Annotated in this window: 52 protein-coding genes (1 of these 52 running past the window's edge); 46 read left to right on the forward strand and 6 right to left on the reverse strand. The window is 71.3% G+C overall.

Annotated elements, in window-relative coordinates; translation table 11 throughout:
• Positions 1 to 19: 19 nt before the first annotated feature.
• The 8 genes from ruvC to M8H82_RS22570 all read left to right on the forward strand — a co-directional run bounded on the left by ruvC (position 20) and on the right by M8H82_RS22570 (position 9,212).
• A complete protein-coding gene (gene ruvC, locus M8H82_RS22535) occupies positions 20 to 550 on the forward strand; it encodes a crossover junction endodeoxyribonuclease RuvC (protein ID WP_250076692.1) in 531 nt (176 codons plus the stop codon).
• Entirely contained in the window at positions 547 to 1,152 is a 606-nt protein-coding gene (ruvA, locus tag M8H82_RS22540; RefSeq protein ID WP_250076693.1) for a Holliday junction branch migration protein RuvA, read from the forward strand. Before ruvC ends, ruvA begins: the two co-directional genes overlap by 4 nt.
• A gap of 21 nt (positions 1,153 to 1,173) precedes the next feature.
• Positions 1,174 to 2,244 carry a Holliday junction branch migration DNA helicase RuvB gene (gene ruvB / locus M8H82_RS22545; protein ID WP_250076694.1) on the forward strand — a complete coding sequence of 357 codons (1,071 nt, stop codon included), beginning with the start codon at positions 1,174 to 1,176 and terminating at the stop codon, positions 2,242 to 2,244.
• 185 nt (positions 2,245 to 2,429) lie between these two features.
• Positions 2,430 to 2,921, forward strand: coding sequence for a preprotein translocase subunit YajC (yajC, locus tag M8H82_RS22550; RefSeq protein WP_250076695.1), 492 nt, complete (start codon positions 2,430 to 2,432; stop codon positions 2,919 to 2,921).
• Between the two features lie 131 nt (positions 2,922 to 3,052).
• The gene (gene secD / locus M8H82_RS22555) at positions 3,053 to 4,798 is read left to right on the forward strand and encodes a protein translocase subunit SecD (RefSeq protein ID WP_250076696.1); all 1,746 of its coding nucleotides are present in this window, start codon (positions 3,053 to 3,055) and stop codon (positions 4,796 to 4,798) included.
• Position 4,799: 1 nt separating this feature from the next.
• On the forward strand, positions 4,800 to 5,921 hold the full coding sequence (gene secF, locus M8H82_RS22560) for a protein translocase subunit SecF (protein WP_250076697.1): 1,122 nt from the start codon (positions 4,800 to 4,802) through the stop codon (positions 5,919 to 5,921).
• Complete coding sequence (locus tag M8H82_RS22565; protein WP_250076698.1) at positions 5,918 to 6,457, forward strand: adenine phosphoribosyltransferase; 540 nt, start codon at positions 5,918 to 5,920, stop codon at positions 6,455 to 6,457. The genes secF and M8H82_RS22565 overlap by 4 nt, the downstream gene beginning before the upstream one ends.
• A 220-nt stretch (positions 6,458 to 6,677) precedes the next feature.
• A complete protein-coding gene (locus M8H82_RS22570; RefSeq protein ID WP_250076699.1) occupies positions 6,678 to 9,212 on the forward strand; it encodes a bifunctional (p)ppGpp synthetase/guanosine-3',5'-bis(diphosphate) 3'-pyrophosphohydrolase in 2,535 nt (844 codons plus the stop codon).
• A 74-nt stretch (positions 9,213 to 9,286) separates the two neighbouring features.
• Here the strand turns inward: M8H82_RS22570 and M8H82_RS22575 are convergent, their stop codons facing one another.
• Positions 9,287 to 10,516 carry a DUF349 domain-containing protein gene (locus tag M8H82_RS22575; RefSeq protein WP_250076700.1) on the reverse strand — a complete coding sequence of 410 codons (1,230 nt, stop codon included), beginning with the start codon at positions 10,514 to 10,516 and terminating at the stop codon, positions 9,287 to 9,289.
• Positions 10,517 to 10,652: 136 nt separating this feature from the next.
• Positions 10,653 to 11,501, reverse strand: coding sequence for a peptidylprolyl isomerase (locus M8H82_RS22580; protein ID WP_250076701.1), 849 nt, complete (start codon positions 11,499 to 11,501; stop codon positions 10,653 to 10,655).
• Between the two features lie 178 nt (positions 11,502 to 11,679).
• On the opposite strand from M8H82_RS22580, the gene M8H82_RS22585 reads away from it, so the two are divergent.
• From M8H82_RS22585 to rpsD, 5 genes are all read left to right on the forward strand, one after another.
• The gene (locus M8H82_RS22585) at positions 11,680 to 12,399 is read left to right on the forward strand and encodes an MBL fold metallo-hydrolase (protein WP_250076702.1); all 720 of its coding nucleotides are present in this window, start codon (positions 11,680 to 11,682) and stop codon (positions 12,397 to 12,399) included.
• A gap of 13 nt (positions 12,400 to 12,412) precedes the next feature.
• Positions 12,413 to 13,675, forward strand: a complete 1,263-nt coding sequence (gene hisS / locus M8H82_RS22590; protein WP_250076703.1) for a histidine--tRNA ligase — start codon at positions 12,413 to 12,415, stop codon at positions 13,673 to 13,675.
• Positions 13,676 to 13,851: 176 nt separating this feature from the next.
• On the forward strand, positions 13,852 to 14,502 hold the full coding sequence (locus M8H82_RS22595) for a vitamin K epoxide reductase family protein (RefSeq protein WP_250076704.1): 651 nt from the start codon (positions 13,852 to 13,854) through the stop codon (positions 14,500 to 14,502).
• Positions 14,503 to 14,545: 43 nt separating this feature from the next.
• The gene (locus M8H82_RS22600) at positions 14,546 to 15,901 is read left to right on the forward strand and encodes a replication-associated recombination protein A (RefSeq protein ID WP_250076705.1); all 1,356 of its coding nucleotides are present in this window, start codon (positions 14,546 to 14,548) and stop codon (positions 15,899 to 15,901) included.
• Between the two features lie 306 nt (positions 15,902 to 16,207).
• Positions 16,208 to 16,822, forward strand: coding sequence for a 30S ribosomal protein S4 (rpsD, locus tag M8H82_RS22605; RefSeq protein WP_250076706.1), 615 nt, complete (start codon positions 16,208 to 16,210; stop codon positions 16,820 to 16,822).
• 30 nt (positions 16,823 to 16,852) lie between these two features.
• Here rpsD and M8H82_RS22610 read toward each other — a convergent pair whose 3' ends face one another.
• Positions 16,853 to 19,027 carry a regulator gene (locus M8H82_RS22610; RefSeq protein ID WP_250076707.1) on the reverse strand — a complete coding sequence of 725 codons (2,175 nt, stop codon included), beginning with the start codon at positions 19,025 to 19,027 and terminating at the stop codon, positions 16,853 to 16,855.
• Positions 19,028 to 19,187: 160 nt separating this feature from the next.
• Here M8H82_RS22610 and M8H82_RS22615 point away from each other — a divergent pair, with 160 nt between their 5' ends.
• The 14 genes from M8H82_RS22615 to nusB all read left to right on the forward strand — a co-directional run bounded on the left by M8H82_RS22615 (position 19,188) and on the right by nusB (position 32,392).
• The gene (locus M8H82_RS22615) at positions 19,188 to 19,622 is read left to right on the forward strand and encodes a DUF948 domain-containing protein (RefSeq protein WP_250076708.1); all 435 of its coding nucleotides are present in this window, start codon (positions 19,188 to 19,190) and stop codon (positions 19,620 to 19,622) included.
• Between the two features lie 7 nt (positions 19,623 to 19,629).
• The gene (locus M8H82_RS22620) at positions 19,630 to 19,980 is read left to right on the forward strand and encodes a hypothetical protein (RefSeq protein WP_250076709.1); all 351 of its coding nucleotides are present in this window, start codon (positions 19,630 to 19,632) and stop codon (positions 19,978 to 19,980) included.
• Entirely contained in the window at positions 19,980 to 22,652 is a 2,673-nt protein-coding gene (gene alaS / locus M8H82_RS22625) for an alanine--tRNA ligase (RefSeq protein WP_250076710.1), read from the forward strand. The genes M8H82_RS22620 and alaS overlap by 1 nt, the downstream gene beginning before the upstream one ends.
• Positions 22,652 to 23,116, forward strand: coding sequence for a Holliday junction resolvase RuvX (gene ruvX / locus M8H82_RS22630; RefSeq protein ID WP_250076711.1), 465 nt, complete (start codon positions 22,652 to 22,654; stop codon positions 23,114 to 23,116). Before alaS ends, ruvX begins: the two co-directional genes overlap by 1 nt.
• A gap of 121 nt (positions 23,117 to 23,237) precedes the next feature.
• Positions 23,238 to 24,920, forward strand: a complete 1,683-nt coding sequence (mltG, locus tag M8H82_RS22635) for an endolytic transglycosylase MltG (protein ID WP_250076712.1) — start codon at positions 23,238 to 23,240, stop codon at positions 24,918 to 24,920.
• Positions 24,921 to 24,939: 19 nt separating this feature from the next.
• A complete protein-coding gene (locus M8H82_RS22640; RefSeq protein WP_250076713.1) occupies positions 24,940 to 25,779 on the forward strand; it encodes a shikimate dehydrogenase in 840 nt (279 codons plus the stop codon).
• Positions 25,780 to 25,827: 48 nt separating this feature from the next.
• Entirely contained in the window at positions 25,828 to 26,106 is a 279-nt protein-coding gene (locus M8H82_RS22645) for a hypothetical protein (RefSeq protein ID WP_250076714.1), read from the forward strand.
• Between the two features lie 185 nt (positions 26,107 to 26,291).
• Positions 26,292 to 27,476, forward strand: coding sequence for a chorismate synthase (gene aroC / locus M8H82_RS22650; protein WP_250076715.1), 1,185 nt, complete (start codon positions 26,292 to 26,294; stop codon positions 27,474 to 27,476).
• A 26-nt stretch (positions 27,477 to 27,502) separates the two neighbouring features.
• Complete coding sequence (locus M8H82_RS22655; RefSeq protein ID WP_250076846.1) at positions 27,503 to 27,985, forward strand: shikimate kinase; 483 nt, start codon at positions 27,503 to 27,505, stop codon at positions 27,983 to 27,985.
• Entirely contained in the window at positions 27,982 to 29,073 is a 1,092-nt protein-coding gene (gene aroB, locus M8H82_RS22660) for a 3-dehydroquinate synthase (protein ID WP_250076716.1), read from the forward strand. Before M8H82_RS22655 ends, aroB begins: the two co-directional genes overlap by 4 nt.
• A gap of 165 nt (positions 29,074 to 29,238) precedes the next feature.
• A complete protein-coding gene (locus tag M8H82_RS22665) occupies positions 29,239 to 30,081 on the forward strand; it encodes a Pro-rich N-terminal domain-containing protein (RefSeq protein ID WP_250076717.1) in 843 nt (280 codons plus the stop codon).
• A gap of 154 nt (positions 30,082 to 30,235) precedes the next feature.
• Entirely contained in the window at positions 30,236 to 31,342 is a 1,107-nt protein-coding gene (locus M8H82_RS22670; RefSeq protein ID WP_250076718.1) for an aminopeptidase P family protein, read from the forward strand.
• Positions 31,343 to 31,391: 49 nt separating this feature from the next.
• The gene (efp, locus tag M8H82_RS22675; protein WP_250076719.1) at positions 31,392 to 31,958 is read left to right on the forward strand and encodes an elongation factor P; all 567 of its coding nucleotides are present in this window, start codon (positions 31,392 to 31,394) and stop codon (positions 31,956 to 31,958) included.
• A gap of 2 nt (positions 31,959 to 31,960) precedes the next feature.
• Positions 31,961 to 32,392 (forward strand): transcription antitermination factor NusB, encoded by a 432-nt coding sequence (gene nusB, locus M8H82_RS22680; protein ID WP_250076720.1) that lies wholly within the window; start codon positions 31,961 to 31,963, stop codon positions 32,390 to 32,392.
• 267 nt (positions 32,393 to 32,659) lie between these two features.
• On the opposite strand, the gene bldD is transcribed toward nusB, so the two are convergent.
• A complete protein-coding gene (gene bldD, locus M8H82_RS22685; RefSeq protein WP_007380685.1) occupies positions 32,660 to 33,160 on the reverse strand; it encodes a transcriptional regulator BldD in 501 nt (166 codons plus the stop codon).
• Between the two features lie 252 nt (positions 33,161 to 33,412).
• Here bldD and pyrR point away from each other — a divergent pair, with 252 nt between their 5' ends.
• The 14 genes from pyrR (at position 33,413) to M8H82_RS22755 (ending at position 49,970) form a co-directional block, all read left to right on the forward strand.
• Entirely contained in the window at positions 33,413 to 33,970 is a 558-nt protein-coding gene (gene pyrR / locus M8H82_RS22690; RefSeq protein WP_250076721.1) for a bifunctional pyr operon transcriptional regulator/uracil phosphoribosyltransferase PyrR, read from the forward strand.
• 84 nt (positions 33,971 to 34,054) lie between these two features.
• Positions 34,055 to 35,032, forward strand: a complete 978-nt coding sequence (locus tag M8H82_RS22695; RefSeq protein WP_250076722.1) for an aspartate carbamoyltransferase catalytic subunit — start codon at positions 34,055 to 34,057, stop codon at positions 35,030 to 35,032.
• Positions 35,033 to 35,037: 5 nt separating this feature from the next.
• Positions 35,038 to 36,324, forward strand: a complete 1,287-nt coding sequence (locus tag M8H82_RS22700; RefSeq protein ID WP_250076723.1) for a dihydroorotase — start codon at positions 35,038 to 35,040, stop codon at positions 36,322 to 36,324.
• On the forward strand, positions 36,321 to 36,905 hold the full coding sequence (locus tag M8H82_RS22705) for a hypothetical protein (RefSeq protein ID WP_250076724.1): 585 nt from the start codon (positions 36,321 to 36,323) through the stop codon (positions 36,903 to 36,905). Before M8H82_RS22700 ends, M8H82_RS22705 begins: the two co-directional genes overlap by 4 nt.
• On the forward strand, positions 36,902 to 38,044 hold the full coding sequence (gene carA, locus M8H82_RS22710) for a glutamine-hydrolyzing carbamoyl-phosphate synthase small subunit (protein WP_250076725.1): 1,143 nt from the start codon (positions 36,902 to 36,904) through the stop codon (positions 38,042 to 38,044). The genes M8H82_RS22705 and carA overlap by 4 nt, the downstream gene beginning before the upstream one ends.
• Positions 38,037 to 41,345, forward strand: coding sequence for a carbamoyl-phosphate synthase large subunit (gene carB / locus M8H82_RS22715; protein WP_250076726.1), 3,309 nt, complete (start codon positions 38,037 to 38,039; stop codon positions 41,343 to 41,345). Before carA ends, carB begins: the two co-directional genes overlap by 8 nt.
• Positions 41,346 to 41,434: 89 nt before the next feature.
• Positions 41,435 to 42,541 (forward strand): quinone-dependent dihydroorotate dehydrogenase, encoded by a 1,107-nt coding sequence (locus tag M8H82_RS22720; protein WP_250076727.1) that lies wholly within the window; start codon positions 41,435 to 41,437, stop codon positions 42,539 to 42,541.
• A complete protein-coding gene (gene pyrF, locus M8H82_RS22725; RefSeq protein WP_250076728.1) occupies positions 42,538 to 43,380 on the forward strand; it encodes an orotidine-5'-phosphate decarboxylase in 843 nt (280 codons plus the stop codon). The genes M8H82_RS22720 and pyrF overlap by 4 nt, the downstream gene beginning before the upstream one ends.
• Positions 43,381 to 43,675: 295 nt before the next feature.
• On the forward strand, positions 43,676 to 43,999 hold the full coding sequence (locus M8H82_RS22730) for an integration host factor (RefSeq protein WP_003977346.1): 324 nt from the start codon (positions 43,676 to 43,678) through the stop codon (positions 43,997 to 43,999).
• 60 nt (positions 44,000 to 44,059) lie between these two features.
• Positions 44,060 to 44,617, forward strand: a complete 558-nt coding sequence (gmk, locus tag M8H82_RS22735) for a guanylate kinase (RefSeq protein WP_250076729.1) — start codon at positions 44,060 to 44,062, stop codon at positions 44,615 to 44,617.
• Between the two features lie 50 nt (positions 44,618 to 44,667).
• Positions 44,668 to 44,940, forward strand: coding sequence for a DNA-directed RNA polymerase subunit omega (rpoZ, locus tag M8H82_RS22740; RefSeq protein ID WP_003988945.1), 273 nt, complete (start codon positions 44,668 to 44,670; stop codon positions 44,938 to 44,940).
• Positions 44,941 to 45,052: 112 nt separating this feature from the next.
• Positions 45,053 to 46,255: a bifunctional phosphopantothenoylcysteine decarboxylase/phosphopantothenate--cysteine ligase CoaBC gene (coaBC, locus tag M8H82_RS22745; protein ID WP_250076730.1), complete on the forward strand. Its 1,203-nt coding sequence runs from the start codon at positions 45,053 to 45,055 to the stop codon at positions 46,253 to 46,255.
• A gap of 240 nt (positions 46,256 to 46,495) precedes the next feature.
• Positions 46,496 to 47,704, forward strand: coding sequence for a methionine adenosyltransferase (gene metK, locus M8H82_RS22750; protein WP_250076731.1), 1,209 nt, complete (start codon positions 46,496 to 46,498; stop codon positions 47,702 to 47,704).
• A 109-nt stretch (positions 47,705 to 47,813) separates the two neighbouring features.
• A complete protein-coding gene (locus tag M8H82_RS22755; protein WP_250076732.1) occupies positions 47,814 to 49,970 on the forward strand; it encodes a primosomal protein N' in 2,157 nt (718 codons plus the stop codon).
• 269 nt (positions 49,971 to 50,239) lie between these two features.
• Here the strand turns inward: M8H82_RS22755 and M8H82_RS22760 are convergent, their stop codons facing one another.
• Positions 50,240 to 50,782 (reverse strand): hypothetical protein, encoded by a 543-nt coding sequence (locus M8H82_RS22760; protein WP_250076733.1) that lies wholly within the window; start codon positions 50,780 to 50,782, stop codon positions 50,240 to 50,242.
• Positions 50,783 to 51,014: 232 nt separating this feature from the next.
• Here M8H82_RS22760 and fmt point away from each other — a divergent pair, with 232 nt between their 5' ends.
• Both fmt and M8H82_RS22770 read left to right on the forward strand, forming a co-directional pair.
• Complete coding sequence (gene fmt / locus M8H82_RS22765; protein ID WP_250076734.1) at positions 51,015 to 51,947, forward strand: methionyl-tRNA formyltransferase; 933 nt, start codon at positions 51,015 to 51,017, stop codon at positions 51,945 to 51,947.
• 87 nt (positions 51,948 to 52,034) lie between these two features.
• A complete protein-coding gene (locus tag M8H82_RS22770) occupies positions 52,035 to 53,453 on the forward strand; it encodes a transcription antitermination factor NusB (protein WP_250076735.1) in 1,419 nt (472 codons plus the stop codon).
• Between the two features lie 13 nt (positions 53,454 to 53,466).
• On the opposite strand, the gene M8H82_RS22775 is transcribed toward M8H82_RS22770, so the two are convergent.
• A complete protein-coding gene (locus M8H82_RS22775; RefSeq protein ID WP_250076736.1) occupies positions 53,467 to 55,614 on the reverse strand; it encodes an MMPL family transporter in 2,148 nt (715 codons plus the stop codon).
• A gap of 92 nt (positions 55,615 to 55,706) precedes the next feature.
• On the opposite strand from M8H82_RS22775, the gene rpe reads away from it, so the two are divergent.
• The 3 genes from rpe to M8H82_RS22790 form a co-directional block, all read left to right on the forward strand.
• The gene (rpe, locus tag M8H82_RS22780; RefSeq protein WP_250076737.1) at positions 55,707 to 56,393 is read left to right on the forward strand and encodes a ribulose-phosphate 3-epimerase; all 687 of its coding nucleotides are present in this window, start codon (positions 55,707 to 55,709) and stop codon (positions 56,391 to 56,393) included.
• A gap of 78 nt (positions 56,394 to 56,471) precedes the next feature.
• Positions 56,472 to 57,515 (forward strand): sugar-binding domain-containing protein, encoded by a 1,044-nt coding sequence (locus tag M8H82_RS22785; RefSeq protein WP_250076738.1) that lies wholly within the window; start codon positions 56,472 to 56,474, stop codon positions 57,513 to 57,515.
• A gap of 103 nt (positions 57,516 to 57,618) precedes the next feature.
• Positions 57,619 to 57,671, forward strand: partial view of a barstar family protein gene (locus tag M8H82_RS22790; protein WP_250076739.1) — the 5' portion only. The gene runs 238 nt beyond the window's last position; only the first 53 of its 291 coding nucleotides appear in the window; it begins with the start codon at positions 57,619 to 57,621; its stop codon lies beyond the right edge, outside the window.

The following is a 57,671-nucleotide window of genomic DNA, read 5'->3' on the forward strand; positions in this document are numbered from 1 at the left end:
TCGAAGGAGGGGGCGCTCAGTGCGCGTACTGGGGGTGGACCCGGGGCTGACGCGGTGCGGGGTCGGCGTCGTCGAGGGAGTCGCGGGCCGGCCGCTCACCATGCTCGGCGTCGGGGTCGTCCGGACGCCCGCGGACGCCGAGCTGGGGCAGCGCCTCGTCGCCGTCGAGCGGGGCATCGAGGAGTGGCTCGACGAGCACCGCCCCGAATGCGTCGCCGTGGAGCGGGTGTTCAGCCAGCACAACGTCCGCACGGTGATGGGCACCGCCCAGGCCAGCGCCATCGCCATGCTGTGCGCCGCCCGCCGCGGCATCCCGGTCGCCCTGCACACCCCCAGCGAGGTCAAGGCGGCCGTCACCGGCAGCGGCCGCGCCGACAAGGCCCAGGTCGGCGCCATGGTCACCCGGCTCCTGCGGCTGAGCGCGCCGCCCAGACCCGCGGACGCCGCCGACGCCCTCGCGCTCGCCATCTGCCACATCTGGCGCGCCCCCGCCCAGAACCGACTCCAGCAGGCCGTGGCCCTGCACGCATCGAAAGGCCGTACGACATGATCGCCTTCGTCAGCGGCCCGGTCGCCGCCCTCGCCCCCGACTCGGCGGTGGTCGAGGTGGGCGGGATCGGCATCGCGGTCCAGTGCACGCCCAACACGCTCTCCGGGCTCCGCATGGGCCAGCAGGCCAAGCTCGCCACCTCCCTCGTGGTCCGCGAGGACTCCCTGACCCTGTACGGCTTCGTGGACGACGACGAGCGCCAGGTCTTCGAGCTGCTCCAGACCGCGAGCGGAGTCGGCCCCCGCCTGGCCCAGGCCATGCTCGCCGTGCACGCCCCCGACGCCCTGCGCAGAGCCGTCGCGACCAGCGACGAGAAGGCGCTCACCGCTGTCCCCGGCATCGGCAAGAAGGGCGCCCAGAAACTGCTGCTGGAGCTCAAGGACCGGCTCGGCGAGCCGATCGGCGCCCCCGCCGTCGGCGCACCGGTCAGCCAGGGCTGGCGCGACCAGTTGCACGCGGCGCTGATCGGCCTCGGGTACGCGACCCGGGAGGCCGACGAGGCCGTGTCCGCGGTGGCGCCCCAGGCGGAGGCGGCCGAGGGCACGCCGCAAGTGGGGCAGCTGCTGAAGGCAGCCCTGCAGACGCTGAACCGCGCCCGCTAGCCCGTACCGAGGAGAACTGCCGTGAACTGGGACGACACGACCGACACCCCCGCCGAGGAGCGGCTCGTCGGCGGGTCCGCCGACCGTGACGACCAGGCCGTCGAGGCGGCGCTGCGCCCGAAGGACCTGGGCGAGTTCATCGGCCAGGAGAAGGTCCGCGAACAGCTCGACCTGGTCCTGCGCGCCGCACGCGCGCGGGGTGCCACCGCCGACCACGTCCTGCTCTCCGGCGCCCCCGGCCTCGGCAAGACCACCCTGTCGATGATCATCGCGGCCGAGATGGGCGCCCCGATCCGCATCACCTCGGGGCCCGCCATCCAGCACGCCGGCGACCTCGCGGCGATCCTCTCCTCCCTCCAGGAGGGCGAGGTCCTCTTCCTCGACGAGATCCACCGCATGTCCCGGCCGGCCGAGGAGATGCTGTACATGGCGATGGAGGACTTCCGCGTCGACGTGATCGTCGGCAAGGGCCCCGGCGCCACCGCCATCCCGCTGGAGCTGCCCCCGTTCACCCTGGTCGGCGCCACGACCCGGGCGGGACTGCTGCCGCCGCCGCTGCGCGACCGCTTCGGCTTCACCGCGCACATGGAGTTCTACGAGCCGGCCGAGCTGGAGCGCGTCATCCATCGCTCCGCCCACCTCCTCGACGTCGAGATCGACTCCGCCGGCGCCGCCGAGATCGCCGGCCGCTCCCGCGGCACACCCCGCATCGCCAACCGGCTGCTGCGCCGGGTGCGCGACTACGCCCAGGTCAAGGCCGACGGGGTGATCACGAAGGACATCGCGGCGGCCGCCCTCGCGGTCTACGAGGTCGACGCCCGGGGACTGGACCGGCTGGACCGGGGGGTCCTCGAGGCCCTGCTCAAGCTGTTCGGCGGCGGGCCCGTCGGCCTGTCCACCCTCGCCGTCGCGGTCGGGGAGGAGCGCGAGACGGTCGAGGAGGTCGCCGAGCCGTTCCTGGTCCGGGAGGGTCTGCTGGCCCGTACTCCCCGGGGCCGGGTGGCCACCCCCGCCGCGTGGGCGCATCTCGGCCTCACCCCGCCCCGCTCCCAAGCGGCCGGAAACGGACAAGGGGACCTGTTCGGGGCGTGAGGACCCCGTGCCGGGCCCGCCCGGCGCGGGCAATGGCCGGGTCAGGAACCTCGGTGCCATGCTGAGCGTTGTTCCTTGCACGCGGACTCGCTTAGACTCCGCCGATGCCGCCGTTGTCGGCGGCACATACACCCCCAACCATCAGGCCGCTCACCATCGCGGTCATGTGAAGGAAGTTCCGACCCGTGAGTCTCCTGACCCTCCTCCCGTTCATCGTGCTCATCGGGGCCATGTTCCTGATGACCCGGTCGGCCAAGAAGAAGCAGCAGCAGGCCGTTGACATGCGGAACCAGATGCAGCCCGGTTCCGGCGTCCGCACCATCGGGGGCATGTATGCCACGGTCAAGGAGGTCAACGAGGACACCGTCCTCCTCGACGCCGGCCCGGGCGTGGACCTGCTCTTCGCGAAGAACGCCATCGGTGCCGTCCTCTCGGACGACGAGTACAACCGCATCGTCCACGGCATCGAGCACGACCTGAAGGCCGACGCCGACATCGTTCCGGACGACGCCTCCTCCCTCACCGAGTCCGACGACGCCCCCGCCGCCTCCGACGAGAAGTCCGTCGACCTCGGGAAGAAGGACGTGGACGCGGAGCCCGCCGACGACGCAGTGGCCGCCGAGACGAAGGCCGACAGCGAGCCGAAGAAGTCCGACGGCGAAGCCGACGCGAAGTAGCCGCATCCCGGAGCACGCGGGCCCGACCCGCATGCCCCGGGCAGGCGCGGCTCTCGCACGGAATCCCGACTACATGTCATGGCCGCAGGCGCCCACCCGGCGAGAGGCGGCCCGAGAGGGAGTACGAGAAGGTGGCAGCACCTAAGAAGGGCCGGAGCGCGGGCGCCCAGAGCAGGCCGGGGCGCTCGCTGGCCCTCATTCTGATCGCCATCGTGGCGCTCACCGGAGGAATGTTCCTCTCCGGGCACACCACCCCGCGACTGGGCATCGACCTGGCCGGTGGTACGAGCATCACGCTGCGCGCGGAGGCCGAGCCGGGCCAGGAATCCGCGATCAACAAGACCAACATGGACACCGCCGTCGAGATCATGGAACGGCGTGTCAACGGTCTTGGTGTCTCGGAGGCCGAGGTCCAGACCCAGGGCGACAAGAACATCATCGTCAACATCCCCAAGGGCACGAACTCCAAGGAAGCCCGGGACCAGGTCGGCACCACCGCCAAGCTGTACTTCCGCCCGGTCATCGCCACCGAGGCCGCCGGCGCCGCCGCGACGACCAGCCCGTCGCCGAGCGCGTCCAGCAGCGCCACGGACAAGGCGACCGACAAGGCGACCCCCTCCTCGTCCCCCTCGGTGACCGGCACGCCGTCGGCGAGCGCCACCTCCCAGGGCCGTGCGGTCACCGACGCCCTGAAGGCGGACCCCACCGGATCGGCGAGCCCCAGCTCCAGCGCCTCGCCGTCCGCCAGCGCCTCCGGTGCCGCGGACACCGGCAAGCTCGAGGCCCAGTACGCGGCCCTGGACTGCACCGACAAGACGGCCCGCGCCAAGGCGGGCGACGGCGCCAAGCCCGCCGAGCCGACCGTGGCCTGCGGCCAGAGCACCCCGGGCCAGTGGCAGAAGTACATCCTGGGCCCCGCCGAGGTCGACGGCACGGACGTCGCCGAGGCCGAGGCCGCCTTCGCGACCACGACCGGCGCCGGCTGGACCGTGAACATGAAGTTCACGGGCGAGGGCCGCAAGAAGTTCGGTGAGATCACCGGCAAGCTGGCCCAGAACCAGCCCCCGCAGAACCAGTTCGCCATCGTCCTGGACAACGAGGTCGTCTCCGACCCGCGCGTCAGCCAGGCGCTGACCGGCGGCAACGCCGAGATCTCCGGCAACTTCGACCAGGAGTCCGCCCAGAGCCTCGCCAACATGCTGTCGTACGGCGCCCTGCCGCTGTCCTTCAGCGAGGACAGCGTCACCACGGTGACCGCCGCGCTCGGCGGCGAGCAGCTCAAGGCCGGTCTGATCGCGGGCGCGATCGGTCTCGCCCTGGTCATCCTGTACCTGGTGGCCTACTACCGCGGCCTGTCGCTCGTCGCCATCGCCTCGCTGCTGGTCTCCGCCGCCCTCACCTACGTGATCATGTCGCTGCTGGGCCCGGCCATCGGCTTCGCGCTGAACCTGCCGGCCGTCTGCGGTGCCATCGTCGCCATCGGCATCACGGCGGACTCGTTCATCGTGTACTTCGAACGCGTCCGGGACGAGATCCGCGAGGGCCGCTCGCTGCGCCCCGCCGTCGAGCGGGCCTGGCCGCGCGCCCGGCGCACCATCCTCGTCTCCGACTTCGTGTCGTTCCTGGCCGCCGCGGTGCTGTTCGTCGTCACCGTCGGCAAGGTCCAGGGCTTCGCGTTCACGCTGGGCCTGACCACCGTGCTCGACGTCGTGGTCGTGTTCCTGTTCACCAAGCCCCTGCTGACCCTGCTGGCCCGCACCAAGTTCTTCGCGAGCGGCCACCCCTGGTCCGGCCTCGACCCCACACGACTGGGCGCCAAGCCGCCGCTGCGCCGTACCCGTCGTCCCGCCGGCCCCGTCGACCCGAAGGAGGCGTGAGATGTCGAAGCTCGGCAACCTCGGCGCCCGACTGCACCGTGGCGAGGTCGGCTACGACTTCGTCGGCAACCGCAAGCTCTGGTACGGCCTGTCCATCCTGATCACCATCACGGCGATCGTGGGCCTCGCGGTGCGCGGCCTGAACATGGGCATCGAGTTCCAGGGCGGCGCGGTCTTCACCACCCCGAAGACCTCCGTCTCCGTCGCCCAGGCGCAGGAGTACGCGGAAGAGGCCTCCGGCCACGACGCGATCGTGCAGAAGCTCGGCGACGGCAAGCTGCGCATCCAGGTCGCGGGCATCGAGACCAAGCAGGCCGACCGGGTCTCCGCGGAGCTCGCCAAGGACCTGAAGGTCGACGAGAACGACGTCACCGGCGAGCTGGTCGGCCCCAGCTGGGGTGAGCAGATCGCCAACAAGGCCTGGCAGGGACTGGGGATCTTCCTGGTCCTGGTGGTGATCTATCTGGCCATCGCCTTCGAGTGGCGCATGGCGGTCGCCGCGTTCGTCGCCCTGATCCACGACATCACCATCACGGTCGGCATCTACGCCCTGGTGGGCTTCGAGGTCACCCCGGGCACGGTGATCGGTCTGCTGACCATTCTCGGTTATTCGCTCTACGACACGGTCGTCGTCTTCGACAGTCTCAAGGAGCAGACCAAGGACATCACCAAACAGACCCGCTGGACCTACAGCGACATCGCCAACCGGTCGATCAACAGCACGCTGGTGCGTTCCGTCAACACCACGGTGGTCGCGCTGCTGCCGGTGGCCGGTCTGCTGTTCATCGGCGGCGGCTTCCTCGGCGCCGGCATGCTGAACGACATCTCGCTGTCGCTGTTCGTGGGCCTCGCGGCCGGCGCGTACTCCTCGATCTTCATCGCCACCCCGCTCGTGGCCGACCTCAAGGAGCTCGAGCCGCAGATGAAGGCGCTGCGGAAGCGCGTACTCGCCAAGCGCGCCCAGGCCGCGGCCAAGGGTGAGCCGATGGACGACGGCACGGTCGGCGAGTCCTACGACGACGAGCCGGAGCCGGACGACGCCGCACCCGCGGTCGTCGGTCCCCGCAACCAGCCCGCCTCCCGCACCCGGGGCCGGGGCCGCCCGTCGGGGAAGCGGCGATGACCGGCATCGAGGAGCTCCTGCTCAGCCGCATCCGTGATGTGGCCGACTACCCGGAGCCGGGGGTGATGTTCAAGGACATCACCCCGCTGCTCGCGGACCCGGCCGCGTTCACCGCGCTCACCGACGCCCTCGCGCAGATCGCCGAGCGCACCGGCGCCACCAAGGTCGTCGGCCTGGAGGCCCGCGGGTTCATCCTCGGCGCCCCCGTCGCCGTCCGCGCCGGACTGGGGTTCATCCCGGTGCGCAAGGCGGGCAAGCTCCCCGGAGCCACCCTCGGCCAGGCCTACGACCTGGAGTACGGCTCGGCCGAGATCGAGGTGCACGCCGAGGACCTCACCGCCGAGGACCGCGTCCTGATCGTCGACGACGTCCTCGCCACCGGCGGCACCGCCGAGGCCTCGATCCAGCTCCTGCGCAGGGCGGGCGCCGAGGTCGCGGGCCTGGCCGTGCTGATGGAGCTGGGCTTCCTCGGCGGCCGCGCCCGCCTGGAGCCCGCCCTGGCCGGCGCCCCGCTGGAAGCGCTGCTCAGGGTCTGACCCGCACCGCACGGAAACGGCCGTCCCGGCACATCGGGGCGGCCGTTTCCGTGCCCGCGGCACCGCGGGAACCGCTCCCCGGGAATCCGGCGGCAGCCCCTCCCGTTGCCCAGGTATACGGCCCTCCCATCGGCCTGAAGGCGATCCTCGGGCGCAGGATCGCTACCATGGGGTATCCGGAGCCTGACCGGGGGACCCGGATCGCGCACGAGGAGCCCTCTTGCCAGACGAGGCCCAGCACCTGACCGCCGCCAAGCCCGACTCCGCCTCGGGCCCCGCGGACAAGCCCGCGCCGAAGACGTCGAACGCGAAGAACGACGCCCGCGGGCCGGTCGAGCACGCCCAGGCGGCGCCCGTCGACAAGTCGGCCGACGAGTCGCGCCCCAAGCCGCCCCCGGCCGAACGCCCCTCCGCCCCCGTGGTCCGCCCCAACACCGGCCAGCCGCCCCGCACCGGCTCCTCCAACCGCGTCCGCGCCCGTCTCGCCCGCCTCGGAGTGCAGCGCTCCAACCCGTACAACCCGGTCCTGGAGCCCCTGCTGCGGATAGTGCGCAGCAACGACCCGAAGATCGAGACCGCCACCCTGCGGCAGATCGAGAAGGCCTACCAGGTCGCCGAGCGCTGGCACCGCGGCCAGAAGCGCAAGAGCGGCGACCCGTACATCACGCACCCGCTCGCCGTGACCACCATCCTCGCCGAGCTCGGCATGGATCCGGCCACGCTGATGGCGGGCCTGCTGCACGACACCGTCGAGGACACCGAGTACGGCCTCGACCAGCTCCGCCGTGACTTCGGCGACTCCGTCGCGCTGCTCGTCGACGGTGTCACCAAGCTGGACAAGGTCAAGTTCGGCGAGGCCGCGCAGGCCGAGACCGTGCGCAAGATGGTCGTGGCCATGGCCAAGGACCCTCGCGTCCTGGTCATCAAGCTCGCCGACCGGCTGCACAACATGCGCACCATGCGCTATCTCAAGCGCGAGAAGCAGGAGAAGAAGGCGCGCGAGACCCTGGAGATCTACGCGCCGCTCGCCCACCGCCTGGGCATGAACACCATCAAGTGGGAACTGGAGGACCTCGCCTTCGCGATCCTCTACCCCAAGATGTACGACGAGATCGTCCGGCTGGTGGCCGAGAGGGCGCCGAAGCGCGACGAGTACCTGGCCATAGTGACCGACGAGGTCCAGCAGGACCTGCGCGCGGCCCGCATCAAGGCCACCGTCACCGGCCGCCCGAAGCACTACTACAGCGTCTACCAGAAGATGATCGTCCGCGGCCGTGACTTCGCGGAGATCTACGACCTGGTGGGCATCCGCGTCCTGGTGGACACCGTCCGCGACTGCTACGCGGCCCTGGGCACCGTCCACGCCCGCTGGAACCCGGTTCCGGGGCGGTTCAAGGACTACATCGCGATGCCCAAGTTCAACATGTACCAGTCGCTGCACACGACGGTCATCGGCCCCAACGGCAAGCCGGTCGAGCTGCAGATCCGCACCTTCGACATGCATCGCCGCGCCGAGTACGGCATCGCCGCGCACTGGAAGTACAAGCAGGAGGCCGTCGCCGGCGCCTCGAAGGTGCGCACCGACGTGCCCAAGGCCGGCAAGGGCAAGGACGACCACCTCAACGACATGGCGTGGCTGCGCCAGTTGCTGGACTGGCAGAAGGAGACCGAGGACCCGGGCGAGTTCCTGGAGTCCCTGCGCTTCGACCTGTCCCGCAACGAGGTCTTCGTCTTCACCCCGAAGGGCGACGTCATAGCGCTCCCCGCGGGCGCCACCCCGGTCGACTTCGCCTACGCCGTCCACACCGAGGTCGGCCACCGCACCATAGGCGCACGGGTCAACGGCCGGCTCGTCCCGCTCGAATCGACCCTGGACAACGGCGACTTGGTGGAGGTCTTCACCTCCAAGGCGGCCGGCGCGGGTCCGTCCCGCGACTGGCTCGGCTTCGTCAAGTCGCCGCGTGCCCGCAACAAGATCCGGGCCTGGTTCTCCAAGGAGCGCCGCGACGAGGCGATCGAGCAGGGCAAGGACGCGATCGCCCGCGCGATGCGCAAGCAGAACCTGCCGATCCAGCGCATCCTCACCGGCGACTCCCTCGTCACGCTCGCGCACGAGATGCGCTACCCCGACATCTCCTCGCTGTACGCGGCGATCGGCGAAGGCCATGTGGCCGCGCAGAACGTCGTACAGAAGCTGGTGCAGGCGCTCGGCGGGGAGGAGGCGGCCTCCGAGGAGATCGACGAGTCGGTGCCGCCCGCGCGCGGACGCAGCCGCAAGCGGCGCAGCAACCAGGACCCCGGTGTCGTGGTCAAGGGCGTCGACGACGTCTGGGTCAAGCTCGCCCGGTGCTGTACGCCCGTCCCCGGCGACCCGATCATCGGCTTCGTCACCCGGGGCAGTGGTGTATCGGTTCACCGCAGCGACTGCGTGAACGTGGAGTCACTGTCCCGCGAGCCCGAGCGCATCCTCGACGTCGAGTGGGCGCCCACCCAGTCCTCGGTCTTCCTGGTCGCCATCCAGGTCGAGGCGCTGGACCGCTCCCGGCTGCTGTCGGACGTCACCCGCGTCCTGTCCGACCAGCACGTCAACATCCTGTCCGCGGCCGTGCAGACCTCGCGCGACCGCGTGGCCACCTCCCGCTTCACCTTCGAGATGGGCGACCCCAAGCACCTCGGGCACGTCCTGAAGGCGGTCAGGGGCGTGGAGGGCGTCTACGACGTCTACCGGGTCACCTCGGCGCGCAGCCGGTCGTAGCCGCTCGTCAGCACCACGGGACATGACGAAAGGGGCTCCCCGCGGGGAGCCCCTTTCCTGTCCGCGGGCGGTCGTCAGCCGCCGAACTCCTGAAGGCCCTTCAGGGCCTGGTCGAGCAGCGCCTGGCGCCCCTCGAGCTCACGCTCCAGCTTGTCGGCCTTGGCGTTGTTGCCCTGGGCGCGCGCCTGCTCGATCTGGCCGCGCAGCTTGTCCACGGCGGCCTGGAGCTGGCCGGTCAGACCCTCGGCACGCGCGCGTGCCTCCGGGTTGGTCCGGCGCCACTCGGTCTCCTCGGCCGCCTGGATGGCCCGCTCGACGGCGTGCATCCGGCCCTCGACCTTCGGCCGGGCGTCCCGCGGGACGTGGCCGATGGCCTCCCAGCGCTCGTTGATCTGGCGGAAGGCGGCACGGGCGGCCTTGAGGTCCGTCACCGGGAGGATCTTCTCGGCCTCGTGGGCCAGTTCCTCCTTCAGCTTGAGGTTCTCGGACTGCTCGGCGTCCCGCTCGGCGAAGACCGAGCTGCGCGCGGCGAAGAACACGTCCTGGGCTCCGCGGAAGCGGTTCCACAGGTCGTCCTCGTGCTCGCGCTGGGCACGGCCTGCGGCCTTCCACTCCGCCATCAGCTCGCGGTAGCGGGCCGCGGTCGGACCCCAGTCCGTCGACCCGGAGAGTGCCTCGGCCTCGGTGACCAGACGCTCCTTGGTCTTCCGGGCCTCCTCGCGCTGCGCGTCCAGCGCCGCGAAGTGGGCCTTGCGACGCTTGGAGAACGCCGAGCGCGCGTGCGAGAAGCGGTGCCACAGCTCGTCGTCCGACTTGCGGTCGAGCCGCGGCAGTCCCTTCCAGGTGTCCACCAGCGACCGCAGCCGCTCGCCGGCCGCCCGCCACTGGTCGGACTGCGCCAGCTCCTCCGCCTCGGCGACCAGCGCCTCCTTGGCGTGCCGCGCCTCGTCGGACTGCTTCGCGCGCTGCTGCTTGCGCTCCTCGCGCCGCTTGTCGACGGTTTCCACGAGCTTGTCCAGACGCTGCCGCAGCGCGTCCAGGTCACCGACGGCGTGGTGTGCATCGACCTGTTCGCGAATGTGGTCGATCGCCACCTGTGCGTCCTTCGCGGACAGGTCGGTGGTCTTCACTCGCTTCTCGAGGAGGCCGATCTCGACAACCAGGCCCTCGTACTTGCGCTCGAAGTAGGCCAACGCCTCCTCAGGGGAGCCGGCCTGCCAGGAACCGACGACCTGCTCGCCGTCGGCCGTACGCACGTACACGGTCCCCGTCTCGTCGACGCGGCCCCACGGGTCGCTGCTCACAGCGCCTCCTCCACATGATGCCTGCTCGGGGCTTCAGCGCCCCCGGGCATCGTCCACAGTTTCGTCACGGCCAACATAGGCGACCGGCGGGTTGCCTGTCCGCATCCCGCGCGACCGAAATTTCGCAGTTGGGGGGTCAGGATTTGGTGACAGTTGCCTTGTTGATCACCACGGTCGCGTTGGGCGCCGTGTTGCCCGTCGTGGGGTCCGCGGCCTGCGCTCCGGCGGCCGCCAGCTTCTTGAGAACCTTCATCCCCGACGCGGACACCGTGCCGAACGGCGTGTAGTTGGGCGGCAGCGGACTGTCCTGGTAGACGAGGAAGAACTGGCTGCCGCCGGAGTTCTTGCCCTCGCCGGTCTGGGCGTTGAACTGGTTCGCCATCGCGACCGTTCCCGCCGGGTAGGTGTCGCCCTTGAGGGTTTTGTCCTTGAGGTTCTCGTCCGGGATCGTGTAGCCGGGACCGCCGGTGCCGGTGCCCGTCGGGTCGCCGCACTGGAGCACGTAGATGCCGCTGTCGACCAGCCGGTGGCACTTGGTGTGGTCGAAGTAGCCCTTGCCGGCGAGGAAGTTGAACGAGTTGACGGTGTGCGGGGCGGCCGACGCCTTGAGGTCGATGCCGATCTCGCCGCAGGTCGTGTCCAGCTTCATCGTGTAGTCCGCGGACTTGTCGATGGTCATGGCCGGCTCTTTCTTCCAGCTCATGGTCTCGACCTTGCCCGGGGCCGCCTTCTCGCACGGGTCCGGGACCTTGCTGGTCGGCGTCGCGCTCGGAGTGACCTCCGGGCCCGCGTTCGACTTGCCGTCGTCCCCGTCGAAGGCGCCGGCCGTGTAGAGCCCGAGGCTGCCGATGAGTATGACGCCGAGCGCGGACGCGATGACCGCGTTGCGCGTGCGTGACTTGCGCCGCGCGTCCGTGCGCCGCTGCTGCTGCCGCAAGAACTTCTCCCGGGCGAGCTGACGCCGCCGCTGTTCCTGGCTGACCACGGGGTTGTCTCCTCAAGCGTCTGAATGTCGACCGGTGCGAGTGCGTCCGGTGGGCCGACCGTCTGCGTGTGCCCCGTACCGTATATGGGTTCGCTGAGGAATCGGCAGCGCCGGTAGGCTCTGACCTCAGGCGCAGCCCACCGACTTGTCGCCCGAACCGACACAACGAAGGACGATCGTGCTCATTGCCGGGTTCCCCGCCGGGGCCTGGGGGACGAACTGCTATCTCGTCGCCCCCGCCGCCGGTGAGGAGTGCGTGATCATCGACCCGGGCCACCAGGCGGCCCCCGGAGTCGAGGAAGCACTGAAGAAGCATCGGCTCAAGCCCGTCGCCGTCGTCCTCACCCATGGCCACCTCGACCATGTGGCCTCGGTCGTCCCCGTGTGCGGCGCGCACGACGTACCGGCCTGGATCCACCCCGAGGACCGGTACATGATGAGCGACCCCGAGCGGGCGCTCGGCCGTTCCATCGGGATGCCGCTGATGGGCGAGCTGACGATCGGGGAGCCGGACGACGTCAAGGAGCTGACCGACGGCGCGAAGCTGCAGCTGGCGGGCCTGGAACTGTCCGTCGCCCATGCGCCCGGCCATACCAAGGGGTCGGTGACCTTCAGAATGCCCGAGGCGGCGGACATCCCGCCGATCCTCTTCTCGGGCGACCTGCTGTTCGCCGGCTCCATCGGACGCACCGACATGCCCGGCGGCGACATGGCCGAGATCCTCGACTCGCTGGCCCGTGTGTGCCTGCCGCTCGACGATTCGACCGTGGTGCTGTCCGGCCACGGCCCCCAGACGACCATCGGCCATGAGCGCGCCACCAACCCGTATCTGCGGCAGGTGGCGGCAAGCCGCCAAGATCGCGGAGCAGCCCCGCGGGCTCCCCGACGAGGAATGTGACGAGATACCTTCCGTGAGCACCTTCAAGGCCCCCAAGGGCACTTACGACCTGATCCCGCCGGACAGCGCCAAGTTCCTGGCCGTCCGCGAGGCCATCGCCGCCCCGCTGCGCAACTCCGGCTACGGCTACATCGAGACGCCCGGCTTCGAGAGCGTCGAGCTGTTCGCGCGCGGAGTCGGGGAGTCCACCGACATCGTGACCAAGGAGATGTACGCCTTCGAGACCAAGGGCGGCGACCGGCTGGCCCTGCGCCCCGAGGGCACGGCGTCCGTGCTGCGCGCCGCGCTGGAGGCCAACCTGCACAAGGCGGGCAACCTCCCGGTCAAGCTCTGGTACTCCGGCTCCTACTACCGCTACGAGCGCCCCCAGAAGGGCCGCTACCGGCACTTCTCGCAGGTCGGCGCCGAGGCGATCGGCGCGGAGGACCCGGCGCTGGATGCCGAGCTGATCATCCTGGCCGACCAGGCGTACCGCTCGCTCGGCCTGCGCGACTTCCGCATCCTGCTCAACAGCCTGGGCGACCAGGAGTGCCGTCCGGTCTACCGCGCCGCGCTCCAGGAGTTCCTGCGCGGCCTCGACCTCGACGAGGACACGCTGCGCCGGGCGGACATCAACCCGCTGCGCGTGCTGGACGACAAGCGCGAGGCGGTCCAGAAGCAGCTCGGGGACGCGCCGCTGCTGCGCGACTACCTCTGCGACGCGTGCAAGGCGTACCACGAGGAGGTCCGCGAGCTGATCACGGCCGCGGGCGTCGCCTTCGAGGACGACCCGAAGCTGGTGCGCGGCCTGGACTACTACACCCGTACGACCTTCGAGTTCGTCCACGACGGTCTGGGCTCCCAGTCCGCGGTGGGCGGCGGCGGCCGCTACGACGGCCTGTCCGAGATGATCGGCGGCCCCGCGCTGCCGTCCGTCGGCTGGGCCCTCGGCGTCGACCGCACCGTCCTCGCGCTGGAGGCGGAGGGCGTCGAGCTGCAACTGCCCTCCACGACCAGCGTGTTCGCGGTCCCGCTCGGGGAGGAGGCCCGCCGGGTGCTGTTCGCCAAGGTGGGCGAGCTGCGCAAGCAGGGCGTCGCGGCGGACTTCTGCTACGGCGCCAAGGGCCTCAAGGGCGCCATGAAGAACGCCAACCGCAGCGGCGCCCGCTACACGGTCGTCGCCGGCGAACGCGACCTCGCCGAGGGCGTCGTCCAGCTCAAGGACATGGAGTCCGGCGAGCAGACGGCGATCGGCGTGAACGAGATCGTCGCCGAGCTGGAGTCCCGGCTGGGCTGAGGTCCGGGCGGTCACGGGGGCTTCGCGGGCACGCGAGGCCCCCGTTGTCCTGAACCGAACGTTCCGGGTCCCTCGGGAGGGTTCCTTATCTCCGGTGAACGGTGGGGACGGGTCCGTTTGCGGCACAATGACCCCTGCCCGCAGAAGGTCCCCCTCTCAAGTGACGGATCGGCGTGATGAGCAAGACGACCCTCCAAGACGTCTCCACCGAGCCCGAGCGCACCGTCCGGGCGCCGCGCACGGAAGGCGGCAGCACGGCCTTCGCGCTGATGCTGGTGATCACCGGCGCGGCCGGGCTGCTCGCCGCGTGGGTCATCACGCTCGACAAGTTCAAGCTGCTGGAAGCGAAGGCCGAGGGGAAGACCTTCGTCCCCGGGTGCAGCCTGAACCCCGTCGTCTCCTGCGGCAGCGTCATGGAGAGCGACCAGGCCTCGGTCTTCGGCTTCCCCAACCCGATGCTCGGCCTCGTCGCCTACGGCATGGTCGTCTGCGTCGGCATCAGCCTGCTCGCCCGCGCCCGCTTCCCGCGCTGGTACTGGCTCACCTTCAACGCGGGCACCCTCTTCGGCGTCGGCTTCTGCACCTGGCTGCAGTTCCAGTCGCTGTACCGCATCGGCGCCCTGTGCCTGTGGTGCTCGCTGGCCTGGGTCGCGACGATCATCATGTTCTGGTACGTCACCTCGTTCACCGTGCGCAACGGCTTCCTGCCCGCACCCCGTTGGCTGAAGGCGTTCTTCGGCGAGTTCACCTGGGTGCTGCCGGTGCTGCACATCGGCGTCATCGGCATCCTGATCATGACCCGCTGGTGGGACTTCTGGACCGGCTGACGGCGCCGCGGGCATTGTCAGTCCCGTGATTTAGGGTTTCAGAGTGGAGCCCGACCTGTTCACCGCCGCAGCCGAAGAACGCCAGGAGAAGGATCCGGCCGCCAGCCCCCTGGCCGTCCGGATGCGCCCGCGCACCCTCGACGAGGTGATGGGCCAGCAGCACCTGCTGAAGCCGGGCTCACCGCTGCGCAGACTGGTGGGGGAGTCCGGCGGCGGCCCGGCCGGCCCGTCCTCGGTGATCCTGTGGGGCCCGCCCGGCACCGGCAAGACGACCCTCGCGTATGTCGTCTCCAAGGCCACCGACAAGCGGTTCGTGGAGCTGTCCGCGATCACCGCGGGGGTCAAGGAGGTCCGCGCGGTCATCGAGGGCGCCCGCCGCGCCACCGGCGGCTACGGCAAGGAGACCGTCCTCTTCCTCGACGAGATCCACCGCTTCAGCAAGGCCCAGCAGGACTCCCTGCTGCCCGCGGTCGAGAACCGCTGGGTGACGCTGATCGCGGCGACGACGGAGAACCCGTACTTCTCCATCATCTCGCCCCTGCTCTCCCGCTCCCTGCTGCTGACCCTCGAACCCCTCACCGACGACGACATCCGAGGGCTGCTGCGGCGGGCGCTGAGCGACGAGCGCGGCCTGAAGGGCGCCCTCGGCCTCCCCGAGGACACCGAGGAGCATCTGCTGCGGATCGCCGGCGGCGACGCCCGGCGCGCCCTGACCGCCCTGGAGGCCGCGGCGGGGGCCGCCCTGGACCAGGGCGAGAGCGAGATCAGCCTCCAGACGCTGGAGCAGACCGTCGACCGGGCGGCGGTGACGTACGACCGCGACGGCGACCAGCACTACGACGTCGCCAGCGCCCTCATCAAGTCCATCCGCGGCTCCGACGTCGACGCGGCCCTGCACTACCTGGCCCGGATGATCGAGGCCGGCGAGGACCCCCGCTTCATCGCCCGCCGCCTGATGATCTCGGCCAGCGAGGACATCGGCCTCGCCGATCCCCAGGCCCTGCCCCTCGCGGTCGCCGCCGCCCAGGCCGTCGCCATGATCGGCTTCCCGGAGGCCGCCCTCACCCTCAGCCACGCCACCATCGCCCTCGCCCTGGCGCCCAAGTCCAACGCCGCGACGACCGCGATCGGCGCCGCCATGGAGGACGTACGCAAGGGACATGCCGGGCCGGTGCCGGCGCACTTGCGCGACGGGCACTACAAGGGCGCCGCCAAGCTCGGCCACGCGCAGGGGTACGTGTACCCGCACGACCTGGCCGAGGGCATCGCCGAGCAGCAGTACGCCCCGGACGCCCTCAGGGACCGCGAGTACTACACCCCGACCCGGCACGGCGCGGAGGCCCGGTACGCGGACGCGGTGGAGTGGACCAGGAACCGCCTCGGTCGCAAGCGGTCCTGAACAGCCTGTAGACTCCCTCGCAGTGCTGTGTCCCGTGCAGTCAGAACGGGACGGTCAGCCGGAGACCCGGTTCTCAGGAACCGGCTCCAGGAGCGTCGCGCACCGTCGAACGGTGTCGCGGGCAGCCCACCACCACTCGTCGCAGGACGGGACCGGTCGGTGGGCCACTCGCGTGCTGCACGTATGTGCCCAGATCAGGGAGCGGCTGCCCAGCAGGTCCGACCGACCGGACGTGCCGGGTCTCCCCGGCTGCGGATGCGACCTCCCTCAACCCTGACAAGCCGAACACCAGGAAATGAGAAACAAGTGGCGAATCAGCCCCGCCCCAAGGTCAAGAAGTCGCGTGCCCTCGGCATCGCGCTGACCCCGAAGGCCGTCAAGTACTTCGAGGCCCGTCCCTACCCGCCGGGCGAGCACGGCCGCGGCCGCAAGCAGAACTCGGACTACAAGGTCCGTCTGCTGGAGAAGCAGCGTCTGCGCGCGCAGTACGACGTGTCCGAGCGCCAGCTCGTCCGCGCCTACGAGCGTGCCTCGAAGGTCCAGGGCAAGACCGGTGAGGCCCTGATCATCGAGCTCGAGCGTCGTCTCGACGCCCTGGTGCTGCGTTCGGGCATCGCCCGCACCATCTACCAGGCCCGTCAGATGGTCGTTCACGGCCACATCGAGGTCAACGGCCAGAAGGTCGACAAGCCGTCGTTCCGCGTCCGTCCCGACGACGTCGTGATGGTCCGCGAGCGCAGCCGCGAGAAGACCCTCTTCTCGATCGCCCGCGAGGGCGGCTTCGCCCCCGACGGCGAGACCCCGCGCTACCTCCAGGTGAACCTCCGCGCCCTGGCCTTCCGCCTGGACCGCGAGCCGAACCGCAAGGAGATCCCGGTGATCTGCGACGAGCAGCTCGTCGTCGAGTACTACGCCCGTTGATCCTTCAGCGGACGTAGCACCACCTGCGCGTCAGCCCGCCGTCTCGCCGCCCTTCCGGGTGCGCGAGGCGGCGGGTTCGTGCATGCCGGGGGTCGCGGGCGCGTGCCGTACGGGACCGCGCGGCGCGGGCAGCCCCCGCAGCGCGCCGGCCGGCGGCCTCCCGCGGCGCAGCGCCCGGGCCACCGCCGCCTCCCGGTCGAGCAGCGCACCCGCCCGTACGCACTCCTCGTACCGCTCGTCGCCCAGCCGCTCCCGGGCCATGGCCTCGCACAGCTCGTGCGGGGCGTTGTAATAGGCCGAGCCGAACAGCGGCAGCCCCACCGAGGGCCACATCCGCTCCGCCGCACCCTGCAGCAGCGCCGCCTCCGCCGGGTCGCCGTCGGCCGCTGTGACCAGGGCCAGCAGCTCCACCGTGAGCACCGAGCCGAGCAGGTCGTGGAAGGAGTGGGCGCCGGCCAGGCAGTCGGTCAGCAGCTCGCGCGCGCGGGCCCGGTCGCCCTCGCGCCAAGCCGCGTAGGCCAGCACGTACAGGGCGTAGGTCCGGGCCCAGCGCTCGCCGTGGTCCTCGCACACCCGGCGCACGTCCTCGCACAGCCGTACCGCCTCGGCCAGATCGTCCTGGAAGGCCCGGGCCATGGCGAGCTCCACCTGGCCCATGAGGACATTACTGTTGAGCTCGCCGATCTCCTGGTAGCGGGCCAGGGCCGAGTGCAGCAGCGTTTCAGCACGGGCCATGTCGTCGGTGACCAGGGCGACACAGCCGATGCGGTGCTCGGCGTAGGCCGCAGCGACCGGGTTGTCCGACGCCTCCGCCTCCTCACCGCACTCGTGCAGCGCGGCGAGCGCGGCGACCGTGTCGCCCTGGAGGACCGCCACATAGCCCAGCACCCACAGGGCCTTCAGCCGGGACTGCTCGTGGCCGGAGTCCAGCCGGACGGCCTGGTCCAGCCAGTGCCGGCCCTCCGACAGGCGCCCGCAGCCGACCCAGTAGAACCACAGCGAGCCCGCGAGGAGCTGGCCCAGATGTGCCTCGTCGGGCTCGGACAGACAGTGCTCCAGGGCGCTGCGCAGATTCGGCAGCTCCGCCTCCACGCGCGCGGCGACCTCCGCCTGGCGCGGCGAGAACCAGTCCAGCTCGCACCAGGTCGCCAGGCCCAGGTACCAGTCGCGGTGCCGGCGCCGCAGCCGCTCCGCGTCCCCGGACGCCGCCAGCCAGTCCGCGCCGTAGGCCCGGACGGTGTCCAGCATGCGGTAGCGCACCCCCGACGCGGTCTCCTCCCGGGAGACCACCGACTGCGCGAGGAGTTCCGAGAGCACGTCGAGGACGTCGTCGGCGTGCAACCCGTGCCCGCTGCACACGTACTCCACGGACTCCAGGTCGAAGCGGCCGGCGAACACCGACAGGCGCGCCCACAGCAACCGCTCCTCGGGCGTGCACAGTTCATGACTCCAGCCGATCGCCGTGCGCAGCGTCCGGTGCCGCCACAGCGCGTCCCCGCCGTCCCGGGTCAACAGCCGGAACCGGTCATCGAGCCGGGCCAGCAACTGCCCGGCGGACAGCGCCCGCAGCCGCCCGGCCGCCAGCTCCACCGCCAGCGGGATCCCGTCCAGGCGCCGGCACACCTCCCGCACGTCGGCATCGCCGGCCGCCACCTCCGTCCCGTGCAGCGCGGCCCGGTCCGCGAACAGCGCGACGGCCTCGTCCTCGGCCAGCGGCTCCAGCGGGAACAGCCGCTCGCCCCGCACCGACAGCGGCCTGCGGCCCACCGCGAGCACCCGCAGCCCCGGCGCCCGGCCCAGCAGTTCGGTCACCAGCTCGGCACAGGCGTCGACCAGGTGCTCGAACCCGTCCAGGACCAGCAGGAGTTGGCGTCCGGCGAGCCGGGACAGGAGCGTCTCGCGCGGCGGGCGGGTGGTGTGGTCGGTGAGCCCCAGCGCCGCCACCACCGCGTGGTCGACGAACGCCGGATCGCGGACCGGCGCCAGCTCCACCCGCCACACCCCGTCCGCCGGCGCGCACCGGGCGGCCGTATGGGCGGCGAGCCGGGACTTGCCCACCCCGCCCATTCCGCACACGGTCACCAGCCGCGCCGCGCCGAGCGCCTCGGCGAGCCCCGCCAGTTCAGCCGTACGCCCGACGAACGCGTCGAGCTCCAAGGGCAGATTGCCGGCCACCGGGATGTCCTCACGCTGTCGGTCTCGCATGGGACACGGAGCGTACTGAAGCGTATTCACTCCGTACAATCGGTTCACCGAACTCGTGCGCCCCCGGGCCGTAATGCGGTACGGAGCCGCGCGCCCGGCGCGATAGGCTCGACCCACGACTTTTCGATGGTGAGACACGTTTCAGGGAGCGGGTGCAACAGTGTCCGGTGGAGAGGTGGCCGGGATCCTGGTGGCCGTGTTCTGGGCGATCCTGGTCTCCTTCCTCGCCGTGGCACTGGTGAGGCTGGCCCAGACGCTCAGGGCGACCACCAAGCTGGTCGCGGACGTGACCGATCAGGCCGTCCCGCTCCTGGCGGACGCCTCCTCGGCGGTGCGCTCGGCGCAGACCCAGATCGACCGGGTCGACGCCATCGCCTCCGACGTCCAGGAGGTCACCTCCAACGCCTCCGCGCTGTCCAGCACGGTGGCCTCCACCTTCGGCGGCCCCCTGGTCAAGGTCGCGGCCTTCGGCTACGGCGTGCGCCGCGCGCTCGCGGGCCGCAAGGACGACGTGCCCGTCAAGGAACCCCGCCGTACCGTGATCGTGGGCCGCACCGTTCCGGCCGCACGGCGGAACAAGCGGAAGAAGGGCTGATCCAGCGATGTTCCGCCGTTCCTTCTGGTTCACCACCGGCGTCGCGGCCGGCGTGTGGGCCACCACCAAGGTCAACCGCAAGATCAAGCAGCTGACCCCGGAGCACCTGGCCACCCAGGCCGCCAACAAGGCCCTCGAGGCGGGAACCCGCCTCAAGGACCGCGCGGTGGGCTTCGCACTCGACGTCCGCGACAACATGGCCCAGCGGGAGGCCGAGCTGGAGAACGCGTTGGGCATCGACGCGGACCCCGAACTCCCCGCAACGCGGCGGCATGCCGTGATCGAGAACCGCACCGAGCCGAAGACGTACGTCATCGACAACACGGCGTACACGTACAACCGGAATGAGGACCACTGATGGAGTCGGCTGAGATCCGCCGCCGCTGGCTGAGCTTCTTCGAGGAGCGCGGGCACACCGTCGTCCCTTCGGCGTCGCTCATCGCGGACGACCCGACTCTGCTCCTCGTCCCGGCCGGCATGGTGCCCTTCAAGCCCTACTTCCTGGGTGAGGTCAAGCCGCCCTTCGACCGCGCCACCAGCGTGCAGAAGTGCGTGCGCACGCCGGACATCGAAGAGGTCGGCAAGACCACCCGGCACGGCACGTTCTTCCAGATGTGCGGCAACTTCTCCTTCGGCGACTACTTCAAGGAAGGCGCCATCAAGTACGCCTGGGAGCTGCTCACCAGCCCTCAGGACAAGGGTGGTTACGGCCTGGAGCCGGAGAAGCTCTGGATCACCGTCTACAAGGACGACGACGAGGCCGAGCGCATCTGGCACGAGGTCGTCGGGGTGCCGAAGGAGCGCATCCAGCGCCTCGGCATGAAGGACAACTACTGGTCCATGGGCGTCCCCGGCCCCTGCGGCCCCTGCTCCGAGATCAACTACGACCGCGGCCCCGAGTTCGGCGCCGAGGGCGGCCCCGCCGTCAACGACGAGCGGTACGTGGAGATCTGGAACCTCGTCTTCATGCAGTACGAGCGGGGCGAGGGCACCGGCAAGGAGAGCTTCGAGATCCTCGGCGACCTGCCGAGCAAGAACATCGACACCGGCCTCGGCCTGGAGCGGCTCGCCATGATTCTGCAGGGCGTGCAGAACATGTACGAGATCGACACCTCCATGGCCGTCATCAGGAAGGCCACCGAGCTGACCGGTGTGGCCTACGGCGACGCCCACGGCTCGGACGTCTCGCTGCGCGTGGTCACCGACCACATGCGCACCGCCGTGATGCTCATCGGCGACGGCGTCACCCCGGGCAACGAGGGGCGCGGGTATGTCCTGCGCCGCATCATGCGCCGCGCCATCCGCAACATGCGGCTGCTCGGCGCCTCCGGTCCGGTCGTCAAGGACCTGGTCGACACCGTCATCGCGATGATGGGGCAGCAGTACCCGGAGCTGGTCACCGACCGCGAGCGGATCGAGAAGGTCGCCGTCGCCGAGGAGAACGCCTTCCTCAAGACGCTGAAGGCCGGCACCACCATCCTCGACACCGCCGTCACCGAGACCAAGCAGGCCGGCGGCACGGTCCTCGCCGGCGACAAGGCCTTCCTGCTCCACGACACCTGGGGCTTCCCGATCGACCTCACCCTGGAGATGGCCGCCGAGCAGGGGCTGTCCGTGGACGAGGACGGCTTCCGGCGCCTGATGAAGGAGCAGCGGGAGCGGGCCAAGGCCGACGCCCAGTCCAAGAAGACCGGCCACGCCGACATGGGCGCCTACCGCGAGATCGCCGACCGCGCCGGTGAGACCGAGTTCATCGGCTACTCCGACACCGACGGCGAGTCGACGATCGTCGGCATCCTCGTCGACGGCGTCTCCTCCCCGGCCGCCACCGAGGGCGACGAGGTCGAGATCGTCCTCGACCGGACCCCGTTCTACGCCGAGGGCGGCGGCCAGATCGGCGACACCGGCCGCATCAAGGTGGACTCCGGTGCCGTCATCGAGATCCGCGACTGCCAGAAGCCGGTGCCGGGCGTCTACGTCCACAAGGGCGTCGTCCAGGTCGGCGAGGTCACCGTCGGCGCCAAGGCCGAGGCCTCCATCGACGCCTGCCGCCGCACGGCCATCGCCCGCGCCCACTCGGCCACCCACCTGACCCACCAGGCCCTGCGCGACGCCCTCGGCCCGACGGCCGCCCAGGCCGGTTCCGAGAACCAGCCCGGCCGCTTCCGCTTCGACTTCGGCTCGCCGTCCGCCGTTCCGACGGCCGTGATGACCGACGTCGAGCAGAAGATCAACGAGGTGCTCGCCCGCGACCTCGACGTCCGCGCCGATGTCATGAGCATCGACGAGGCCAAGAAGCAGGGCGCCATCGCCGAGTTCGGCGAGAAGTACGGCGAGCGCGTGCGGGTGGTCACCATCGGCGACTTCTCCAAGGAGCTGTGCGGCGGCACCCACGTGCACAACACCGCCCAGCTGGGCCTGGTCAAGCTGCTCGGCGAGTCCTCGATCGGCTCGGGTGTGCGCCGTATCGAGGCCCTCGTCGGTGTCGACGCCTACAACTTCCTGGCCCGTGAGCACACGGTTGTCGCCCAGCTCCAGGAGCTGATCAAGGGCCGTCCGGAGGAGCTTCCGGAGAAGGTCTCCGCCATGCTCGGCAAGCTGAAGGACGCCGAGAAGGAGATCGAGAAGTTCCGCGCCGAGAAGGTGCTCCAGGCCGCCGCCGGTCTCGCCGAGTCCGCCAAGGACGTGCGCGGCATCGCCCTGGTCACCGGCCAGGTCCCGGACGGCACCACCGCCGACGACCTGCGCAAGCTGGTCCTCGACGTGCGCGGCCGCATCCAGGGCGGGCGGGCTGTCGTGGTCGCCCTGTTCAGCGTGGTGGGCGGCAAGCCGCTGACGGTCATCGCCACCAACGAGGCCGCCCGCGAGCGCGGCCTGAAGGCCGGCGACCTGGTGCGTACGGCCGCCAAGACGCTCGGCGGCGGCGGTGGCGGCAAGCCGGACGTCGCCCAGGGCGGCGGCCAGAACCCGGCCGCGGTCGGCGAGGCCGTGGACGCCGTGGAGCGCCTGGTCGGGGAGACGGCCAAGTAATGCGCAGAGGACGCCGGCTCGCCATCGACGTCGGGGACGCCCGGATCGGGGTCGCCTCGTGCGACCCCGACGGGATCCTCGCGACCCCGGTGGAAACGGTCCCCGGCCGGGACGTTCCCGCGGCCCGGCGTCGGCTGCAGCAACTGGTCGAGGAGTACGAGCCGATCGAGGTCGTCGTCGGTCTCCCTCGCTCCCTCAAGGGGGGCGAGGGCCCGGCCGCCGTCAAGGTCCGCGGCTTCACCCAGGAACTGGCGCGCATGATCGCGCCGGTTCCGGTGAGGCTGGTGGACGAACGGATGACCACGGTGACGGCCAGTCAAGGACTGCGCGCCTCGGGTGTGAAGTCGAAAAAGGGCAGATCGGTCATTGACCAGGCAGCCGCTGTGATCATCCTCCAGCAGGCACTGGAATCCGAACGGGTGTCAGGTAAAGCACCCGGCGAGGGCGTCGAAGTGGTCATCTGATCGCGATACGGTAACGTTCCGCGCGATGCGGCGGTGTTCGAACAGCCGCCGCACAAAGAGAGGCGGAACGGAAGCGGGCCCCCACGCCGCGCGACCGCCGCCTCGCGGCTCTAGGGGATCGATGACTGAGTATGGCCGGGGCCAGGGCTCCGAACCGTGGCATCCCGAGGACCCGTATCACGGGGACGGTGGATGGGAGGGACAGCAGGCTCAGGCGGGCCAGCAGTCCCCTTACGGCGGCCAGCCGCAGCACTATCCGGAGCAGCAGCAGCCGCAGCAGCCGCAGTACGGCGACTGGGGCACCGGCCAGCAGGACGGATACGGTCAGGCGCAGCAGCAGTACCCGCAGCAGTACGACCAGCAGCAGTACGACCAGCAGTACCAGGGCCAGGGTCAGCAGGGGTACGACAACAACGGCTGGGGCACCGGTACGCACGGGCAGGTCCAGTACACCGACCCCGCGGACCCCTACGGCCAGCAGAACGCCGTCTACGGCGAACAGCAGCCGGACTTCTACGGCACGCCCGAGGCGTACCCGCCGCCGGAGCCGCCGAGCAGACGGCCGGCCGAGCCGGAGCCGCGCACCGACTGGGACCCGGGTCCCGACCAGGGCGAGCACGCCTTCTTCGCGGGCGGCGGTGGCGATGACGACGCCACGGACGACGAGCCGGGGAGCCGGCGCGGCCGCGGGGAGCGGCGGGGCCGGGGCGGCAAAGGCAGCAAGAAAAGCCGTAACGGATGCGCCTGCCTGGTGGTCCTGCTGGTGTTCGGCGGAGGCATCGCCGGGGTCGCATATTTCGGCTATCAGTTTTACCAGGATCGTTTCGGCGCCGCTCCGGACTACGCGGGCAGCGGCAGCGGCGAGCAGGTGACCGTCGAGATCCCCAAGGGCGCCGGCGGCTATGCCATCGGCCAGGAGCTGAAGGCGAAGGGCGTGGTCAAGAGCGTCGACGCGTTCGTCGCCGCCCAGCAGCAGAACCCCAAGGGCAACACCATCCAGGCGGGCGTCTACACGCTGGAGAAGGAGATGTCGGCCGCCAGCGCGGTCGACCTCATGCTCAGCCCGAAGAGCCAGAACAACCTGATCATCCCCGAGGGCACCCGCAATGTCGCGGTTTACAAACTGATCGACGCGCGCCTCGAACTCGACAAGGGCACCACGGCGGAGATCGCCGACGAGAAGGCGGACAGCCTCGGCCTTCCCGAGTGGGCGACGGGCCACAAGGACGTCAAGGATCCGCTGGAGGGCTTCCTCTACCCGTCCAGCTACCCGGTGGCCAAGGGCCAGAAGCCCGAGGCCGTCCTCAAGCAGATGGTCGCCCGGGCCACCGAGAAGTACGAGGAGCTCGGCCTGGAGAAGAAGGCCGAGGACCTGGGCCTGGACAACCCCTGGCAGCTGCTCACCGTGGCGAGCCTGGCGCAGGCCGAGGGCACCAGCCACGACGACTTCCGCAAGATGGCCGAGGTCGTCTACAACCGCCTCAAGCCCGGCAACCCCGAGACCTACGGCTCGCTGGAGTTCGACTCCACGTACAACTACATCAAGAACCAGAGCAAGATCGACCTGACGATCGCCGAGCTGCGGGAGTACGACAACCCGTACAACACCTACTTCGTCAAGGGACTGCCGCCCGGCCCGATCGACAACCCGGGCGAGGAGGCGCTGAAGGGCGCGCTGAACCCGACGGACGACGGCTGGTACTACTTCATCTCGCTGGACGGCAAGACCAGCAAGTTCACCAAGACGCTCGCCGAGCACGAGAAGCTGGTCGAGCAGTTCAACGCGTCGCGGAACAACGACTGACGGCTCAAGGACAGGTGCCATGACAGGTCAGGGCCCAGACGCCCGCCGGGCCGCCGTGCTCGGTTCGCCCATCGCCCACTCCCTCTCGCCGGTGCTGCACCGCGCCGCCTACGAGCAGCTGGGGCTCACCGGCTGGACGTACGACCGGTACGAGGTGGACGAGGCCGCACTGCCCGGGTTCTTCGCCGAACTCGGTCCGGAGTGGGCCGGACTGTCGCTGACCATGCCGCTGAAGCGGGCCGTCATCCCGCTGCTCGACGAGATCAGCGAGACGGCCCGCTCGGTCGAGGCGGTCAACACCGTCGTGTTCACCGAGGACGGCCGCCGCACCGGCGACAACACCGACATCCCCGGCATGGTCGCCGCACTGCGCGAACGCGGCATCGAGCAGGTCGACTCGGCAGCGATCCTGGGCGCCGGCGCCACCGCCTCCTCCGCGCTGGCCGCCCTCGCCCGCGTCTGCACCGGCGAGGTCGTGGCCTACGTCCGCAGCGCGGCCCGCGCCGCGGAGATGCGGGAGTGGGGCGAGCGGCTCGACGTCGAGGTGCGTACCGCGGACTGGGCGGACGCCGCCGAGGCGCTCCGCGCGCCCCTGGTCGTCGCGACCACTCCGGCCGGTGCGACCGACGAGCTCGCCTCCGCCGTACCGGAGCGCCCCGCCACGCTGTTCGACGTGCTCTACGACCCCTGGCCCACCCCGCTCGCGGCCCGCTGGTCCATGTTCGGCGGGGCCGTCGTCAGCGGGCTGGACCTGCTGGTGCACCAGGCGGTGCTCCAGGTCGAGCAGATGACGCGGCGCACGCCGGCCCCGCTGGACGCCATGCGAAAAGCGGGCGAACACGCGCTCGACGCCCGCTAGGATCCTTCCGGTTCCGCAGGGGGCGGGACCGGGAGGGGAACGCGTCCGATGTCCACAGGTCAGCCGCTGGCGTCCGGCAAGAGCCAGATCTTCGAGAGCCTGCTGTGGTTCCTGCCCGACTGGGTGCAGAACACCGTGCTCGTCCTGATCGTGCTCGCACTGCTGGCCACCTGGGTCATCAGGCTGCGCAACAAGCTCGCCCGCCGCCGCGCGCTGCGTCAGCCGCAGCCGCAGCCGGTGCCCGCGATGCGCTACGACCAGGGCAGCGGAGCCGATCACCTCGGCCCGTACGCCCCGCAGCGGCGCCCGGAGGACAGCTCCGCCTGATGGCGCACCCGCGTCGCGCGCTGGCACATTCGCGTCCGACTGATGGACCGGCGACCGGGGACCGCACCGGGACGTGGGAGGATCGGAAGTGGCGGGCCGGGGCCGCGCACCTGGTCGTGCCGTCGCCGTACGCGAGCACACGCGTACGAAGGGCAGTACCAGGGCGCGAGCACTGAGGAGCATCGTTGAGCAGGTTGCGCTGGCTGACCGCGGGTGAGTCCCACGGCCCCGCACTCGTGGCGACGCTGGAGGGCCTCCCGGCCGGCGTGCCGATCACCACGGAGATGGTGGCGGACCACCTGGCCCGGCGCCGGCTCGGCTATGGCCGCGGTGCGCGGATGAAGTTCGAGCGCGACGAGGTCACCTTCCTCGGCGGCGTCCGGCACGGCCTCACCCTGGGCTCCCCGGTGGCGATCATGGTCGGCAACACCGAGTGGCCCAAGTGGGAACAGGTCATGGCGGCCGACCCGGTCGACCCGGAGATCCTCGCCGGGCTCGCCCGCAACGCCCCGCTGACCCGGCCCCGCCCCGGCCACGCGGACCTCGCCGGCATGCAGAAGTACGGCTTCGACGAGGCCCGGCCGATCCTGGAGCGCGCCTCGGCGCGTGAGACGGCGGCCCGGGTGGCGCTCGGCGCGGTGGCGCGGTCGTACGTGAAGGAGACCGCCGGCATCGAGATCGTCAGCCACGTGGTCGAGCTGTGCTCCGTGAAGGCTCCGCGGGGCGTGTACCCGACCCCGGCCGACGTCGAGAAGCTGGACGCCGACCCGCTGCGCTGCCTGGACGCGGACACCTCCAAGGCGATGGTCGCCGAGGTCGATCAGGCCCACAAGGACGGCGACACCCTCGGCGGCGTGGTCGAGATCCTGGCCTACGGCGTCCCCGTCGGCCTCGGCTCGCACGTGCACTGGGACCGCAAGCTGGACGCGCGGCTCGCCGGTGCGCTCATGGGCATCCAGGCCATCAAGGGCGTGGAGCTCGGCGACGGGTTCGAACTGGCGCGGGTGCCGGGCTCCAAGGCGCACGACGAGATCGTGAACAGCCCCGAGGGCATCAAGCGCGTCTCCGGCCGCTCCGGCGGCACCGAGGGCGGCCTGACCACCGGTGAGCTGCTGCGCGTCCGGGCCGCGATGAAGCCGATCGCGACCGTGCCGCGCGCCCTGCAGACCGTGGACGTCACCACCGGCGAGGCCGCCGCCGCCCACCACCAGCGCTCCGACGTCTCCGCGGTCCCGGCCGCGGGTATCGTCGCCGAGGCCATGGTGGCCCTCGTCCTCGCGGACGCGGTGGCGGAGAAGTTCGGCGGCGACTCGGTCGCCGAGACCCGGCGCAACGTGCGCTCGTACCTCGACAACCTGGTGATCCGGTGAACCCGCTGGTGGTGCTCGTCGGCCCGATGGGCGTGGGCAAGTCCACCGTCGGGCAGCTGCTCGCCGAGCGGCTCGGCGTCGGCTACCGCGACACCGACGACGACATCGTCGCCGAGCAGGGCCGGGCCATCGCCGAGATCTTCGTCGACGAGGGCGAGCCCGCCTTCCGGGCGATCGAGAAGCGGGCGGTGCTGCGGGCACTGGCCGAGCACCAGGGGGTCCTCGCGCTCGGCGGCGGCGCCGTCCTGGACGAGGACACCCGCACGGCGTTGACCGGACAGCGGGTCGTCTACCTCTCGATGGACGTCGAGGAGGCGGTCAAGCGCACCGGCCTGAACGCCGCCCGCCCGCTGCTCGCGGTCAACCCCCGCAAGCAGTGGCGCGAGCTGATGGAGGCCCGCCGCCATCTGTACGAGCAGATCGCCACGGCGGTCGTGGCCACCGACGGCCGTACGCCCGAAGAAGTCACCCGAGCCGCCCTGGACGCACTGGAGTTGAAAGAAGCATGAGCGAGGCAGTGACGCGGATCCAGGTCGGCGGAACGGCGGGCAGCGAGCCGTACGAGGTCCTGGTGGGCCGTCAACTCCTGGGCGAGCTCGGCACTTTGATCGGCGACCGGGTCAAGCGGGTCGCCGTCATCCACCCCGAGGCCCTCGCCGAGACCGGCGAGGCGCTGCGTGCCGACCTCGTCGGACAGGGCTTCGACGCCGTCGCCATCCAGGTGCCGAACGCCGAGGAGGCCAAGACCGCCGAGGTCGCCGCCTACTGCTGGAAGGCGCTCGGCCAGTCCGGCTTCACCCGCACCGATGTCGTCGTGGGCGTCGGCGGCGGCGCCACCACCGACCTCGCCGGGTTCGTGGCCGCGACCTGGCTGCGCGGGGTGCGCTGGATCGCGATCCCCACGACCGTGCTCGCCATGGTCGACGCGGCCGTCGGCGGCAAGACCGGCATCAACACCGCCGAGGGCAAGAACCTCGTCGGCGCCTTCCACCCGCCCGCTGGCGTGCTGTGCGACCTGGCCGCACTGGACTCCCTCCCGGTCAACGACTACGTCTCCGGGCTCGCCGAGGTCATCAAGGCCGGCTTCATCGCCGACCCGGCGATCCTCGACCTCATCGAGTCCGACCCGGAGGCCGCCCGCACCCCGGCCGGACCGCACACCGCCGAGCTGATCGAGCGCTCGATCCGGGTGAAGGCCGAGGTCGTCTCCTCGGACCTGAAGGAGTCGGGCCTGCGCGAGATCCTCAACTACGGCCACACCCTCGGCCACGCCATCGAGAAGAACGAGCGCTACAAGTGGCGCCACGGCGCCGCGGTGGCCGTCGGCATGCACTTCGCCGCCGAGCTGGGCCGCCTGGCCGGCCGTCTCGACGACGCGACCGCCGATCGTCACCGCACGATCCTGGAGGCGGTCGGCCTTCCGCTGCACTACCGCTACGACCAGTGGCCCAAGCTGGTGGAGAACATGAAGGTCGACAAGAAGTCCCGCGGCGACCTGCTCCGCTTCATCGTCCTGGACGGCCTGGCCAAGCCCACCGTCCTGGAGGGACCGGACCCGGCCGTGCTGCTCGCCGCGTACGGAGAAGTGGGCCAGTAAGTCCGCCGGGGCGCCGTACGCCCCATTTTGCCTGTGCGCAGGGGCACTTCGGACCGCCCCCGGCCGTTCACCAAACAGCGGCCGGGGGCGGTACCGTTCGGTAGGGAGCGGGGCTCGCCCCTCGCTGCCAGCGCCAATGTCCCGTACGAGATGGAGTGGCACCGGATGCAGCACGCAGTGGGTTCTCCGCTGCCGCCGCCCCACCAGCCGGGGCACGGACCGGCCGTCGGCTGGTCCCCGGCCGCACACCACCCGGGCCCGCACCAGGGGGCCGCCCCCGTCCCACCGCCGGCGCCCGGCTTCGCCGGCCCGCCCCCGGGCCCGGTCCCGCCCGCGCCCCCGCACGTCCCGGGGCCCCCGGCCCCGGACACCACCGGCCACGTACCGCTGCCCCCCGGCGGCCCGGTCGCCATGCCGCCCGCCCCCGCCCCGGGCGCGCCCGATCCGTCGGGCACGACCCTCGCGGTGCTGCTCATCGGCCCGGCGGGCGCCGGCAAGACCAGCGTCGCCAAGTACTGGGCCGACCACCGCCGGGTGCCCACCGCCCACATCAGCCTCGACGACGTCCGCGAATGGGTCCGCTCCGGCTTCGCCGATCCCCAGACCGGCTGGAACGACCACTCCGAGGCCCAGTACCGCCTGGCCCGCCGCACCTGCGGCTTCGCCGCCCGCAACTTCCTGGCCAACGGCATCTCCTGCATCCTCGACGACGCGGTATTCCCCGACCGCCCGGTCGTCGGCCTCGGCGGCTGGAAGCGCCACGTGGGCCCCGGTCTGCTGCCGGTGGTCCTCCTGCCGGGCCTGGAGATCGTCCTGGAGCGCAACGCGGAACGCTCCGGCAACCGCCGCCTCACCGACGAGGAGGTGGCCCGCATCCACGGCCGCATGGCTGGCTGGTACGGCTCGGGCCTGCCGATCATCGACAACTCCCAGCTGGACGTGCAGCAGACGGCACAGGTCCTGGACGACGTCCTCGCCCGCTCCATAGCGAGCCCGCCGAGCTGGTAGGGATCTTTTTGGCGCAGGGGAGCGGACCCACCCAGGGGCGCGGGGAACTGCGCGACAAGCCCCCACCGGCCCGCGCCCGGCGGAACGACCACAGCCACCCCCCACTCGGCCCTCCCGAACGGCGCCGCACCTACACAACTCCTACGCTCGTGTCATGTCAGAGGTGTACGCCACCCGAAGATCCCGCCTGCGGGACCACTGCCAAGCCGGCGGCAGCCAATCCGCTCTGGTCACCCGCCCCGCCAACGTCCGCTACCTGGCGGGCGCGGCCCCCAAGAACGCCGTCCTGCTGATCGGCCGTACCGAGGACGTCCTGGTGTGCACCGGACCGCCGGACGACCGCCCCGCCGAGGGCCGCCCGGACGAGGCGCTGCGCGTGCACCGGGTCCCCGGCGCCGGCGGTGACCCCGCGGTGGCCGCCGCCGATCTCGCCGGGGGACAGCGCGCCGAATCCCTGGCCGTGGAGGAGCACCACCTCACCGTCGCCCGGTACCGGGCCATCGGCTCGGTGGCGCCCCGGCTGCGCCTCGCGGAGCTGGGCGGAGCCGTCGAACAGCTCAGGGTGGTCAAGGACGAGGAGGAGATTTCCTGTCTGCGCATCGGCGCCGAGATCGCCGACCAGGCCCTCGGCGAGCTGCTGGAGTCCATCCTCGTCGGCCGCACCGAACGGCATCTCGCCCTGGAGCTGGAACGCCGGCTCGTCGACCACGGCGCCGACGGCCCCGCCTTCCCGACCTCGGTCGCCACCGGCCCGAACTCCGGCCGCCGCGGCCACCGGCCCACCGACCGGCGGGTCGAGGAGGGCGACTTCCTCTCCGTCTGCCTGGGTGCCACCTACCGCGGCTACCGCTGTGAGATCGGCCGTACCTTCGTCATCGGCACCTCGCCGGCCGACTGGCAGATCGAGCTGTACGACCTCGTCTTCGCCGCTCAGCGCGCCGGCCGGGAGAGCCTGGTGCCCGGCGCCGCCTACCGCGACGTGGACCGCGCGGCCCGCCAGGTGCTGGACTCCGCGGGGCATGCGGAGGGGCTGCCACCGCTCACCGGTCATGGCGTCGGGCTCGAAATCGACGAGGACCCGCAGTTGGGTCCCGCGGCCATGGGTAAACTGGACGCTTGCGTGCCGGTCACCGTCGAACCGGGGGTTCACCTCCCGGGCCGGGGCGGCGTCCGGATCGATGACACGCTCGTCGTCCGCCCCGAGGCGGACGGCGGACCCGAGCTACTCACCATCACGACCAAGGAGCTGCTCGCGCTGTAGGAGTGCGTGCGCCGGGGTCGTCCACGTCAGTCCAGGAGATTCCGCAACCGTGGCTTCCACGAACGACCTCAAGAACGGCATGGTGCTCAAGCTCGAAGGCGGCCAGCTCTGGTCCGTCGTCGAGTTCCAGCACGTCAAGCCCGGCAAGGGCCCGGCCTTCGTGCGCACCAAGCTCAAGAACGTGCTCTCCGGCAAGGTCGTCGACAAGACGTTCAACGCCGGTGTCAAGGTCGAGACGGCCACTGTCGACAAGCGCGACATGCAGTTCTCGTACATGGACGGCGAGTACTTCGTCTTCATGGACATGGAGACCTACGACCAGCTGATGGTCGACCGCAAGGCCGTCGGCAACGCCGCCAACTTCCTGATCGAGGGCTTCACCGCCACCGTCGCGCAGCACGAGGGCGAGGTGCTCTTCGTCGAGCTGCCGGCCGCCGTCGAGCTCGTCGTCCAGGAGACCGAGCCGGGCGTCCAGGGCGACCGCTCCACCGGTGGCACCAAGCCCGCCACCCTGGAGACCGGTCACCAGATCCAGGTGCCGCTCTTCATCACCACCGGTGAGAAGATCAAGGTCGACACCCGCACGAGCGACTACCTCGGCCGGGTGAACAGCTAACCGTGGCTGCCCGCAACACGGCCCGCAAGCGCGCCTTCCAGATCCTCTTCGAGGGCGACCAGCGCGACGCCGCCGTCCTGACCGTCCTCGCGGACTGGGTCCGGCTCTCCCATGCCGACACCCGCCAGCCGCCGGTGAGCGAGTACACCATGCAGCTCGTCGAGGGCTACGCGGAGCACGCGCGGCGGATCGACGAGCTGATCGCGCAGTACTCGGTCGGCTGGACGCTGGACCGGATGCCGGTCGTGGACCGCAACATCCTGCGGCTCGGCGCCTACGAGCTGATCTGGGTCGACGAGACCCCGGACGCCGTCGTGCTCGACGAGATGGTGCAGCTGGCCAAGGAGTTCTCCACGGACGAGTCGCCCTCGTTCGTGAACGGCCTCCTCGGCCGTCTGAAGGAGCTCAAGCCGACGCTGCGCCGGGAGGCGTAGGCGGCGGTACGACGAACGCCGGGGGCCCGCAGCGCGGCTTGCTGCGGGCCCCCGGCGTTCGTGCGCCCAGGGGCGGGGTGGTGTCGGCTGCGGGCGGCCCGGCGGTGGGCCGCAGCTGGTCGCGCAGTTCCCCGCGCCCCTGGGGAGCTGCTCCTGGCGGCATTGCGTGGCCGCCGCCCCGTGCGGGACAGAAAAACCGCCGGGGTGGCCGGACCTTCAGCGGTCCGGCCACCCCGGCGGCACGTTTCTGCTCAGTCGGCAGTTGGGTCAGCTGTCCTCGTGGGACACCGCGCGACGGGCGTCGGCGTCCAGCACGCCCCAGCTGATCAGCTGCTCGGTGAGGACCGAGGGGGACTGGTCGTAGATGACGGCGAGTGTGCGCAGGTCGTCCTGGCGGATCGAGAGCACCTTGCCGTTGTAGTCACCGCGCTGCGACTGGATCGTCGCGGCGTAGCGCTGCAGCGGCCCCGCCTTCTCGGCCGGTACGTGGGCCAGGCGCTCCAGGTCCAGAACCAGCTTCGGCGGCGGCTCGGCGGCCCCGCCCGGCGTGGTGCCGGGCAGCAGCTCCTGCACCGGAACGCCGTAGAAATCCGCCAGCTCGGCAAGGCGCTGCACGGTCACGGCACGGTCGCCGCGCTCGTACGAACCGACCACCACGGCCTTCCAGCGTCCCTGGGACTTCTCCTCGACACCGTGGAGGGAAAGGCCCTGCTGGGTGCGGATGGCCCGGAGCTTGGCCCCGAGCTGTTTGGCGTATTCGCTGGACATATAGCTCCCCGGACACTGTGTCGACGCGGCCGGCCGTCTTCCTGCCGCGCGGCTGGTAACTCACTGTGAGGTTACGCAGCGTGACTCTCGTGCGTCAAGCCGAATGGTCCACACCGACTCTTCCGTGGTCGCGGCCATCGGTTGGGCCAAAGGGGTGATCCGGGTCCGGTTCCGGGCCTGCTACGGTGGATGACGCAAACCCGACGTCCTTTAAGGTCCGTCCCGTGAGGCGGAGAAGGAGGTCCTTTTCCCATGGACACTCATGCGTCCGATGCGCGGCCCGTTCTCGAGGGCCCCGACATCGCGCGGGTACTGACCCGCATCGCCCACGAGATCGTCGAACGCGCCAAGGGCGCCGACGACGTGGTGCTCCTCGGCATTCCGACCCGGGGCGTCTTCCTCGCCCGGCGACTGGCCGAGAAGCTCGAAGAGATCACCGGCGGCAAGATCCCGGTCGGCTCACTCGACATCACCATGTACCGCGACGACCTGCGCATGCACCCGCCGCGCGCACTCGCCCGCACGGAGATCCCCGCTGACGGGCTCGACGGCCGTCTGGTCGTCCTGGTCGACGACGTGCTCTTCTCCGGCCGCACCATCCGTGCCGCCCTCGACGCGCTGAACGACCTCGGCCGCCCCCGCGCCGTGCAGCTCGCCGTGCTCGTCGACCGCGGCCACCGCGAACTGCCCATCCGCGCCGACTACGTCGGCAAGAACCTCCCCACGTCGTTGCGGGAGACGGTCAAGGTCCAGCTCACCGAGGAGGACGGTCGCGACACCGTGCTGCTCGGTGTGAAGCAGACCTCGTAGCAGCCGGAACGCGTCCGCCCGTTCGGCGCGCCCTCGCCTGCCCGGAATCTCCCGATACCTGAACTGCCTTACGGAGCCTGACAGATGCAGCGTCATCTCATCTCGGCCGCCGATCTCACCCGCGACGACGCCGTCCAGATCCTCGACACCGCCGAGGAGATGGCCCGGGTGGCCGACCGGCCCATCAAGAAGCTGCCGACCCTGCGCGGCCGCACCATCGTGAACCTCTTCTTCGAGGACTCCACGCGCACCCGCATCTCCTTCGAGGCCGCCGAGAAGCGCCTGTCCGCGGATGTCATCAACTTCTCCGCCAAGGGATCCAGCGTCTCCAAGGGCGAGTCTCTCAAGGACACCGCCCAGACGCTGGAGGCCATGGGCGTCGACGCCGTGGTCATCCGGCACGGCGCGTCCGGAGCGCCGTACCGGCTCGCCAACTCCGGCTGGATCGACGCGGTCGTGATCAACGCCGGTGACGGCACCCACCAGCACCCCACCCAGGCCCTGCTGGACGCCTTCACCATGCGCCGCCGGCTCGTCGGCCGGGACGCCGGGATCGGCCAGGACCTGGCCGGCAAGCGGATCACGCTCGTCGGCGATGTCCTGCACAGCCGCGTCGCCCGCTCCAACGTCGACCTGCTGCACACCCTCGGCGCCGAGGTCACCCTGGTCGCCCCGCCCACCCTGGTGCCGGTCGGCGTCGGCACCTGGCCGTGCGAGGTGTCGTACGACCTCGACGCCGTGCTCCCCAAGTCCGACGCCGTGATGATGCTCCGCGTCCAGCGGGAGCGCATGAACGCCGCCTTCTTCCCCACCGAGCGCGAGTACTCGCGCCGCTACGGCCTCGACGGCGACCGCATGGCCAAGATGCCCGAGCACGCCATCGTGATGCACCCCGGGCCGATGGTGCGCGGCATGGAGATCACCGCCGAGGTCGCCGACTCCGAGCGCTGCACCGTCGTCGAGCAGGTGGCAAACGGAGTCTCCATCCGGATGGCCGTCCTGTACCTGCTGCTGGGCGGCAACCAGCCCGCCGTCACCCACACCCGCATCGAGGAGAAGTAAGACAGATGAGCAAGATCCTGATCCGTGGTGCGAAGGTGCTCGGCGGCGAGCCGCAGGACGTCCTGATCGGCGGTGCGACCATCGCCGAGGTGGGCACCGGTCTGAGCGCGGAGGGCGCCGAGGTCGTCGAGGCGGCCGGCAAGGTGCTGCTGCCGGGCCTGGTCGATCTGCACACCCATCTGCGCGAGCCGGGCCGTGAGGACTCCGAGACCGTTCTGACCGGTACGCGCGCGGCGGCCAGTGGCGGCTACACGGCCGTGTTCGCCATGGCCAACACCTTCCCCGTCGCCGACACCGCCGGTGTGGTCGAGCAGGTCTACCGGCTCGGTCAGCAGCACGGTTACTGCGACGTGCAGCCCATCGGGGCCGTGACCATCGGCCTGGAGGGCAAGAAGCTCGCCGAGCTCGGCGCCATGCACGAGTCGGCGGCCGGGGTCACCGTCTTCTCCGACGACGGCAAGTGCGTCGACGACGCCGTGATGATGCGCCGGGCGCTGGAGTACGTGAAGGCCTTCGGCGGCGTCGTCGCGCAGCACGCCCAGGAGCCGCGGCTGACCGAGGGCGCCCAGATGAACGAGGGCGTCGTCTCCGCCGAGCTGGGGCTCGGGGGCTGGCCCGCGGTGGCCGAGGAGTCGATCATCGCCCGGGACGTCCTGCTCGCCGAGCACGTCGGCTCCCGCGTCCACATCTGCCACCTGTCGACCGCCGGGTCCGTCGAGATCGTGCGCTGGGCCAAGTCCCGCGGCATCGACGTCACCGCCGAGGTCACCCCGCACCACCTCCTGCTCACCGATGAGCTGGTGCGCTCGTACAACCCGGTCTACAAGGTCAACCCGCCGCTGCGCACCGAGCGTGACGTGATGGCGCTGCGCGAGGCGCTCGCCGACGGCACGATCGACATCGTCGCCACCGACCACGCCCCGCACCCGCACGAGGACAAGGACTGCGAGTGGGCCGCGGCCGCCATGGGCATGGTCGGCCTGGAGACCGCGCTGTCGGTGGTCCAGGAGACGATGGTGGACACCGGGCTCCTCACCTGGGCCGGGGTCGCCGAGCGCATGTCCGTCAAGCCCGCCGAGATCGGGCGGGCGACGGGCCACGGCCGTCCCGTCTCGGCTGGTGAGCCCGCCAACCTCACGCTCGTCGACACGGAATACCGTGGGTCCGTGGACCCCGCGGGCTTCGCCTCGCGCAGCCGCAACACTCCGTACGAGGGGCGTGAGCTGCCGGGCCGTGTGACGCACACGTGGCTCCGGGGCAAGGCCACGCTCGTCGACGGGAAGCTCACGTGACACCTGTAACCCTCCTCGCGGCCGGACGCACGGCCGCCCTCGCGGCCGAGCAGAAGTCGGCCGAGGTGACCGACTGGGCCGCCCGGATCGGCTGGCTCGTCGGACTGGCCCTCTTCGTCGCGCTCGTCTACTGGCTGATGCGCGAGGGCTGGAAATGGCGCGGCACGCTCCAGGGCGACCTGCCCGAGCTGCCCAGCGCGCCGTCCGAGCCGGGCGAGGCCACACTGACGATGAGCGGCCGGTACCACGGCTCCACGACCGCCGGGCAGTGGCTCGACCGCATCGTGGCGCACGGCCTGGGCACCCGCAGCCGGGTCGAGCTCACGCTGACGGAGGCGGGCCTGGACGTCGTACGCCCCGGGGCGAGCGACTTCTTCGTCCCGGCCGGGCAGCTGCGCGAGGCCCGGCTCGACAAGGGCATCGCCGGCAAGGTCCTGACCGAGGGCGGACTGCTCGTGGTGACCTGGGCACACGGCGACCGCCTGATCGACTCCGGCTTCCGCTCGGACACGGCAGCCGAGCACACCGAGTGGGTCGACACCCTGAACCAGATGATCAACAACACGGAAGGCGCACGATGACGACCTCCACCAGGGGAGCCACCAGGGTTCCCGCCGTCCTCGTCCTGGAGGACGGCCGGATGTTCCGCGGCCGCGCCTACGGGGCCGTGGGGGTGACCTTCGGCGAAGCCGTGTTCTCCACCGGGATGACCGGCTACCAGGAGACCCTCACCGACCCGTCGTACCACCGGCAGGTCGTCGTGATGACCGCCCCGCACGTCGGCAACACCGGCGTCAACGACGAGGACGCCGAGTCCCAGCGGATCTGGGTCGCCGGATACGTCGTGCGCGACCCCGCGCGCGTGCCGTCCAACTGGCGTTCCCGGCGCTCGCTGGACGAGGAGCTGCGCCGGCAGGGCGTCGTCGGGATCTCCGGCATCGACACGCGCGCGCTGACGCGCCATCTGCGCGAGCGCGGCGCCATGCGCGTCGGCATCTTCTCCGGCAACGCCCTGCCCGACGAGGGCACGATGCTCTCCGAGGTGCGCCAGGCCCCCGAGATGACGGGCGCCGACCTCGCCGCCGAGGTCGCCACGAAGGAGACGTACGTCGTCCCCGCGATCGGCGAGAAGAAGTTCACCGTCGCCGCCGTCGACCTCGGCATCAAGGGCATGACCCCGCACCGGATGGCCGAGCGCGGCATCGAGGTGCACGTCCTGCCGGCCACCGCCACCGCCGAGGACGTCTACGCGGTGAACCCGGACGGCGTGTTCTTCTCCAACGGCCCGGGCGACCCGTCCACCGCCGACCACCCGGTCTCCGTGATGCAGTCGGTCCTGGAACGCGGCACCCCGCTGTTCGGCATCTGCTTCGGCAACCAGATCCTGGGCCGCGCCCTGGGCTTCGGCACCTACAAGCTGAAGTACGGCCACCGCGGCATCAACCAGCCCGTGCAGGACCGTACGACCGGCAAGGTCGAGGTCACCGCGCACAACCACGGCTTCGCCGTCGACGCCCCGACGGACCAGGTCTCCGACACCCCCTTCGGCCGCGCCGAGGTCTCCCACGTCTGCCTGAACGACAACGTGGTGGAGGGCCTCCAGCTGCTCGACAAGCCGGCCTTCAGCGTCCAGTACCACCCCGAAGCGGCAGCCGGCCCGCACGACGCCGCCTACCTGTTCGACCGCTTCGTTTCCCTGATGGAGGGCCAGCGTGCCTAAGCGCACCGATATCCAGTCCGTCCTGGTCATCGGCTCCGGCCCGATCGTCATCGGCCAGGCCGCCGAGTTCGACTACTCCGGCACCCAGGCGTGCCGCGTGCTCAAGGCCGAGGGCCTGCGCGTCATCCTGGTCAACTCCAACCCGGCGACGATCATGACCGACCCGGAGATCGCCGACGCCACCTACGTCGAGCCGATCACCCCCGAGTTCGTCGAGAAGATCATCGCCAAGGAGCGGCCCGACGCCCTGCTGCCCACCCTGGGCGGCCAGACGGCGCTGAACACCGCGATCTCGCTGCACGGCAACGGCGTCCTGGAGAAGTACGGCGTCGAGCTGATCGGCGCCAATGTGGAGGCCATCAACAAGGGCGAGGACCGCGACCTGTTCAAGGAGGTCGTCGAGGAGGTCCGCAAGAAGATCGGGCACGGCGAGTCGGCCCGCTCCTACATCTGCCACTCCATGGACGACGTCCTGCGGGGCGTCGAGGAGCTCGGCGGGTACCCGGTCGTCGTCCGCCCGTCCTTCACCATGGGCGGCGCCGGCTCCGGCTTCGCGCACGACGAGGAGGAACTGCGCCGCATCGCCGGACAGGGCCTCACCCTCTCGCCGACCACCGAGGTGCTCCTGGAGGAGTCCATCCTCGGCTGGAAGGAGTACGAGCTGGAGCTGATGCGCGACAAGAACGACAACGTCGTGGTCGTCTGCTCCATCGAGAACTTCGACCCCATGGGCGTGCACACCGGTGACTCGATCACCGTGGCGCCCGCGATGACGCTGACCGACCGCGAGTACCAGGTGCTGCGCGACGTCGGCATCGCGATCATCCGCGAGGTCGGCGTCGACACCGGCGGCTGCAACATCCAGTTCGCGGTGAACCCCGAGGACGGTCGCGTGATCGTCATCGAGATGAACCCGCGCGTGTCCCGCTCCAGCGCCCTCGCCTCCAAGGCGACCGGCTTCCCGATCGCGAAGATCGCCGCCAAGCTCGCCGTCGGCTACACCCTCGACGAGATCCCCAACGACATCACGCAGGAGACCCCGGCCTCCTTCGAGCCCACGCTCGACTACGTGGTCGTCAAGGCCCCGCGGTTCGCCTTCGAGAAGTTCCCGAGCGCCGACTCCACGCTGACCACCACCATGAAGTCGGTCGGCGAGGCCATGGCCATCGGCCGCAACTTCACCGAGGCGTTCCAGAAGGCGCTGCGCTCGCTGGAGAAGAAGGGCAGCCAGTTCACCTTCGTGGGCGAGCCCGGCGACAAGGCCGCGCTGCTGGAGGAGTCCGTCCGCCCCACCGACGGCCGGATCAACACCGTCATGCAGGCCATCCGCGCGGGCGCCACGCCCGAGGAGGTCTTCGACCACACGAAGATCGACCCCTGGTTCGTCGACCAGCTCTTCCTGCTCAAGGAGATCGCCGACGAGCTCGCCGAGGCGCCCGAGCTGACCCCCGAGCTGCTCGCCGAGGCCAAGCGGCACGGCTTCTCCGACCAGCAGATCGGCGAGATCCGCGGCCTGCGCGAGGACGTCGTCCGCGAGGTCCGGCACGCGCTCGGCATCCGCCCGGTCTACAAGACGGTCGACACCTGCGCCGCCGAGTTCGCGGCGAGGACGCCGTACTTCTACTCGTCCTACGACGAGGAGACCGAGGTCGCCCCGCGCGAGAAGCCCGCGGTGATCATCCTCGGCTCGGGCCCGAACCGCATCGGCCAGGGCATCGAGTTCGACTACTCCTGCGTCCACGCCTCCTTCGCGCTGAGCGAGGCCGGGTACGAGACCGTGATGGTCAACTGCAACCCGGAGACCGTCTCCACCGACTACGACACCTCCGACCGCCTGTACTTCGAGCCGCTGACGCTGGAGGACGTGCTGGAGATCGTCCACGCGGAGACGAAGGCCGGTCCGATCGCGGGCGTCGTCGTGCAGCTCGGCGGCCAGACGCCGCTGGGCCTGGCGCAGGCGCTGAAGGACAACGGCGTCCCGGTCGTCGGTACGTCCCCGGAGGCGATCCACGCCGCCGAGGACCGCGGCGCCTTCGGCCGCGTCCTGAAGGAGGCCGGGCTGCCGGCCCCCAAGCACGGCACCGCCACCACCTTCGCCGAGGCCAAGGCCATCGCCGACGAGATCGGCTACCCGGTCCTCGTCCGGCCCTCGTACGTCCTCGGCGGGCGCGGCATGGAGATCGTCTACGACGAGACCCGGCTGTCGTCCTACATCGCCGAGTCGACCGAGATCAGCCCGACCCGGCCGGTCCTCGTCGACCGCTTCCTGGACGACGCGATCGAGATCGACGTGGACGCGCTCTACGACGGCGAGGAGCTCTACCTCGGCGGCGTGATGGAGCACATCGAGGAGGCCGGCATCCACTCCGGCGACTCCGCCTGCGCGCTGCCCCCGATCACCCTCGGCGGCTTCGACATCAAGCGGCTCAGGGCGTCCACGGAGGCCATCGCCCGCGGCGTCGGCGTGCGCGGCCTGATCAACATCCAGTTCGCGATGGCGGGGGACATCCTCTACGTCCTGGAGGCCAACCCGCGCGCGTCCCGTACGGTCCCGTTCACCTCGAAGGCGACCGCGGTGCCGCTGGCCAAGGCCGCCGCCCGGATCTCGCTCGGCGCGACCGTCGCCGAGCTGCGGGCCGAGGGGCTGCTGCCGCGCACCGGCGACGGCGGCGAGCTGCCGCTGGACGCGCCGATCTCCGTCAAGGAGGCCGTCATGCCGTGGTCGCGCTTCCGCGACATCCACGGCCGCGGTGTGGACACCGTCCTCGGCCCGGAGATGCGCTCCACCGGCGAGGTCATGGGCATCGACTCCGTCTTCGGCACGGCGTACGCCAAGTCGCAGGCCGGCGCGTACGGCCCGCTGCCCACCAAGGGCCGCGCCTTCATCTCGGTGGCCAACCGCGACAAGCGCTCGGTGATCTTCCCGGCCCGCGAGCTGGTCGCGCACGGCTTCGAGCTGCTCGCCACCTCCGGCACCGCCGAGGTCCTCAAGCGCAACGGCATCAACGCCACCGTGGTGCGCAAGCAGTCCGAGGGCACCGGCCCGAACGGCGAGAAGACCATCGTCCAGCTCATCCACGACGGCGAGGTCAACCTCATCGTCAACACCCCCTACGGCACCGGCGGCCGCCTGGACGGCTACGAGATCCGTACGGCCGCCGTGGCGCGGTCCGTGCCCTGTCTGACGACCGTGCAGGCGCTGGCCGCCGCGGTGCAGGGCATCGACGCCCTCACCCACGGCGACGTGGGCGTCCGTTCGCTCCAGGAACACGCCGAACATCTGACCGCGGCCCGCGACTAGCAGCCCTGAGGGGGACACCGGAAACGGTGTCCCCCTCTTGCTGAGGACACCCCGTTCTGGTGCGGACAGCACATTCCCCGGTGAGGACCATGTACAAGATCTTCTTCAACCTCGTCTTCAAGAGGATGGATCCCGAGCAGGCGCACTACCTGGCCTTCCGCTGGATCCGGCTCGCCGCGCGCATCCCGGTGCTGCGCACCTTCATCGCCGCCGCGCTCGCGCCCCGCCACAAGGAGCTGCGCATCGAGGCCCTCGGGCTGCGGATGCACGGGCCGTTCGGGCTCGCCGCCGGCTTCGACAAGAACGCGGTCGCCATCGACGGCATGTCGATGCTCGGTTTCGACCACGTCGAGATCGGCACCGTGACCGGGGAGCCGCAGCCCGGCAACCCCAAGAAGCGGCTCTTCCGGCTCGTCCCGGACCGGGCGCTGATCAACCGCATGGGCTTCAACAACGAGGGCTCGCTGGCCGTCGCCGCGCGCCTGGCCTCCCGCAACCCGGTCTTCAGGACGGTCGTGGGCGTGAACATCGGCAAGACCAAGGTGGTGCCCGAGGCCGAGGCGGCAGGTGACTACGTGAAGTCGACCGAGCGGCTGGCGCCGTACGCCGACTACCTGGTCGTGAACGTCTCCTCGCCGAACACGCCGGGGCTGCGCAACCTCCAGGCCACCGAGGCGCTGCGCCCGCTGCTGAGCGCCGTGCGCGAGGCCGCGGACCGCACGGTCACCACGCGCCGGGTGCCGCTGCTGGTCAAGATCGCCCCGGACCTGGCCGACGAGGACATCGACGCCGTGGCCGATCTGGCGGTCGAGCTCGGTCTGGACGGGATCATCGCCACCAACACCACCATCGCGCGCGAGGGCCTCGGCCTGGCCTCCGACCCCGCCCTGGTCAAGGAGACCGGCGGACTGTCCGGCGCCCCGCTCAAGGCCCGCTCCCTGGAGGTGCTGCGGCGCCTCTACGCGCGCGTGGGCGACCGCATCACCCTCGTCGGCGTCGGCGGCATCGAGAACGCCGAGGACGCCTGGCAGCGCATCCTGGCCGGCGCCACGCTGGTCCAGGGATACAGCGCCTTCGTCTACGAGGGGCCCTTCTGGGGCCGCGCGATCCACAAGGGCCTCGCCGCCCGCCTGCGCACCAGCCCGTACGCCACCCTCGCCGACGCGGTCGGCGCCGACGTGAGGAACGCCGCATGACTCTGGAACCCTTCGGCGCGCGGCTGCGCCGGGCCATGGACGAGCGGGGCCCGCTGTGCGTGGGCATCGACCCGCACGCCTCGCTGCTCTCGGAGTGGGGCCTGAACGACGATCTCGCGGGGCTGGAGCGGTTCAGCCGCACGGTCGTCGAGGCCATGGCCGACCGGGTCGCCGTCCTGAAGCCGCAGAGCGCGTTCTTCGAGCGCTTCGGGTCGCGCGGGGTCGCCGTGCTGGAGAAGTCGGTGGAGGAGGCGCGGGCGGCCGGGGCGCTGGTCGTGATGGACGCCAAGCGCGGCGACATCGGCTCGACCATGGCCGCGTATGCCGAGTCCTTCCTGCGCAAGGGCTCCCCGCTGTTCTCGGACGCGCTGACGGTCTCGCCGTACCTCGGCTACGGCTCGCTCGCGCCCGCCGTGGCGATGGCGCGGGAGAGCGGCGCGGGGCTGTTCGTGCTGGCGCTGACCTCCAACCCGGAGGGCGGCGAGGTCCAGCACGCGGTCCGCGCGGACGGCCGGGACGTCGGCGCGACGATGCTGGCCCACCTGGCCGCCGAGAACGAGGGGGAGGAGCCGCTCGGCTCCTTCGGGGCGGTCGTCGGCGCCACGCTCGGCGATCTGTCCTCCTACGAGCTGAGGATCAACGGTCCGCTCCTGGCGCCCGGCATCGGCGCCCAGGGGGCCACCCCGGCGGACCTTCCCCGGGTCTTCGGGGCGGCGGTGCGCAACGTGGTGCCGAACGTCAGCCGGGGGGTGCTGCGGCACGGTCCCGACGTCGGAGCGCTGCGCTCGGCCGCCGAGCGGTTCGCGGAGGAGATCCGGGCGGCCGTGACGGCCGGGTGAGTCCCGCCGGGACGCCGACCGGGAGTATTTAGACGCTTGTTCGAGTCCGCCGAGGAGTGGCCGCGGGCCGACTTGAGTCTGAATACATCCTCAAATCCGGGGCAATATGTCTGCAATGTCCGTCCTGGCGGAGGCTGACCAGGACTTTTCCGCTGTTCTCGCTGACTCTGGCGGACTTGCCCGCTAGTCTCCGAGCAGAGAACGGGCAAGCGTGTTGCTCGTACTCCGCAGGTGTGGGGCGACTAGGTTCCTCACCGGTCCGTATCCGACAGTCAACATCCGAGGTGACGTAGGCGTGGCTCTTCCGCCCCTTACCCCTGAACAGCGCGCAGCCGCGCTCGAAAAGGCCGCCGCGGCTCGCCGGGAGCGGGCCGAGGTCAAGAATCGACTCAAGCACTCCGGCGCCTCTCTTCACGAGGTCATCAAGCAGGGCCAGGAGAACGACGTCATCGGCAAGATGAAGGTCTCCGCCCTTCTTGAGTCGCTGCCGGGCGTGGGCAAGGTCCGCGCCAAGCAGATCATGGAGCGACTCGGCATCTCCGAGAGCCGCCGTGTGCGTGGCCTCGGCTCCAACCAGATCGCCTCCCTGGAGCGTGAGTTCGGCAGCACCGGCTCCTGATCCCGGGCACTGCCGGGAAGGGAGTCCCGGGCACCCCGGGATTGCTGGAATAATCGCTGCATGAGTGAACGTCCGCGGCTGACCGTGCTCTCCGGCCCCTCAGGGGTCGGCAAGAGCACGGTCGTCGCCCATATGCGCAAGGAACACCCCGAGGTCTGGCTCTCGGTGTCGGCGACGACCCGCAAGCCCCGACCCGGCGAGAAGCACGGAGTCCACTACTTCTTCGTCACCGACGAGGAGATGGACAAGCTGATCGCCAACGGCGAGCTGCTGGAGTGGGCCGAGTTCGCGGGCAACCGCTACGGCACGCCGCGCGCGGCCGTGCTGGAGCGCCTGGAGGCAGGCGAGCCGGTCCTGCTGGAGATCGACCTCCAGGGTGCCCGGCAGGTCCGCGACTCCATGGCGGAGGCCCATCTGGTGTTCCTGGCTCCTCCCTCCTGGGAGGAGCTGGTGCGCAGGCTCACCGGCCGCGGCACCGAGCCGCCCGAGGTCATCGAGCGCCGGCTCCAGGCGGCGAAGATCGAACTGGCCGCCGAGCGGGAGTTCGACGAGACCCTGGTCAACACCTCCGTCGAGGACGTGGCGCGCGAGCTGCTAGCCTTGATGGACGTTGTGTGATCGTCTCTGATCGCCTGACTTAATCTTTCCCATCCATCGGAAGGTAGAGCGTGTCCTCTTCCATCTCCGCGCCCGAGGGCATCATCAACCCGCCGATCGACGAGCTCCTCGAGGCCACCGACTCGAAGTACAGCCTCGTGATCTACGCGGCCAAGCGGGCCCGCCAGATCAATGCGTACTACTCGCAGCTCGGCGAGGGCCTCCTCGAGTACGTCGGTCCGCTCGTCGACACCCACGTCCACGAGAAGCCGCTCTCGATCGCCCTGCGCGAGATCAACGCGGGACTCCTGACGTCCGAGGCCGTCGAGGGCCCGGCGCAGTAATATTTCCTGCTTGCAGCAGTCTTTTCCACAGGCCCGGCAGTCACGCTGCCGGGCCTGTGGTGTGTCATGGGGTTGTACGTGTTCCGAGCGTTTTCCGAGCCGGGGAGAGACCGTGGACAAGCCGAGGGTCGTTCTGGGGGTCAGCGGTGGCATCGCCGCGTACAAGGCCTGTGAGCTGCTGCGCAGGCTGAGCGAGTCGGGACACGACGTCCGGGTCGTGCCCACCGCCTCCGCGCTGCACTTCGTCGGCGCCGCCACCTGGTCGGCCCTGTCCGGCAACCCCGTCTCGACCGAGGTGTGGGACGACGTCCACGAGGTGCCGCACGTCCGCATCGGCCAGCACGCCGACCTGGTGGTGGTCGCCCCGGCCACCGCGGACATGCTCGCCAAGGCGGCGCACGGCCTCGCCGACGACCTGCTGACCAACACCCTGCTCACCGCCCGCTGCCCGGTCGTCTTCGCCCCCGCCATGCACACCGAGATGTGGGAGCACCCGGCCACCCAGGAGAACGTGGCGACCCTGCGCCGCCGGGGCGCCGTCGTCATCGAGCCCGCCGTCGGCCGCCTCACCGGCGTCGACACCGGCAAGGGCCGGCTGCCGGACCCCGCGGAGATCTACGAGGTCTGCCGCCGGGTGCTGGCCCGGGGCGTCACCGAGCCCGACCTCACCGGGCGGCATGTCGTCGTCAGCGCCGGCGGCACCCGCGAGCCCCTCGACCCGGTCCGCTTCCTCGGCAACCGCTCCTCCGGCAAGCAGGGCTACGCCCTCGCCCGCACCGCCGCCGCGCGCGGCGCCCGGGTCACGCTCATCGCCGCGAACACCGGCCTGCCGGACCCGGCGGGCGTGGACGTCGTCCAGGTCGGTACGGCCGTGCAGCTGCGGGAGGCGGTGCTGAAGGCGGCCGCCGACGCCGACGCAGTGGTCATGGCCGCGGCGGTCGCGGACTTCCGGCCGGAGGCGTACGCCGCCGGGAAGATCAAGAAGAAGGACGGCCAGGACCCGGACCCGATCGTCCTGGTGCGGAATCCGGACATCCTCGCGGAGATCTCCGCCGACCGGGCCCGCCCCGGCCAGGTGGTCGTCGGCTTCGCCGCCGAGACCGACGACGTGCTGGCCAACGGCCGTACCAAGCTGGCCCGCAAGGGCTGCGACCTGCTGGTGGTGAACGAGGTGGGGGAGCGCAAGACCTTCGGCGCCGAGGAGAACGAGGCCGTGGTGCTGGGCGCCGACGGCACCGAGACGCCCGTCCCGTACGGCCCCAAGGAAGCGCTGGCCGAAACCGTGTGGGATCTGGTGGCCGCGCGACTCGGCTGACGGTCGCAATTCGCCTCACGGCCTCCGGAAACCCCGCACATTGGGGCGTGGCGCCCCTGGCCAAGCCCACGGAGGATTGGGCAGAATGCCCGTGCCGCAGGTCACAGCGTTCCCGAGAGACGAGACGGGTGGGCCCGCGGCCGAGCGCGACCGATAAACTGTTCTCGGACGACGCCGGGCGCAGCCCCCGTCCCGTCCAACAATGATCAGCCAGCAGCCGCTGCAACCCCAGGGAGCGTTGTGTCCCGTCGCCTGTTCACCTCGGAGTCCGTTACCGAGGGCCACCCCGACAAGATCGCTGACCAGATCAGCGACACCATTCTCGACGCGCTTCTGCGCGAGGACCCGACCTCCCGGGTCGCCGTCGAGACGCTGATCACCACCGGCCTGGTGCACGTGGCCGGAGAGGTCACGACCAAGACGTACGCGGACATCGCGACGCTGGTCCGCAACAAGGTTCTCGAGATCGGCTACGACTCCTCCAAGAAGGGCTTCGACGGCGCCTCCTGCGGTGTCTCCGTGTCCATCGGCGCGCAGTCCCCCGACATCGCGCAGGGCGTCGACACGGCGTACGAGAGCCGGGTCGAGGGCGACGAGGACGAGCTGGACCGTCAGGGCGCCGGTGACCAGGGCCTGATGTTCGGCTACGCGACCGACGAGACGCCGACGCTGATGCCGCTGCCGATCTTCCTGGCGCACCGGCTGTCGAAGCGGCTGTCCGAGGTCCGCAAGAACGGCACCATCCCCTACCTGCGCCCCGACGGCAAGACGCAGGTCACCATCGAGTACGACGGCGACAAGGCCGTCCGCCTCGACACGGTCGTCGTCTCCTCGCAGCACGCGAGCGACATCGACCTGGAGTCCCTGCTCGCCCCCGACATCCGCGAGTTCGTCGTGGAGCCGGAGCTGAAGGCGCTCCTGGACGAGGGCATCAAGCTGGACACCGAGAACTACCGCCTGCTGGTCAACCCCACCGGCCGCTTCGAGATCGGCGGCCCGATGGGCGACGCGGGCCTCACCGGCCGCAAGATCATCATCGACACGTACGGCGGCATGGCCCGCCACGGCGGCGGTGCCTTCTCCGGCAAGGACCCGTCCAAGGTGGACCGCTCGGCCGCCTACGCGATGCGCTGGGTCGCCAAGAACGTCGTCGCGGCGGGCCTCGCCTCCCGCTGCGAGGTCCAGGTGGCGTACGCCATCGGCAAGGCCGAGCCGGTCGGTCTGTTCATCGAGACCTTCGGCACCGCCAAGATCGACGCCGAGAAGATCGAGAAGGCCATCGACGAGGTCTTCGACCTCCGCCCGGCCGCGATCATCCGCGACCTCGACCTGCTCCGCCCGATCTACGCCCAGACGGCCGCGTACGGCCACTTCGGCCGCGAGCTGCCCGACTTCACGTGGGAGCGCACGGACCGCGTGGACGCGCTGCGCAAGGCGGCGGGCCTGTAAGGCTCCGCCTCCCGCCCGACCGACGAGGCCCGGCATCCCTTCGGGGGTGCCGGGCCTCGCGCATGTCCGGGTGCCGCCGCTGTCAGTGGCGTTTGGTAAGAATGCAAGGGTGAGCAGCGAAGACGGGCAGGTCGGGGGTGGGGCCGAGGGGGCGCCGCCCGAGCAGCTCGCGTTCATTCGGGAGAGTGTGCGCAAGGCCAAGGGGCCGCGGGCCAAGCCGCGGACCTGGCGGGGGGCGGCGCTTGCTCCGGAGCTGCCGGTCGCGCGGGTGCTGGTGGACAAGGGGGTCCTGCACCTCGACCGGTACTTCGACTACGCGGTGCCCGAGGAGTTGGACGCCGACGCGCAGCCCGGGGTGCGGGTGCGAGTGCGGTTCGGGGCCGGGCGGCACCGGGTGCGGGACGGGCGCCGTGAGGGCGGGGGGCTGATCGACGGGTTCCTGATCGAGCGGCTGGCCGAGTCGGACTACTCGGGGCCGCTCGCCGCGCTGGCCCAGGTGGTGTCGCCGGAGCCGGTGCTGGACGAGGAACTGCTGGGGCTGACCCGAGCTGTCGCTGACCGGTACGCGGGGAGCCTGGCCGATGTGCTGCAGCTCGCTGTCCCGCCGCGCAGCGCCCGGGCCGAGCAGCGGCCCTCGCCCGGGCCGTTGCCGGCACCGGCGCCGCCCGACGTGGGGTCGTGGGAGCGGTACGAGCACGGCGGGGCGTTCGTCCGGGCGCTGGCCTCGGGTGGGGTGCCCCGGGCCGTGTGGAACGCCCTGCCCGGGCCCGAGTGGAGCGAGGAGATCGCCCGGGCGGTCGCGGCGACGCTGGCCTCCGGGCGGGGGGCGCTGGTCGTGGTGCCCGACGGGCGGGCCGTCGCGCGGGTGGATGCCGCGTTGACGGCGCTGCTGGGGGAGGGGCGGCACGCCGTGCTCACCGCCGACGCCGGTCCCGAGAAGCGGTACCGGGAGTGGCTCGCCGTGCGCCGGGGGTCCGTGCGGGCCGTCGTGGGGACGCGGGCGGCCATGTTCGCGCCGGTGCGGGAGCTCGGGCTGGTGGTCATCTGGGACGACGGGGACGACAGCCACAGCGAGCCGCATGCTCCTCAGCCGCATGCGCGTGATGTGTTGCTGCTGCGGGCCGCGCAGGACAAGTGCGCCTTCCTGCTGGGGGCTTGGAGCTGCACGGTCGAGGCCGCCCAGCTGGTGGAGAGCGGGTGGGCCCGGCCGCTGGTCGCCGGGCGCGAGCAGGTGCGGGGGGCTGCGCCGCTGGTGCGGACGGTGGGCGACGGGGACCTCGCCCGGGACGAGGCCGCTCGCGCCGCGCGGTTGCCGACGCTGGCCTGGCAGGTGGTCAAGGAAGCGGTGCGGCAGGGGCCGGTGCTGGTGCAGGTGCCCCGGCGGGGGTACGTGCCGCGGCTGGCGTGTGCCAACTGCCGGGCGCCCGCTCGGTGCCGGCACTGTTCGGGTCCGCTGGAGGCGCAGGACGCGGGGGCGTTGCGGTGCGCGTGGTGCGGGCGGGAGGAGGGCGCCTGGCACTGCGCGGAGTGCGGGGGGTTCCGGCTGCGGGCTCAGGTCGTGGGGGCACGGCGGACCGCTGAGGAGCTGGGGCGGGCGTTTCCGGCTGTGCCGGTGCGGACGTCCGGGCGGGAGCAGGTGCTGGACACGGTGCCGGGGGTGCCGGCGCTGGTGGTGAGTACGCCGGGGGCTGAGCCGGTGGCCGAGGGCGGTTACGCGGCGGCTCTGCTGCTGGACGGGTGGGCCATGTTGGGGCGGCCCGATCTGCGCGCGGGGGAGGATGCGTTGCGGCGGTGGATCGGGGCCGCGGCGCTGGTGCGGCCGCAGGGGGACGGGGGGACCGTCGTGGTGGTGGCGGAGCCGACCTTGCGGCCTGTGCAGGCGCTGGTGCGGTGGGATCCCGTGGGGCATGCGGTGCGGGAGCTGGCGGAGCGGGCCGAGCTGGGGTTTCCGCCGGTCTCCCGGATGGCGGCGGTGTCGGGGACGGCCCAGTCCGTGGGGGAGTTCCTGGCGGCCGTGGAACTGCCGAGGGAGGCGGAGGTGCTGGGGCCGGTACCGGTGCCGGTCACCGCGCCCGGTCGGCCTCGACGGGTGGGCGGGCCGCCGCCGGGGGAGCAGTGGGAGCGGGCGTTGATCCGGGTGCCACCGGGCAGCGGGGCGGCGCTGGCCGCTGCGCTGAAGGCTGCGCAGGCCGCTCGGATGGCTCGGGGCGGCGCCGGTGGGGAGGCGGCGGTCCGGGTGCGGATCGATCCGCCGGACATCGGGTGACGGGGCGGCGGGGCCGGGGGCGGGGTGCGGTGAGTTCGCTTGCCGTGGATTGGTGGGGCCGGGCTGGGTGGCTGGGGGCCGGTGCGCGGTGGGTTGGCTCGCCCGCACTTGCAGGGCGGCCCACCGGAAGGGCCCCAGCGCCCACCCGTACCCGCCCCAGCGGCGTCGGATGTGAGGCGATGCCCGCCCGCGGTGGCTGATGTCGGCCGGAGACGATCGCGCCCCCGGCCTCCCGGTGTCGGAGGGCGGGGGCGTGGTGGGCGGGGGCGTCAGCCGTTGCGGGGGGACGGGAAGGCTGGGGGGCGGGGGTCTTCTCGGAGGGCGGGAGTCGTGGCCGTCGGCTGGGTCGGCATCGACCGCGCCGCGGGGACCGTGGGGACCGACGGGATGCCCGTGTTGACGCTCACCGTGCGGGTGCTCGCCGCCTCCGTCGTGCGCTCCGCCTCGGCCGCCGCCTGGGTCACGGCGCGGCGGGAGCCGTAGCGGCGGTGGACCGCCTGCTTGGTCACGCCGAGGGCGGAGCCCACCGCGTCCCACGAGAAGCCGAGTGAGCGGTCGAAGTCCACGGCCGCCGTCACCAGGGTCTCGACGCTGTCCCGCAGCTCCTGGGCGAGACGTACCGTCGGGGCGGGGGCACGTCCGTAGACGACGAAGCCCGTGGACGGGCCGGAGCGGCGCGGGCGGTAGACGTTGCCCAACTGGGCGGTGAGCGTGCGCAGTGCGTCCACCTGCCGGCGGACCCGCTCGATGTCCCGCACCAGCAAGTGCAGGCTGGCCCGAGCCTGGGCGTCGTGGGTTGCGTGGTCGGCCATGAACAAGCCTCTCGAACCGGCGTTGAAAAGGAGTGGGCCGCGCGATGTGCGGCCCATAGGGGTCAACTCTTTCTTGACCAACGCGTAGGCGCTCCGCTGGTCACGCAGAGGGGGCGTACCGGCATATGCGTGCGCCGGGGGGTGCGGGGCCGTCGGCCGCCGGAGGGCGGCCGTCCCCCAATAGACTGGTGTGCTGCCCGACCCATCCCGACCGAGAGGCCCGCACCCACCCATGAAGCTCGTCTTCGCCGGTACCCCCGAGGTCGCCGTTCCCGCCCTGGACGCTCTTCTCGCCTCCGGGCGGCATGAGGTGGCCGCTGTCGTCACCCGGCCCGACGCCCCCGCCGGGCGGGGACGCAGGCTCCTCGCCTCTCCGGTGGCCGAGCGGGCCGAGGAGGCCGGGATCGAGGTGCTGAAGCCCGTCAAGCCGCGCGACCCGGAGTTCCTGGAGCGGCTGCGGGAGATCGCGCCGGACTGCTGCCCGGTGGTCGCCTACGGCGCGCTCCTGCCGCGCGTCGCCCTCGACATCCCGGCCCATGGCTGGGTCAACCTGCACTTCTCCCTGCTGCCGGCCTGGCGCGGGGCCGCGCCCGTGCAGCACTCCATCATGGCGGGGGACGAGATCACCGGCGCCTCCACCTTCCTCATCGAGGAGGGCCTCGACTCCGGGCCCGTCTACGGCACCGTCACCGAGACGGTCCGGCCCACCGACACCAGCGGCGACCTGCTCACCCGGCTCGCCTTCGCGGGCGCCGGGCTGCTCGCCGCGACCATGGACGGGATCGAGGACGGCTCGCTGAAGGCCGTACCGCAGCCGGGCGAGGGCATCAGCCTGGCGCCGAAGGTCAATGTGGAGGACGCCCGCATCGACTGGAGCGCCCCCGCCCTGCGCGTCGACCGGGTCGTGCGCGGCTGCACCCCGGCGCCCGGTGCCTGGACCGTCTTCCGCGGGGAGCGGCTCAAGCTCATCCAGGTCCAGCCGGTGCCGGACCGGACCGATCTCGCCCCGGGCGCGCTCGCGGTGGGCAAGAACAGCGTGCACGTCGGCACCGGTTCGTACGCCGTCGAGCTGCTGTGGGTGCAGGCCCAGGGCAAGAAGCCGATGCGGGCGGCCGACTGGGCGCGCGGGGTGCGGATCGCCGACGGCGAGCTGCTCGGGGCCTGACCGGGCCGCGCACCGGGCGCCCGGTGCGACGTACGCTGGACACGCACGTCCAGCACATGTCATCCAGCAACGCGGAGCACCTTTTTCGTGAGCGACACCACCCGTCGGCCCGGTAGACCCGGCAAGCCCTACCGGCGGCCCAAGAAGGACCCCGTCCGCTTCCTCGCCTTCGAGGCCCTGCGGGCCGTGGACGAGCGGGACGCGTACGCCAACCTCGTCCTGCCGCCGCTGCTGCGCAAGGCACGGGAGCAAGGGGACTTCGACGGGCGGGACGCGGCCCTCGCGACCGAGCTGGTGTACGGGACGCTGCGCCGGCAGGGGACGTACGACGCCGTCATCGCCGCCTGCGTCGACCGGCCGCTGAGGGAGGTCGACCCGCCGGTGCTCGATGTGCTCAGCCTCGGCGCGCACCAGCTCCTCGGCACCCGGATCCCGACGCACGCCGCCGTGTCCGCCTCCGTCGAGCTCGCCCGGGTCGTTCTCGGCGACGGGCGGGCCAAGTTCGTGAACGCCGTGCTGCGCAAGGTCTCCCAGCACGATCTCGACGAGTGGATCGAGCGGGTCGCGCCGCCCTACGACGACGACCCCGAGGACCATCTCGCCGTCGTGCACTCGCACCCGCGCTGGGTCGTCTCCGCGCTGTGGGACGCGCTCGGCGGGGGACGCGCCGGGATCGAGCGACTGCTGGAGGCCGACAACGAGCGGCCCGAGGTGACCCTGGTCGCCCGGCCGGGGCGGGCCACCACCGAGGAGCTGCTCGGCGAGGAGGCCGCGGTGGCGGGGCGCTGGTCGCCGTACGCGGTGAGGCTGGCCGAGGGCGGTGAACCCGGCGCCATCGAGGCCGTACGCGAAGGGCGGGCCGGGGTGCAGGACGAGGGGAGCCAGCTCGTCGCCCTCGCGCTCGCCAACGCGCCCCTGGACGGGCCCGACACCAAGTGGCTCGACGGATGCGCCGGGCCGGGCGGCAAGGCGGCGCTGCTCGGTGCGCTCGCCGCCGAGCGCGGGGCCGTGCTGCTCGCCTCCGAGAAGCAGCCGCACCGGGCCGGCCTTGTGGCCAAGGCGCTCGCCGGCAACCCCGGGCCGTACCAGGTGATCGCCGCCGACGGGACCCGGCCGCCGTGGCGGCCCGGCTCCTTCGACCGCGTGCTGATGGACGTACCGTGCACCGGTCTCGGCGCCCTGCGGCGGCGGCCGGAGGCGCGGTGGCGGCGCAGGCCCGAGGACCTCGACGGGTTCGCCCCACTGCAGCGGGGCCTGCTGGGCACCGCCCTCGACTCCGTGCGGGTCGGCGGGGTCGTCGGCTACGCCACCTGCTCCCCGCATCTCGCCGAGACCCGTGCCGTCGTCGACGACATGCTCAAGCAGCACCCGGGCGCGGAGCTGATCGACGCCCGCCCGCTGCTGCCCGGCGTGCCGGACCTGGGCGACGGGCCCGACGTCCAGCTGTGGCCGCACGTGCACGGCACGGACGCGATGTATCTGGCGCTGATCCGCCGCACCGCCTGACCGGCCGGGCGGCTCAAGGTCCGGCCGGCCGAGCCATCGGTTCCGCCGCCTCGGCGGGACCGACGCCGCCGTCCTCCTTCGCCAGCCGGTGCGGCCACCACACCTTCGGGCCGACGTCCATGAACAGCGCCGGGACAAGGATCGAGCGCACGACGAAGGTGTCCAGGATGACGCCGAGCGCCACCGCGAAGCCGATCTCCGCGAAGGCGACCATCGGGAGCGTGCCGAGGGCGGCGAAGGTCCCGGCCAGGACCAGGCCGGCCGAGGTGATGACCGCGCCGGTCGCGGCGAGGCCGGTCACCACGCCCGCCCGGGTGCCCTGGCGGGCCGACTCCTCGCGGATCCGGGTGGTCAGGAAGATGTTGTAGTCGATGCCCAGGGCGACCAGGAAGACGAAGACGAACAGCGGGAAGTCGGTGGACTCGCCCGCGTAGTCGAAGAGGTGCCGGAAGGCGAGCGCGCTGATGCCCAGGGCCGCCGCGAAGGACAGGATCACCGTGCCGATCAGCAGCAGCGGGGCGATCAGGGCGCGCAGCAGGACGCACAGGATCAGCAGCACCACGATCAGCACCAGCGGAATGATCAGCAGGTTGTCGTGCGTGGTCGCCTTGTCCATGTCCAGCAGGGCCGCCGTACCGCCGCCTACCTGGGCGTCGGCGTCCGGCACCGCGTGCACCGCGTTCCGGACCCGCTCCACCGTCTGCTTGGCGGCCTCGCTGTCGGCCGGGTCGGACATGGTCGCCTCGAACAGCACCTTGCCCTCGAAGGACGGTTCGGTGCCCGGTGGCAGGCCCAGGGACTCCGGGACCACGCCCGGGGTGTCCGCCACCGCCCGGCCGACCTCCTCGGCCCGGTCCTGGTTGCTGATGATGACGAGGGGATCGCCGCTGCCAGCGGGGAAGTAGCGTTCCGAGACCTGCTGGCCGGTGATGGAGTCCGGGGTGCCGGTGAAGGCGTCCGCGTTGCTGATGCCCTCGGCGCGCAGCTGGATCAGGCCGAGGGAGCACAGGGCGAGGACCGCCGCCGTGACCGCCCACACCATGCGCGGCCGCACGGAGATACGGCGGCCCATGCGGGCCCACAGGCCCCGCTCGTGCGGGTTGGGGGCGCCGAGGTGCGGGATCGCCGGCCAGAAGATCCACCGGCCGCAGATCACCAGCAGGGCCGGGAACAGCGTCATCATGGCCAGCAGCGCGACCGCGACCCCGATCGCCGCGACCGGTCCGAGGCCTCTGGTGGAGTTCATCTCGGCGGCCAGCAGCACCAGCATGCTCAGCACGACGGTGGCGCCGGAGGCGATCACCGCCGGGCCCGCGCGGTGCAGGGCCAGCGCCATCGCCTCGTGCCGGTCCTCGTGGGAGCGCAACTCCTCCCGGTACCGGGCGACGAGCAGCAGGGCGTAGTCCGTCCCCGCGCCGAAGACCAGCACGGTCAGGATGCCCGCGCTCTGGCCGTTCACGGTCAGGCCGGCGTGCTCCGCGAGGAAGTAGATGAGGGCCTGCGCGGTGAGCAGGGCGGCGATCACGGAGAGCAGCGGGACCACCAGCAGCGTCGGGCTGCGGTAGGTGATCAGCAGCATCACGATGACGACCGCCATGGCCGACAGCAGCAGCGTGGAGTCGATGCCCTCGAAGGCCTCGGAGAAGTCGGCGGAGGTGCCGCCCGGACCCGTGATGTGCACGGCGAGGCCGCCGCCGCCCTCACCGGTGACGGCCCGGATGTCGTCGACCGCGGGCGAGATCTGCTCCCAGCCCTTCTCGTCCATCGTGATCGGCACGTACACCTGGGCCGCCCGCGGATCGGTCTCCCGGTCGTAGGTGGGCCCCCGGGTCTCGTCGCCGCGGATCCCGTGCGCGGTGAGCTGCTTCAGCTCCCGCACGTCCGCCTCGATCGCGTCTCGGTCGCCGGCCGTGAGTCCGCCGTCCCGGGCGTAGATGACGATGGCGGGGATCTGCTCCGGCCTGAAGTCCTCGGACATCTGCAGGACTTGGGTGGACTCGGCGGAGCCGGGCAGCCAGGAGGCGGCGTCATTGTCCTGGGCGTCGGTGAGCTTCTGGGCGAACGGCGCCGTAAGGAACAGCACGATGAGCCACAGCACCAGGACGACCCACTTGGCCCGCCGCCCGCAGACGAGATGCGCAATCCCACGCTTTTCAGTCATCGCCACCCCCGGGGCCGCAAGGATCCCACGCACCGGAGCCCCCGGTAAGGGGCGCCACGACGATCCCCCGCGGGGCGTGGCAGAGTTGGGTCATGGCCGTGCAGATCAACCCCAGCATCCTGTCCGCCGATTTCGCCCGCCTTGCGGACGAGGCGAAGGCGGTCGAAGGAGCCGACTGGCTCCACGTCGACGTCATGGACAACCATTTCGTCCCGAACCTCACGCTCGGTGTGCCGGTCGTAGAGTCGCTGGCCCGTGCGACGGACACTCCGCTGGACTGCCATCTGATGATCGAGGCCCCCGATCGGTGGGCGCCCCAGTACGTAGAAGCGGGGGCCGGTTCGGTCACCTTCCATGTCGAGGCGGCCGCCGCTCCGGTGCGGCTGGCCCGGGAGATCCGGGCCAAGGGTGCGCGAGCCTCCATGGCGCTCAAGCCCGCGACGCCCATCGAGCCGTACGAGGACCTGCTCCCCGAGCTCGACATGCTGCTGATCATGACGGTCGAACCCGGTTTCGGGGGTCAGGCGTTTCTCGACATCATGCTCCCGAAGATTCGCCGCACCCGCGAGTTGATCAGCAAGCACGGGCTCGAGCTGTGGCTTCAGGTGGACGGCGGGGTCTCGGCCACGACGATCGAGCGGTGCGCGGAGGCGGGCGCGGACGTCTTCGTGGCCGGTTCCGCGGTGTACGGGGCGGCGGATCCCGCCGAGGCGGTCCGCGCGCTGCGGGCCCAGGCGGAAGGAGTGACCAAGACCGCGGCCTGGGCATGCGACCACTGAGCCAAGGGAACGTGAACGGCGCCCATCAGGGCGGATCCGGTGCGCCGGATCTGCAAGGATGAACGGCGAATCCAGAGTGTGAACAGTAGTGAGGAGATCGCCGTGTCGGGTATGTCGGCGGGCCGGTCAGCCATGCGGATGGGACCCGCTGAGCTGGTGCAGGCGGCGGCCATGGCCCGCCGCTTCTACCTCGAGGGAAAATCCAAGATCCAGATCGCCGAGGAGTTCGGCGTCAGCCGCTTCAAAGTGGCCCGGGTCCTGGAGACCGCCCTCGAGAGGGATCTCGTGCGTATCGAGATCCGCGTCCCCGCCGAGCTGGACGCCGAGCGCTCGGACGCGCTGCGGGCCCGCTACGGCCTCAGGCACGCCGTCGTGGTCGAGTCGCCGGCGGAGGCCCAGGACTCTCCCGACCCGGAGAACCTGGGAGAAGTGGCCGCCGATCTGCTCGGCGAACTGGTGAACGAAGGTGATGTCCTGGGCCTGGCCTGGGGCCGCTCCACCATCCACATGGCGGCCGCGCTCGACCGGCTGCCGCCGTGCACGGTGGTGCAGCTGACCGGCGTGTACGACGCCGGGACCGCCGAGCGCGGCTCGGTGGAGGCGGTGCGCCGGGCGGCCCAGGTCTCGGGCGGTGACGCGCACCCGATCTACGCGCCGATGCTGCTGCCGGACGTGGCCACCGCGGCGGCGCTGCGCAACCAGACCGGGATCGCCCGGGCCTTCGAGTACTTCGACAAGGTCACGGTCGCCTGCGTCTCCATCGGCTCCTGGGAGCCGGGCATCTCCACGGTGCACGACATGCTCAGCGACCAGGAGCGGGCGCACTACGCCTCGCTCGGGGTCGCCGCCGAGATGTCGGCGCACCTCTTCGACGCCGACGGCCGCCGGGTCGGGCGGGACCTCGGCGAGCGGTGCATCACCGTCAAGGCGGACCAGCTCCGCCGTATCCCCGAGGTGGTCGCCATAGCGGGCGGGGCGCGCAAGGCGTCCGCGATCGACGCCGTGCTGCGGTCCGGGCTCGTCACCAGCCTGGTGACCGACACCTCGGCGGCGGACGTGCTGATGACGGCCGGGCCCCCGCCCAAGCCCGCGCTCAACAGGTCCGACCCGGACGGAATCTGACGGAAGATCAGCAGGGGGCGGCCGTGGCCGCGTCGACGCGATGCCGCCGCGGTCCGTCCCCCGTTCCCGACGACCGGCACGACTCGTTCAGGGCGGTGGGGAGATGACGGAAGTCCTGGCCACACTGGACCTCGCCGGGGTCACCGACAAGGCGGG

Origin of the sequence: Streptomyces sp. YS415 (assembly GCF_023544665.1) — a bacterium.
In the GTDB taxonomy this organism is placed as follows: domain Bacteria; phylum Actinomycetota; class Actinomycetes; order Streptomycetales; family Streptomycetaceae; genus Streptomyces.

What these genes read in the sequence shown, in the direction of transcription:
- alaS (WP_250076710.1), top strand. Translation starts at nt 19,980, where the DNA reads ATGGAGTCGGCTGAGATCCGCCGCCGCTGGCTGAGCTTCTTCGAGGAG.
- pyrF (WP_250076728.1), top strand. Translation starts at nt 42,538, where the DNA reads ATGACTCTGGAACCCTTCGGCGCGCGGCTGCGCCGGGCCATGGACGAG.
- secF (WP_250076697.1), top strand. Translation starts at nt 4,800, where the DNA reads ATGTCGAAGCTCGGCAACCTCGGCGCCCGACTGCACCGTGGCGAGGTC.
- ruvA (WP_250076693.1), top strand. Translation starts at nt 547, where the DNA reads ATGATCGCCTTCGTCAGCGGCCCGGTCGCCGCCCTCGCCCCCGACTCG.
- M8H82_RS22760 (WP_250076733.1), bottom strand. Translation starts at nt 50,782, where the DNA reads ATGGCCGACCACGCAACCCACGACGCCCAGGCTCGGGCCAGCCTGCAC.
- M8H82_RS22775 (WP_250076736.1), bottom strand. Translation starts at nt 55,614, where the DNA reads ATGACTGAAAAGCGTGGGATTGCGCATCTCGTCTGCGGGCGGCGGGCC.
- M8H82_RS22595 (WP_250076704.1), top strand. Translation starts at nt 13,852, where the DNA reads ATGAGCAAGACGACCCTCCAAGACGTCTCCACCGAGCCCGAGCGCACC.
- pyrR (WP_250076721.1), top strand. Translation starts at nt 33,413, where the DNA reads ATGGACACTCATGCGTCCGATGCGCGGCCCGTTCTCGAGGGCCCCGAC.
- M8H82_RS22645 (WP_250076714.1), top strand. Translation starts at nt 25,828, where the DNA reads ATGTCCACAGGTCAGCCGCTGGCGTCCGGCAAGAGCCAGATCTTCGAG.
- bldD (WP_007380685.1), bottom strand. Translation starts at nt 33,160, where the DNA reads ATGTCCAGCGAATACGCCAAACAGCTCGGGGCCAAGCTCCGGGCCATC.
- M8H82_RS22665 (WP_250076717.1), top strand. Translation starts at nt 29,239, where the DNA reads ATGCAGCACGCAGTGGGTTCTCCGCTGCCGCCGCCCCACCAGCCGGGG.
- M8H82_RS22640 (WP_250076713.1), top strand. Translation starts at nt 24,940, where the DNA reads ATGACAGGTCAGGGCCCAGACGCCCGCCGGGCCGCCGTGCTCGGTTCG.
- M8H82_RS22655 (WP_250076846.1), top strand. Translation starts at nt 27,503, where the DNA reads ATGGGCGTGGGCAAGTCCACCGTCGGGCAGCTGCTCGCCGAGCGGCTC.
- gmk (WP_250076729.1), top strand. Translation starts at nt 44,060, where the DNA reads ATGAGTGAACGTCCGCGGCTGACCGTGCTCTCCGGCCCCTCAGGGGTC.
- M8H82_RS22700 (WP_250076723.1), top strand. Translation starts at nt 35,038, where the DNA reads ATGAGCAAGATCCTGATCCGTGGTGCGAAGGTGCTCGGCGGCGAGCCG.
- M8H82_RS22720 (WP_250076727.1), top strand. Translation starts at nt 41,435, where the DNA reads ATGTACAAGATCTTCTTCAACCTCGTCTTCAAGAGGATGGATCCCGAG.
- M8H82_RS22610 (WP_250076707.1), bottom strand. Translation starts at nt 19,027, where the DNA reads ATGCGAGACCGACAGCGTGAGGACATCCCGGTGGCCGGCAATCTGCCC.
- mltG (WP_250076712.1), top strand. Translation starts at nt 23,238, where the DNA reads ATGACTGAGTATGGCCGGGGCCAGGGCTCCGAACCGTGGCATCCCGAG.
- carA (WP_250076725.1), top strand. Translation starts at nt 36,902, where the DNA reads ATGACGACCTCCACCAGGGGAGCCACCAGGGTTCCCGCCGTCCTCGTC.
- aroB (WP_250076716.1), top strand. Translation starts at nt 27,982, where the DNA reads ATGAGCGAGGCAGTGACGCGGATCCAGGTCGGCGGAACGGCGGGCAGC.
- rpe (WP_250076737.1), top strand. Translation starts at nt 55,707, where the DNA reads ATGGCCGTGCAGATCAACCCCAGCATCCTGTCCGCCGATTTCGCCCGC.
- M8H82_RS22670 (WP_250076718.1), top strand. Translation starts at nt 30,236, where the DNA reads ATGTCAGAGGTGTACGCCACCCGAAGATCCCGCCTGCGGGACCACTGC.
- M8H82_RS22620 (WP_250076709.1), top strand. Translation starts at nt 19,630, where the DNA reads ATGTTCCGCCGTTCCTTCTGGTTCACCACCGGCGTCGCGGCCGGCGTG.
- ruvX (WP_250076711.1), top strand. Translation starts at nt 22,652, where the DNA reads ATGCGCAGAGGACGCCGGCTCGCCATCGACGTCGGGGACGCCCGGATC.
- fmt (WP_250076734.1), top strand. Translation starts at nt 51,015, where the DNA reads ATGAAGCTCGTCTTCGCCGGTACCCCCGAGGTCGCCGTTCCCGCCCTG.
- M8H82_RS22695 (WP_250076722.1), top strand. Translation starts at nt 34,055, where the DNA reads ATGCAGCGTCATCTCATCTCGGCCGCCGATCTCACCCGCGACGACGCC.
- M8H82_RS22565 (WP_250076698.1), top strand. Translation starts at nt 5,918, where the DNA reads ATGACCGGCATCGAGGAGCTCCTGCTCAGCCGCATCCGTGATGTGGCC.